The organism is Paenibacillus sp. FSL R5-0908 (assembly GCF_038006245.1).
GTDB classification, from domain to species: Bacteria; Bacillota; Bacilli; order Paenibacillales; family Paenibacillaceae; genus Paenibacillus_AQ; species Paenibacillus_AQ odorifer.
The window spans coordinates 230,687-288,357 of sequence record NZ_JBBOUV010000001.1 but is presented as its reverse complement, the minus strand read 5'-3'; the positions used below and the strand labels follow the sequence as shown (position 1 = coordinate 288,357).

At 43.4% G+C, this 57,671-nt stretch carries 45 protein-coding genes and 1 tRNA gene (2 of these 46 running past the window's edge); 25 read left to right on the top strand and 21 right to left on the bottom strand.

The window, feature by feature from the left end; all coding sequences use genetic code 11:
- The 4 genes in view from MKZ09_RS01340 to MKZ09_RS01325 are tightly spaced (at most 19 nt apart) and all read left to right on the top strand, a layout consistent with a single transcriptional unit that may run on beyond the window.
- Window positions 1-890: the 3' portion of a glycosyltransferase family 2 protein gene (locus tag MKZ09_RS01340; RefSeq protein ID WP_076206112.1), read on the top strand. 169 nt of this gene lie to the left of the window's left edge; 890 of the gene's 1,059 nt are visible here — the last part of the coding sequence; its start codon lies beyond the left edge, outside the window; it ends in the stop codon at window positions 888-890.
- Window positions 887-2,014 carry a polysaccharide pyruvyl transferase family protein gene (locus MKZ09_RS01335; protein ID WP_076135426.1) on the top strand — a complete coding sequence of 376 codons (1,128 nt, stop codon included), beginning with the start codon at window positions 887-889 and terminating at the stop codon, window positions 2,012-2,014. The genes MKZ09_RS01340 and MKZ09_RS01335 overlap by 4 nt, the downstream gene beginning before the upstream one ends.
- Window positions 1,989-3,536, top strand: coding sequence for a sugar isomerase (locus MKZ09_RS01330; protein WP_076135424.1), 1,548 nt, complete (start codon window positions 1,989-1,991; stop codon window positions 3,534-3,536). The genes MKZ09_RS01335 and MKZ09_RS01330 overlap by 26 nt, the downstream gene beginning before the upstream one ends.
- Before the next feature lie 19 nt (window positions 3,537-3,555).
- Window positions 3,556-4,872 (top strand): glycosyltransferase family 2 protein, encoded by a 1,317-nt coding sequence (locus MKZ09_RS01325; protein WP_076135422.1) that lies wholly within the window; start codon window positions 3,556-3,558, stop codon window positions 4,870-4,872.
- Here MKZ09_RS01325 and MKZ09_RS01320 read toward each other — a convergent pair.
- A complete protein-coding gene (locus MKZ09_RS01320; protein WP_076206110.1) occupies window positions 4,858-5,958 on the bottom strand; it encodes a threonine aldolase family protein in 1,101 nt (366 codons plus the stop codon). The two genes, MKZ09_RS01325 and MKZ09_RS01320, sit on opposite strands and share 15 nt — an antisense overlap.
- A gap of 157 nt (window positions 5,959-6,115) precedes the next feature.
- On the opposite strand from MKZ09_RS01320, the gene udk reads away from it, so the two are divergent.
- The 5 genes from udk to MKZ09_RS01295 all read left to right on the top strand — a co-directional run bounded on the left by udk (window position 6,116) and on the right by MKZ09_RS01295 (window position 11,300).
- Entirely contained in the window at window positions 6,116-6,742 is a 627-nt protein-coding gene (gene udk / locus MKZ09_RS01315; protein ID WP_036687251.1) for a uridine kinase, read from the top strand.
- Window positions 6,743-6,888: 146 nt separating this feature from the next.
- Window positions 6,889-8,481: a spore germination protein gene (locus MKZ09_RS01310; protein ID WP_076206108.1), complete on the top strand. Its 1,593-nt coding sequence runs from the start codon at window positions 6,889-6,891 to the stop codon at window positions 8,479-8,481.
- A 48-nt stretch (window positions 8,482-8,529) separates the two neighbouring features.
- Entirely contained in the window at window positions 8,530-9,642 is a 1,113-nt protein-coding gene (locus tag MKZ09_RS01305) for a GerAB/ArcD/ProY family transporter (RefSeq protein WP_076135416.1), read from the top strand.
- A 50-nt stretch (window positions 9,643-9,692) separates the two neighbouring features.
- The gene (locus tag MKZ09_RS01300; RefSeq protein ID WP_076206105.1) at window positions 9,693-10,892 is read left to right on the top strand and encodes a Ger(x)C family spore germination protein; all 1,200 of its coding nucleotides are present in this window, start codon (window positions 9,693-9,695) and stop codon (window positions 10,890-10,892) included.
- Between the two features lie 177 nt (window positions 10,893-11,069).
- Complete coding sequence (locus tag MKZ09_RS01295; RefSeq protein ID WP_256715120.1) at window positions 11,070-11,300, top strand: hypothetical protein; 231 nt, start codon at window positions 11,070-11,072, stop codon at window positions 11,298-11,300.
- A 30-nt stretch (window positions 11,301-11,330) separates the two neighbouring features.
- On the opposite strand, the gene MKZ09_RS34315 is transcribed toward MKZ09_RS01295, so the two are convergent.
- The 5 genes from MKZ09_RS34315 to MKZ09_RS01275 all read right to left on the bottom strand — a co-directional run bounded on the left by MKZ09_RS34315 (window position 11,331) and on the right by MKZ09_RS01275 (window position 16,109).
- Window positions 11,331-11,606, bottom strand: coding sequence for an ArsR/SmtB family transcription factor (locus MKZ09_RS34315; protein ID WP_367946839.1), 276 nt, complete (start codon window positions 11,604-11,606; stop codon window positions 11,331-11,333).
- A gap of 88 nt (window positions 11,607-11,694) precedes the next feature.
- Window positions 11,695-12,726 (bottom strand): LacI family DNA-binding transcriptional regulator, encoded by a 1,032-nt coding sequence (locus tag MKZ09_RS01290; RefSeq protein WP_076135411.1) that lies wholly within the window; start codon window positions 12,724-12,726, stop codon window positions 11,695-11,697.
- A gap of 164 nt (window positions 12,727-12,890) precedes the next feature.
- The gene (locus tag MKZ09_RS01285; RefSeq protein ID WP_076126965.1) at window positions 12,891-13,724 is read right to left on the bottom strand and encodes a carbohydrate ABC transporter permease; all 834 of its coding nucleotides are present in this window, start codon (window positions 13,722-13,724) and stop codon (window positions 12,891-12,893) included.
- Window positions 13,724-14,566, bottom strand: coding sequence for a carbohydrate ABC transporter permease (locus tag MKZ09_RS01280; RefSeq protein WP_036687240.1), 843 nt, complete (start codon window positions 14,564-14,566; stop codon window positions 13,724-13,726). Before MKZ09_RS01280 ends, MKZ09_RS01285 begins: the two co-directional genes overlap by 1 nt.
- A 160-nt stretch (window positions 14,567-14,726) precedes the next feature.
- Complete coding sequence (locus MKZ09_RS01275) at window positions 14,727-16,109, bottom strand: ABC transporter substrate-binding protein (protein WP_076107314.1); 1,383 nt, start codon at window positions 16,107-16,109, stop codon at window positions 14,727-14,729.
- A 332-nt stretch (window positions 16,110-16,441) separates the two neighbouring features.
- Here MKZ09_RS01275 and MKZ09_RS01270 point away from each other — a divergent pair, with 332 nt between their 5' ends.
- Genes MKZ09_RS01270 through MKZ09_RS01260 form a run of 3 tightly spaced genes read left to right on the top strand, consistent with a single transcriptional unit; the run spans window position 16,442 to window position 19,570 of the window.
- Window positions 16,442-17,092, top strand: coding sequence for an N-formylglutamate amidohydrolase (locus MKZ09_RS01270; protein ID WP_076135409.1), 651 nt, complete (start codon window positions 16,442-16,444; stop codon window positions 17,090-17,092).
- Window positions 17,058-18,206, top strand: a complete 1,149-nt coding sequence (locus MKZ09_RS01265; RefSeq protein WP_179089587.1) for a hypothetical protein — start codon at window positions 17,058-17,060, stop codon at window positions 18,204-18,206. Before MKZ09_RS01270 ends, MKZ09_RS01265 begins: the two co-directional genes overlap by 35 nt.
- Window positions 18,207-18,220: 14 nt before the next feature.
- Window positions 18,221-19,570, top strand: coding sequence for a bifunctional folylpolyglutamate synthase/dihydrofolate synthase (locus tag MKZ09_RS01260; protein WP_076206101.1), 1,350 nt, complete (start codon window positions 18,221-18,223; stop codon window positions 19,568-19,570).
- Here the strand turns inward: MKZ09_RS01260 and MKZ09_RS01255 are convergent.
- On the bottom strand, window positions 19,565-20,362 hold the full coding sequence (locus MKZ09_RS01255) for an ATP-grasp domain-containing protein (RefSeq protein ID WP_076206098.1): 798 nt from the start codon (window positions 20,360-20,362) through the stop codon (window positions 19,565-19,567). The genes MKZ09_RS01260 and MKZ09_RS01255 overlap by 6 nt on opposite strands.
- A gap of 362 nt (window positions 20,363-20,724) precedes the next feature.
- Between MKZ09_RS01255 and MKZ09_RS01250 the strand changes: the two genes are divergently transcribed.
- The 7 genes from MKZ09_RS01250 to MKZ09_RS01220 all read left to right on the top strand — a co-directional run bounded on the left by MKZ09_RS01250 (window position 20,725) and on the right by MKZ09_RS01220 (window position 29,066).
- A complete protein-coding gene (locus MKZ09_RS01250; RefSeq protein WP_036687229.1) occupies window positions 20,725-21,618 on the top strand; it encodes a carbohydrate ABC transporter permease in 894 nt (297 codons plus the stop codon).
- Window positions 21,615-22,493, top strand: coding sequence for a carbohydrate ABC transporter permease (locus tag MKZ09_RS01245; protein ID WP_038568194.1), 879 nt, complete (start codon window positions 21,615-21,617; stop codon window positions 22,491-22,493). The genes MKZ09_RS01250 and MKZ09_RS01245 overlap by 4 nt, the downstream gene beginning before the upstream one ends.
- A gap of 52 nt (window positions 22,494-22,545) precedes the next feature.
- A complete protein-coding gene (locus MKZ09_RS01240; RefSeq protein WP_076141426.1) occupies window positions 22,546-23,931 on the top strand; it encodes an ABC transporter substrate-binding protein in 1,386 nt (461 codons plus the stop codon).
- 135 nt (window positions 23,932-24,066) lie between these two features.
- Window positions 24,067-25,056: a LacI family DNA-binding transcriptional regulator gene (locus tag MKZ09_RS01235; RefSeq protein WP_076135400.1), complete on the top strand. Its 990-nt coding sequence runs from the start codon at window positions 24,067-24,069 to the stop codon at window positions 25,054-25,056.
- A 31-nt stretch (window positions 25,057-25,087) separates the two neighbouring features.
- Complete coding sequence (locus MKZ09_RS01230) at window positions 25,088-26,083, top strand: N-acetylglucosamine kinase (protein ID WP_076135398.1); 996 nt, start codon at window positions 25,088-25,090, stop codon at window positions 26,081-26,083.
- 6 nt (window positions 26,084-26,089) lie between these two features.
- On the top strand, window positions 26,090-27,400 hold the full coding sequence (locus MKZ09_RS01225; RefSeq protein ID WP_076206095.1) for a 6-phospho-beta-glucosidase: 1,311 nt from the start codon (window positions 26,090-26,092) through the stop codon (window positions 27,398-27,400).
- Window positions 27,401-27,587: 187 nt separating this feature from the next.
- Window positions 27,588-29,066, top strand: a complete 1,479-nt coding sequence (locus tag MKZ09_RS01220; protein ID WP_076206093.1) for an alpha/beta hydrolase family protein — start codon at window positions 27,588-27,590, stop codon at window positions 29,064-29,066.
- Here the strand turns inward: MKZ09_RS01220 and MKZ09_RS01215 are convergent.
- Together MKZ09_RS01215 and MKZ09_RS01210 are read right to left on the bottom strand one after the other, a co-directional pair.
- The gene (locus tag MKZ09_RS01215) at window positions 29,048-30,022 is read right to left on the bottom strand and encodes a MerR family transcriptional regulator (protein ID WP_256719232.1); all 975 of its coding nucleotides are present in this window, start codon (window positions 30,020-30,022) and stop codon (window positions 29,048-29,050) included. The two genes, MKZ09_RS01220 and MKZ09_RS01215, sit on opposite strands and share 19 nt — an antisense overlap.
- A 458-nt stretch (window positions 30,023-30,480) precedes the next feature.
- Entirely contained in the window at window positions 30,481-31,821 is a 1,341-nt protein-coding gene (locus MKZ09_RS01210) for an aminotransferase-like domain-containing protein (RefSeq protein ID WP_076206088.1), read from the bottom strand.
- Window positions 31,822-31,963: 142 nt separating this feature from the next.
- Here MKZ09_RS01210 and MKZ09_RS01205 point away from each other — a divergent pair, with 142 nt between their 5' ends.
- Window positions 31,964-32,887: a DMT family transporter gene (locus MKZ09_RS01205; RefSeq protein ID WP_076206086.1), complete on the top strand. Its 924-nt coding sequence runs from the start codon at window positions 31,964-31,966 to the stop codon at window positions 32,885-32,887.
- Window positions 32,888-32,983: 96 nt separating this feature from the next.
- Here MKZ09_RS01205 and MKZ09_RS01200 read toward each other — a convergent pair whose 3' ends face one another.
- Window positions 32,984-33,631 carry a hypothetical protein gene (locus MKZ09_RS01200; protein WP_076206084.1) on the bottom strand — a complete coding sequence of 216 codons (648 nt, stop codon included), beginning with the start codon at window positions 33,629-33,631 and terminating at the stop codon, window positions 32,984-32,986.
- A gap of 160 nt (window positions 33,632-33,791) precedes the next feature.
- On the opposite strand from MKZ09_RS01200, the gene MKZ09_RS01195 reads away from it, so the two are divergent.
- The 4 genes from MKZ09_RS01195 (at window position 33,792) to MKZ09_RS01180 (ending at window position 37,427) form a co-directional block, all read left to right on the top strand.
- A complete protein-coding gene (locus MKZ09_RS01195; RefSeq protein WP_076135386.1) occupies window positions 33,792-34,529 on the top strand; it encodes a response regulator transcription factor in 738 nt (245 codons plus the stop codon).
- Window positions 34,507-35,859: a sensor histidine kinase gene (locus MKZ09_RS01190; RefSeq protein WP_076135384.1), complete on the top strand. Its 1,353-nt coding sequence runs from the start codon at window positions 34,507-34,509 to the stop codon at window positions 35,857-35,859. The genes MKZ09_RS01195 and MKZ09_RS01190 overlap by 23 nt, the downstream gene beginning before the upstream one ends.
- Window positions 35,860-35,934: 75 nt before the next feature.
- Window positions 35,935-36,084, top strand: coding sequence for a hypothetical protein (locus MKZ09_RS01185; protein ID WP_341040581.1), 150 nt, complete (start codon window positions 35,935-35,937; stop codon window positions 36,082-36,084).
- Between the two features lie 587 nt (window positions 36,085-36,671).
- Entirely contained in the window at window positions 36,672-37,427 is a 756-nt protein-coding gene (locus MKZ09_RS01180; RefSeq protein WP_076206080.1) for an SDR family NAD(P)-dependent oxidoreductase, read from the top strand.
- A 99-nt stretch (window positions 37,428-37,526) separates the two neighbouring features.
- Here MKZ09_RS01180 and MKZ09_RS01175 read toward each other — a convergent pair whose 3' ends face one another.
- From MKZ09_RS01175 to MKZ09_RS01150, 6 genes are all read right to left on the bottom strand, one after another.
- Entirely contained in the window at window positions 37,527-41,852 is a 4,326-nt protein-coding gene (locus tag MKZ09_RS01175; protein WP_143767338.1) for a glycosyl hydrolase, read from the bottom strand.
- A gap of 396 nt (window positions 41,853-42,248) precedes the next feature.
- Window positions 42,249-42,593: a hypothetical protein gene (locus tag MKZ09_RS01170; RefSeq protein WP_076206078.1), complete on the bottom strand. Its 345-nt coding sequence runs from the start codon at window positions 42,591-42,593 to the stop codon at window positions 42,249-42,251.
- A 219-nt stretch (window positions 42,594-42,812) separates the two neighbouring features.
- Window positions 42,813-43,913 carry a glycerol dehydrogenase gene (locus tag MKZ09_RS01165; RefSeq protein WP_076101108.1) on the bottom strand — a complete coding sequence of 367 codons (1,101 nt, stop codon included), beginning with the start codon at window positions 43,911-43,913 and terminating at the stop codon, window positions 42,813-42,815.
- 164 nt (window positions 43,914-44,077) lie between these two features.
- Window positions 44,078-45,472, bottom strand: coding sequence for an MATE family efflux transporter (locus tag MKZ09_RS01160; protein ID WP_076135377.1), 1,395 nt, complete (start codon window positions 45,470-45,472; stop codon window positions 44,078-44,080).
- Window positions 45,473-45,590: 118 nt separating this feature from the next.
- Window positions 45,591-45,674, bottom strand: a tRNA-Leu gene (locus MKZ09_RS01155).
- Window positions 45,675-45,909: 235 nt separating this feature from the next.
- Complete coding sequence (locus MKZ09_RS01150) at window positions 45,910-50,217, bottom strand: bifunctional 2',3'-cyclic-nucleotide 2'-phosphodiesterase/3'-nucleotidase (protein ID WP_076206076.1); 4,308 nt, start codon at window positions 50,215-50,217, stop codon at window positions 45,910-45,912.
- Between the two features lie 816 nt (window positions 50,218-51,033).
- Here MKZ09_RS01150 and MKZ09_RS01145 point away from each other — a divergent pair.
- The gene (locus MKZ09_RS01145; RefSeq protein WP_076206074.1) at window positions 51,034-51,471 is read left to right on the top strand and encodes a hypothetical protein; all 438 of its coding nucleotides are present in this window, start codon (window positions 51,034-51,036) and stop codon (window positions 51,469-51,471) included.
- 36 nt (window positions 51,472-51,507) lie between these two features.
- Here MKZ09_RS01145 and MKZ09_RS01140 read toward each other — a convergent pair whose 3' ends face one another.
- From MKZ09_RS01140 to MKZ09_RS01120, 5 genes are all read right to left on the bottom strand, one after another.
- Window positions 51,508-52,422, bottom strand: coding sequence for a polysaccharide deacetylase family protein (locus MKZ09_RS01140; protein ID WP_076135323.1), 915 nt, complete (start codon window positions 52,420-52,422; stop codon window positions 51,508-51,510).
- Window positions 52,394-53,716 (bottom strand): MFS transporter, encoded by a 1,323-nt coding sequence (locus MKZ09_RS01135; RefSeq protein ID WP_076206072.1) that lies wholly within the window; start codon window positions 53,714-53,716, stop codon window positions 52,394-52,396. Before MKZ09_RS01135 ends, MKZ09_RS01140 begins: the two co-directional genes overlap by 29 nt.
- A gap of 153 nt (window positions 53,717-53,869) precedes the next feature.
- Window positions 53,870-54,403 (bottom strand): DUF1854 domain-containing protein, encoded by a 534-nt coding sequence (locus MKZ09_RS01130; RefSeq protein ID WP_051491493.1) that lies wholly within the window; start codon window positions 54,401-54,403, stop codon window positions 53,870-53,872.
- On the bottom strand, window positions 54,396-56,591 hold the full coding sequence (locus tag MKZ09_RS01125; protein ID WP_076206070.1) for an ABC transporter ATP-binding protein: 2,196 nt from the start codon (window positions 56,589-56,591) through the stop codon (window positions 54,396-54,398). Before MKZ09_RS01125 ends, MKZ09_RS01130 begins: the two co-directional genes overlap by 8 nt.
- Window positions 56,592-56,751: 160 nt before the next feature.
- Window positions 56,752-57,671, bottom strand: the 3' end of a protein-coding gene (locus MKZ09_RS01120) for a phosphoketolase family protein (protein WP_445323448.1). 1,498 nt of this gene lie beyond the right edge of the window; 920 of the gene's 2,418 nt are visible here — the last part of the coding sequence; its start codon lies off the right edge, out of view; its stop codon occupies window positions 56,752-56,754.

Below are 57,671 nucleotides of genomic sequence, written 5' to 3'. Positions count from 1 at the left end.
CCCTTTTCTGTAAAGTCATTCGAACAGAGAATCATGGAGTAAGCGCAGCTAGAAATAGGGGTTTAGCTGAAGCCACAGGTAATTATGTTCTTTTTGTAGATGGAGATGATTATGTCTCCGCAGACTTGGTCTCAACCCTTCAGTCATATACTCAAGATGAACAACCCGAGATTATTTGCTGGGGTTATAATTATGTCTCCGAAGGCAGAGAAACTCTATTGAGCTGTACCTCTGATTTCAGCGACATGACGGGAAGTGAAGCACTGGCGCGGATTTTCGTGAACAAAAGCTTGCGAATATGGACAGGGAGTATCGCTTATAAGCGAGAATTCTTACTTCTCCACGGGCTAGGTTATACAGAACGCTGTGTGAATGGAGAGGATCAAGAGTTCATCTACAAAGCCTTGTCCAGAGCGACCAGAGTTATCTCAATCCCGGATATACTTTCATTTTATTTACAGAGAAACTCCTCCATTTCCAACAGCTATAACGTGAATAAATTCGATGTAGTAGATGCTTTCAAAAGGGTAGATGAATATTTTAAAACCTATCCCTTTGCTGAACTAGACACCATCTCCCCTTTGTTAATGAACCGGGAGCTGATCGAGAACTACTTTTTCAACCTCAAAACCTGTCTAAATGGTACGGAAGGGGTAAGTATTCAGGAATTACTTCGTGACATTAACCATACCTATCCCAAGCTCAATCAAGAAATGGATGAACTCATAAGACGTTATAGAGGAGATAATCGCAGATTAGCCCTTTATATCAGAACATTTTTAATCTCCCCGCTTCTATATCACAGATTCATCTCTGTGGAGAGAGGCTTATCCAGGTTCAAGCGCAACCTACTTAAAGGGAACGGAACCCGAAAGGAATCTAGAATATGAAAAAGATGCTGATATACGCCTATACCGAATTTAATCTGGGCGATGATCTATTCATTAAGGTGCTGTGCGAAAGATATCCGGATACCAAATTCAGAATTTGCGCACCACGCCTCTATAAACAATGTTTCAAAGAGCTCCCTAACCTCAAAGTGTATCCTTCCGATTCCCTTCTTCTAAGAGGCATTGGCTATATTTGCAGGAAGCTAAAGATACATAATGTGGCTCACAAATATCTGGCAGATCACTCAGATGGCGTCGTTCATATCGGCGGCTCGATTTTCATGGAAGCAGACCACTGGGCAGAGCATTTCAAGAATGCAGAAGTCATTCGTAATCAAAATAAGCCTTACTACCTGTTAGGATCTAATTTTGGCCCTTTTACAAATCAAGAATATTATGATGAGCACAAGCGGATTTTCAAGGATTATACAGATGTATGTTTCAGAGAACAGTACTCTTATGATTTATTTAAGGATCTGGATAATGTCCGCTTAGCCCCAGATATTATTTTTCAGTTAGACCCACCAGATATTCCAGACGAACCGGAGGATTACATCGTCTTATCCGTTATTAAACCTTCTGCGAAAGGTCTGAACGGTTTTGACAACCTCTATTATGAAAAAATGAAAGAACTCGCAATTTATTTCATTGAAAAAGGTTACGCGGTTCATTTCATGTCCTTTTGCGAACACGAAGGCGATCAACTGGCGATTGAAGAGATTCAGCGTCTTATCGGTCCCTCCTACAAGGATGCTATTCAAGTGCATTTATATAAAACGAACATGGAAGAAGTATTGTCCGTGTTAGCTAATGCCAGTTCTATTGTGGCTTCAAGATTCCATGCAATGATTCTGGGCTGGGTATTTAATAAACCGGTATTCCCCGTAGCCTACAGCAAAAAAATGATCAATGTAATGGAAGATGTTGGGTTCACAGGTCTGTATGCCGATTTCAACACGCTGGAACAGGTCCAGCCTGCACAGATTTTTGAAAGTATGCTTACCTGCTCTATGGATGTCACACTGCAAGCAAAACAAGCCGAAAGACATTTCGAGCATCTAGATACGTATTTACCGCTTTACGAAAGGGGGATTCGTTATGAAAGCCAAGCGGAGCATTCTTAACTTATCCTTTGGACTGGGAAGTCAACTCATCACGATCATCCTCGGTTTTTTTATACCCAGACTGATAATGGTCAACTATGGGTCTGAGGCCAATGGTTTGATCGCTTCGATTGTGCAGATTATTAGTTATCTTGCGCTGCTGGAAGCAGGAGTTGGGGCGGCCTCGATCCAAGCGCTTTATAAGCCGGTAGCTTCGGATAATAAAAACAATATCAACTCTATTCTGGCTGCCACCTCCAGCTATTATAAAAAAACAGGCATTTACTATTTCTTCGCCGTACTGCTACTCGCCATCGTGTACCCGCTAGTGATCTCATCTGAGATCGATAAATTATCGATTATGGTCATTATTTTGCTTACGGGGATGGGCGGAGCAATCAATTATTATTTTCAGGGGAAATTCAAGGTCCTGCTCGCTGCGGAGGGAAAAAGCTATGTAGAGACTTCTATTGTTACTGTAGCTAATATTATGAACAGCCTGATCCGGATTCTGTTATTACTGCAAGGTGTGGACATTATTGCGGTTCAAGCTTCCTATTTTATCTTAACTTTACTTCAAATCATCGCTTTCTATATTTATATGAATAAGAATTACAAGTGGATCAACCTGAATCTCAAACCAGACTATGAAGCCATTGGTCAAAAGAATTCCGTATTAGTCCATGAAATCTCGTACTTGGTGTTTAGAAATACGGACGTACTTATATTAACCATCTTTACGAATCTAAAAATCGTCAGTATCTATGTTATGTACAATATGATTTTTACGATCGTGGATAATATCGTCCAGACCATAAACGGAAGTGTGAAGGCTGCCCTCGGGCAAAGCTACCATGAGAGCAAAGAAGCATTTATTAAATTTTATGATGCGTACGAAGTGTATTTTATGGGGCTTATCTTCTCAATTCTAACGGTGGCTTACATTTTGATTTTACCCTTTATGAAATTGTATACCGCTGGGGTAAACGACGTGAATTACATTGATATGTGGCTGCCGGTCTTGTTCGTAATCATCAAATTATTAACCAATGCCAGAACGTCTTCCAATAATGTGATTACCATCGCTGGACATTTCAAAAAAACACAAAACCGTTCCATTCTGGAATCCGCCATTAATCTGGTGGCTTCTGTTGTCTTCGTTATCTTCATGGGAATTTACGGTGTACTGATGGGAACGATAGTTGCCCTCCTATACCGCTCCATAGATATTGTGATCTATGCCAGCAAACATTTGCTGGAACGCAGTCCATGGGTCACTTTTAGAAGATGGCTTACGAATGCAGTAGTTTTTGTAGGTATTATTCTCATCACGACTGCCATCGACATCCCGATCCATTCCTATCTGGGGCTTATGATCTGGGGTGTACTTCTAGGACTAGTGATCTTGCCTGTATATTTTGTAATCGGCTCTTTAATGGAACGGGAAGTCTTCCTCTATACATGGGAACATCTCAAAAAGTATCGATACAAACTCAAAAATAAAATTAACGCTCAGCCTGAGGTAAGTGGTTTATCCAAATAACACAACAGGAGGACTGGAAATGGATCATAGCGAGGTTTTGCAGCAAGCCTGTTACGTCTTTTTAAATGACCTAAATGATGAAATAAACCATTCACCCACCATCCAAATAGATGATACAGAACTATTGCAAAGATGCCGCCAGATCATAGATCAAGAACAAAATGTACAAATCAAACCTTATCTGGAAACCTTATCTGAGGTTATTCATGCTTATCTCACGGGGAGGGCTTCAGAGGATACCTTGAAATTCTATTTATCTGAACAATTCAACATTGTTGCCAGTGATATCGCAGGTTTAATTCAGGGGTTGGTTAAAATGGAAAGCCGCATTTCGGATACGGAAATTTCCTATCCAACGGTCCAGTCCTTAGCCGACTCCCCCAAGATCAGTGTCATTATCACTACCTACAATAGAAAAGCATTCCTATATCAAGCGATCCAAAGTATCTTAATGCAGGACTACCCCAATAAAGAGATTACAGTGATTGATGATTGTTCTACAGATGGCACGGAAGAGTTAATGCAGCAACACTTTGGGGCGGAGCCACGGGTCATTTACATGCGCAATGCTACCAATAGCGGACCTGGAAATAATCGCCGAAAAGCTTTCGCTGCACATGGTGATGGGGAATATGTTCTTTTTCTCGATGATGATGATTATCTGATCGACATGAATTATTTCAGTAAAGCGGTCCGCTTCCATCTCCTTCATCCCGAAATTTCATTTGTAGCTGCGAATGTGTTCCTGGAGTATTCCAAAGCCAAACAACTAAAAATCTCCAATCTGCAGCTTAGCAGCATTATTAAGAAACGCGATTATTTCATGAATTTCGAGAAAAAAGGATACCCAAAACCCGCCTCTACTTTAACTACTGTCTTTAAAAGAGAGGCCTTAATGGCTATGGATATCCTAGATATGAATATGGTCAACGATGCTTCCATCTATTTGCGTTCCCTGCTGGTAGGTGATGCGGGCTTCATTGATGTGATTGCCGGCGTGTACAGAATACACGGGAACAATATCACCTTTAATCTGAGCCAAGGATTCTTAATTGAGAATCTGGAAGAAAAGAAACTCATTAAGAATATGGCCGTGCAGAAATATGGATATAACGCACAGGAAATGACGGAATGGTTCAACCATAATGCTTACGATACGATCTCATACTATTTATTAAATTCTGCAAAAGATGCTACAGACTTTAAATTCATGTACCATTGGGCGCTTAACCATTGCCCGCTGATCTACAATCAATTAAAAAATGAGTTTCGCATGAAGCTTATTAAAAAACAATTATTACGAATCTCCTTACTCCGTACGCTACTCGGCAGATGATTCGCTCATTAGCTTATCGAGCAGCAGAAATAACTCTCTAAGCTTTTCTTTTGGGATGTCGGCATACTTGTCTCCAATGCTGATCTCGCAATAAGAAGTATGTTCCCCGGTAGCTCTTATTCCCGCGCTTAAACCGATTCCTGTCGCCTCATACACCGCTGACAGAATCGGTTCAATTTGTTCCTTAGACATTTGAAAATGCATGTGAAACATATTGGAGACAGGCTGAGCGGGCAGAGTGGTTACGTCGTGACATTGGTTAACCCAAGCAGCAAGCTCCTTCGCGCCTTCATAATACTGCTGCATTTTGCCCTCTCTTTGCCGGAAATAATAATCAGAAGAAATGATGTACGGATATAAGCTGATTAAGTCTCCACCATGCCGCCGTTTCCATATCTTTGATTGCTTCGTAAAGTCTTCGCTGCCTGCAAGAATTGCCCCGGCGATTCCTCCAATTCCTTTATAAAAGGATATATACACACTATCAAAGAGTGCAGAGATTTCAGCTGCTGACTTCCCGTAATACGGAAGAATCTCAAATAATCTCGCCCCATCCAAATGCAATTTAATGCCCCGTGCACGGCAATGAGCAGAAATGGCTTCAAGCTCCGTGTACTCTGGCAGCTGACCACCAATCTCGCGCTGGGGTAATTCCAGCAACAGACAAGCGATATCCTCCTTTAGATTCGCCACATCCTCCAAAGTGATTAATCGGTCCTTATCCGCAAGCAAGACAGGCTCAATATGATGTAATTCCTTCATGCCATCCTGCTCATGGATCTCCAAGTGGCATAAGGGATGATAGGCTACTTTTTTCACCTCTTTTTCATCGCACCAGATTCTTAAAGCGATTTGCTGCGCCATCGTTCCGCTAGGAAAGAAAACCGCGGTTTCTTTGCCCAGGATATTCGCCATTTTCGTCTGGAAATCTTCAATCACTTCGCCCGTTCCATAGATATCAGATGCCGTACTGTTCTCTACGGCTGCCAAGGCTTCCTTCAACACTTGCACATCTCTATTCCCATTCCCTGCGATTCGATAGGCCGTTTCATTAAAAGCCTCTTGTACGGTTTTTATTTCGTTCATTCGTTGGATAACCCCTTCCGGATTTGCCTTGTCCCTAATATAGACGAATTTCCAAAAATCCCATCTTAATTTTACCCGATCTAAGGTGAAAAAACATGAGCGCTGTGCTACAATATTGGAATTGCAACGGCAATCTTAGGGAGGGTTATTGAATCACATGCTCATTATTGGTATCGCCGGCGGCACCGGCTCGGGAAAAACAACCGTAGCCCGCTCCGTCATTGACCGTCTTGGAACGGGAAAGGTAACTTTCATATCTCAAGATAACTACTATAAGGATCACTCACATCTCAGCTTTGCTGAACGTGAATCCATTAATTACGATCATCCTTTCGCTTTCGATAACGAGCTGCTCATTGAGCATCTTAAATCTCTGCGCGAAGAACAGACCGCATTCGCTCCCGTGTACGACTTTACAGTCCATGCCCGCTCCACTACAGAGACGGTAGAGCTGAAGCCAAACAATATTGTAATCATTGAGGGACTCCACGTCCTTTCTGACGAGAATCTCCGTGAAATGCTCGACATCAAGGTATTCGTAGATGCCGATCCTGATGTACGTATTCTCCGCCGGGTCCTTAGAGATATTGAAGAACGTGGACGGAGCATCCAGTCGATTCATCATCAATATTTGAGTACAGTTAAACCCATGCATGAAGCGTTTATCGAGCCATCCAAAAAATACGCTGACCTGATCATCCCTGAAGGTGGCCATAATGAGGTTGGTATTCAGTTGTTGTCTATCCTAACAGAGAAGCATCTATATAACGATTGGACGTCTTAAAGTCTTAATTAAGCGCTTCTAGCTAGCCGCAGAGAATCTCTCTGCGGCTTTTTTGGTGTGTATGAACCCATCCATGGTTTAGAATAATCCCCCCTCATTATGGTAATAGCTATATTTACAGCACCAGCGGAAGAGGGATAACAACAATGGGATTTCTGAACAGAACAATAACAAAAGTTTTTAAGAACCCTTCATTAGGGCACCCCAACCCCACTAAAGAATTACCTAAGGAACCTATTAAAGAAAAACTTCAAGATAATATTCAATATATAAAAACAACACTCGGCAATAGTACAGATCTTGTGATTAGAGAATTCTTTATTGGTTCCAAACACCAGATTAAAGCAGCTATTTTCTATACAGATGGATTGGCGGATAGTAAAGCTATTCAGGATTTCATTCTGGAATCCCTAATCTTAGAACTTCCAGATCCAAATCTTGATACACAAACAGCCAACTATCAATTATTAAAAGATCACATGCTCACTGTAGGGGATATTAAAGATGCGACGGCGTTCAATTCTTTATTCACCTCTCTATTATCCGGAGATGTGATCCTCTTACTCAATGGATATACCAAAGGGTTCACCATAGGCATGCGTGACTGGAAAGACCGTGGCGTAACGGAAAGTGCCACTGAAACGGTGATTCGTGGACCAAAGGAAGCCTTCACAGAAAGCTTACGCACGAATACCGCATTAATCCGGCGGAAAATAAAAGACCCCAATCTTTGGTTAGAAACACAGCAAATTGGACGTGTAACACAGACAGACGTAGCCCTCATGTACATCAATGGCATTGTTAGTGATGAGATTCTGCAAGAAGTACACTCACGTTTAGATCGGATCGACATTGACGGTATCCTGGAAAGTGGCTATATCGAAGAATTAATTGAGGATGAAACCTATACCCCATTTCCAACCATCCATCATACGGAACGTCCTGACGTTATAGCTGCTGCTCTTATGGAAGGAAAAGTAGCCATATTAGTAGATGGGACTCCTATAGTAATGACGGTGCCTACCTTATTCGTTTCCTTCATGCAGACAGCGGAAGATTATTATCAACGTGCCGATGTCAGCACCTTAGTACGGATGCTTAGATACTTCAGTATTTTCATTTCACTACTAGCCCCATCTTTGTATGTAGCTATTACTACCTTTCATCAGGAGATGCTGCCCACAACCCTGCTGATCAGTCTAGCCGCACAACGGGAGGGCGTACCGCTTCCAGCCTTTATTGAAGCACTCTTAATGGAGCTTGCCTTCGAGATTATAAGGGAAGCGAGTGTACGAATGCCTCAAACCATAGCCCAATCTGTATCCATTGTAGGCACCCTGGTGATTGGGACAGCGGCAGTTGATGCCGGCATTGTTTCTGCTGCCATGCTTATTGTCGTCGCTATTACTGCTATCTCCAGCTTTGTGCTGCCATCCTTCGATCTTGCCCTGACCATCAGAATGCTCCGTTTCCCGATGATGTTCCTTGCTGCATCTTTTGGTTTGTTCGGAATCATCATCGGGGTTATTGCGATAGTTCTTCATATGTGCAGCTTACGTTCCTTTGGCGTTCCTTATTTGAGCCCGTTTGCTCCCTATAATCTCGCCGATCAAAAGGACACCTTTTTTCGAATGCCGCATTGGGCTATGTTTACCCGCCCTAAGCTAATCAATAAAAAAAATATCGTTCGGGAAAAGAGCACACCACCGGAAAAACCGGGAGATCTCACAGAGGAATAGCCCCTGAAACCTTGACCTATGAAGTGATAAATTGGAGTGAACAAAGCCATGCTCGAAAAAGGTAAAATAAGTACTCGCCAGCTTACCATACTGGTTATGTTCCTTACGATCGGGGACTCCATTCTCGTAATCCCCCCTTCCACTACACACTACGCCAGACAAAATGCCTGGATTTCCGCATTAATTGGCATGATCGTAGGTTTACTAGCCATCTATATGTACAGCAAGTTCGCAAAGTTGTACCCCAAACTAACGCTTATTGAGGCGATTCAAAAGGCTTTTGGAAAATGGATTGGGACTATTCTATCGCTTTTGACCTTAATGTATTTTCTTATCGTCACCGTTGGAAGCATGCGAGAACTCAGTGAGTTCGTTACATCCGAAATATTACCGAGAACCCCTATTCCGGCTGTTTTAATCTTATTCATGATGATCGTGATTATGGCTACACGACTAGGTATTGAAGTCATAGGACGAGCTGGAGAGATCTTTACACCTATGATTATTATCCTATTTCTGATTCTGACGGTCGCAATTATTCCTCAGATGGAGATTGTCCGATTACTGCCCATATTGGAGGATGGCATAAAACCAGTGGTGAGAGGGTCTATTTCCATTACGGCTTACACCTTTTTAGAACCGGTTGTTTTTCTAATGTTTCTCCCTTATGTACACCAACAACAAAAGATAACCAAAGGCTTATTACAGGGCTGTTTCTTAGGCGGTATTATTATCTTCCTGACAATCACTATTTCCATATTAGTGCTGGGTCCGGATCTGACAACCAGGGATATCTATCCCAGTTATAACATTGCAAGGCGCATATCCGTTGGTGGTTTCTTCGAGCGTGTGGAAGCCATGATAGCACTACTTTGGATGTTAACCTTGTTTATAGAAGTTACCTTATACTTCTACGCTTTCGTTCTGGGGTTGTCTCAATTATTCAAACTAAAAGAGTACCGAGTCCTAACTCTACCCACAGGATTAATTTTGGTTACACTAGCACCTATTATTGCGCCAAATTACACCTATTACAACAAAGTATTCGATAATTATTGGGTGTACTATGTTATAACCTTCGGGTTATTTCTACCCTTGGTGTTGTTAGGTGTGGGGATGTTTCGAAGGGCACTGAGCAAAGGCTTAAAATCTAGAAGCTAAAGATGGGCTGGGAGTCATGAATACCGAAAGATCTAACGGAGGATTAAACCATGAAACGAAGATCGCTTCTGATTTGTGTTCTTATTCTCATGCAAATATTTGTAACAGGTTGCTGGAGCCGCCGAGAATTAAATGATCTTGCGATTGCTGTAGGAATAGGTATCGATAAAATTGGAGATCAATATCAAGTTTCTGCACAAGTGGTCTTACCCAGTCAAATCGCTGGCTCAAAGGGAGGCTCTCCTCAGGCACCAGTCAACCTTTACAAAGCGACGGGGCATACCGTATATGAAGCCCTTAGGAAAATCACAACCGTTAGTCCACGTAAAATTTATATCTCTCATTTACGAATCCTAGTCCTTGGCGAGGATTTGGCGAAAGAGGGAATTAGTGATGTTCTTGATTTCATGTCAAGAGATACCGATACACGAAATGATTATTTTATAGTGGTAGCAAAGGATGCAAAGGCAGAAGATGCGTTGAAAATATTAACCAGTCTTGAAAAGATTCCTGCCGTGCGATTGTTTTTCAGTCTGGAAAGCTCGGAGAAAAATTGGGCACCTACATCTACTGTGACATTAGGAACACTAATTACAGAACTTGTGAGTAGGGGTAAGAATCCAGTCTTAACAGGTGTTGTCATCGAGGGGAGTGTAGATGTAGGAGAAACTCCGAATAATGTTGAAACGGTAGACTCTCCAACAGAATTGAAATACTCCGGATTGGCCGTATTCAAGGAGGACAAATTGATTGGTTGGCTAAATCCTGAGGAATCAAAAGTGTATAACTATTTAACCAATAAAGTTGAGAGCACTGTTTTCTATATCCAATGTCCCGAAGGTAAAAAGATTTCGCTTGATGTATTTAAAGCCCGTTCCAAAATGATAGGCAGCATCCATAGTGACAAACCAGAAATCAGTATTGAGCAACATATAGAATCAGATATAGGAGAGGTTCAGTGTAGAAATCTTGAACTGACAGACACAAAAACTATCACCGAATTAGAACAAATCGCCAATAAAAAAGTCCAGAATTTATTCAAAACTACTATTAAAAAGGTACAGAATGAATACAAAAGCGATATTTTTGGATTCGGCCAAATCATCCATCGTTCTAACCCGCAGGCGTGGAAGAAACTGCGAAACAATTGGGATGAGACCTTTGTTAACCTTCCAATAAGTATAAAAATGGATATTAAGATTCGCCTGTTAGGGAAAGTGACTAACTCTTTCCTAGAAGAGACGAAGTGATGAATTGGAGTCAACAAAACCATGTATAACATCGCAAGGCGCCCAACTATTAAAATTGAAAGAGTATCGAGTGTTAACCAAATTACACTTATTACAGCGAAATTGCAGTAATGTTCAGAAGAGCACTGAGTAAAGACTTAATATCTCGAAACTAAATGGTTTGGGAGGTTGTGAATATTGGGTATAGTAGTGATTCTCATAGTTGTAGCCATTATAGCAGCCATTGAAGTTCCCCTTATGTGGAGGAAAAAATTAATCAAGGAGATGTGGATTTTCTCATTTCTTCTGTTGCTGGGAACTTTCTTCAGCCTTATTAATGCGTTACATATTTCGTTCTCTAACCCACTGGGATGGATGATATTTATCTATAAACCCGTCTCCGAGCTGGTAAATGCCTGGTTATCCTAAAATGGGACTGAACCATTCCCTTGAGATGGCTTAGTCCCCATGATTAAACGACGTTGCCAAATCAGCAAGCGCCCTAAAGTTTGTTGCTAGCCGTTCACGCGCCAGCCAGTAATAGACTTCCTGGCCTCTCTTTTTATGGTCAACAATGCGGGCATCCCGTAGGATTTTGAGATGATGTGAAATCGCTGGCCTGCTTATTTCGAATTCACCTGCAATTTCCCCAACATTCAGCCGACCTTTATTCCCTAATAACGTAACAATCCGAATCCGAGTAGGATCACCAAATGCGGTGAGAAACCGTGTGATGCTGTTGATATCGTTAGGTTTAATCTCTTGCGGTTCTATCTCCCCACCCCGATTCGTAAATAAACTTAAACATACTCACTTGTTGAAACTACAATAAAGACCTCGTAGATTCTCTAACAATTAATTCTGCCGGAAAAATCTGATGCGCATGATTAACCTTCTTATTGATGAGATCAAAAAGAATCTTAATCGTTGCTTCCGCAATCTCCACTACCGGCTGTTTGATGGTAGTAATAGAAGGATTATAATAGAAAGAAATATCCAGTCCGTCATAACCAGCTACAGAGTAATCTTCCGGGACTCGCTTGCCCGCTTCAAATATCGCCTTACAGGCGCCGATAGCCATACTATCTGATAAGGTGAAAATAGCGGTGAACTCTTCTCCTAACTCTAGCAATTCTTTTGTAACCGCATACCCATTCTCCATGCTGTAACTGTCGATATCTTCTTTCATCCGCCGCACTAACCGTTCATTATAAGTGATTCCATGATCAGCTAAAGCCTTTTTATAACCTTCATATCTTAACTTACCGATACTTACATCTTCTTCTGGTGCAGTAATGACCGCAATTTTCTCATGCCCCTGATTACATAAATAGTCGACAATTTTATAACTCTCATTAAAGTCATCGACAGATACAGAAGAATAGTCGCTCAAATCAAACTCTTCCGTCATCCCAATCGTACTAAGGACAAATGGAACCGTTAATTGCTGTAATTTCTCTTGAGAGTGTGAGAATAGCCCTCCTAAAAAGACAATTCCCTTCAACCGTTTTTCTTTCTCCAGCTCAATCGCCACTTCGATCTCATCTTGATTCTCATCAACTCGTTGTAGGATGAAGGAGTATTTCTTGCGTTGGATCTCTTTTTCGAACACTTTGATCATCGGGCTAAAAAATGGATTGGATATCCCTTTAATCAATACTGCAATCGTTTTCGAATCAGAACGTTTTAAATTTCTTGCACTGTTGTTCGGGACATAATGATTTTCCTTGATAACCCTCATAACCATAGCTTTTGTTTCTTCGTTAATATCCGGATGATTGTTAATAGCCCTTGATACAGTAGTCACGCCAACACCGCATAATTTGGCGATGTCTATAATAGTCAGTCTCTCCATTTCTATCTATCCTTTACTTGTTAGTATCTATCAAACTCCTTAATCCTTATTCAACTTCATAGTCAAAATAAGAAAGCAGGGGATTCCTGATGGTCACCCATCAAGAAAAACACCCTACTCGCTTCTTACATGAATATTAATTTATTTAACGAGGTAGATCAAGCTTAACCCTTAACCGCACCTGCAACGACACCTTCGATGATGTACTTTTGACAAGTCAGGTAGAAAATGATGATTGGCACAATAGCTAAGACCAGCATCGCCATCATAGCTCCCATGTCAATCGATCCGTATCCACCTTTTAAGTACTGGATCGCAATAGGAATCGTTTTATACTCTGTACCAATCAGCAGGTCTGGCAATAGGAAGTCGTTCCATACCCACATTACATTAAGGATAGCTACAGTTACAGCAATAGGTTTCAGGATGGGCAATACCACTTTAAAGAAGGCCTGAGGTGGATTACAGCCATCAATCATTACCGCTTCTTCAACTTCAAGCGGGATAGACTTCACAAATCCGCTAAACATAAACACAGACAGCCCTGATCCAAACCCTAAATAGATTAAGATAATCCCAATCGGATTGTCGAGATGCAGCACGTTTGCAGTCTTAGTCATTGTGAACATAACCATTTGGAAAGGCACGATCATCGAGAATACAAACGCATAATACATCATACCTGTGAATTTGGACTTCACCCGGGTAATGTACCATGCAGTCATGGAAGTAAATAACACGATCACAGCCACCGAGCATACCGTGATAAACAAGGACATTCCGAAGGCACTGAAGAAATCAATCTTTGCTGCACCACTAGTATAGTTCTTTAAACCAACAAATGTAGTCTCATTAGGGAATAAGAACGGCGTATCACTAATGTAGAACTTACCCTTGAAGGAGTTCATCAGAACAATAAAAATAGGAGATAAGAACGCAATGGCCAAGACCAACAAAATGGTGAATATGGAGTAATCTTTTGCTCTAGTCTTTTGCATTAGTTCTCAACCTCCTTTCTTCTAGTAATGACAAGTTGTATTAAGGCGATTAAGGCTACTAAAGCAAAGAATACGACGGCTTTCGCTTGACCGACACCTTCCCATCCTGATTTTCCGTAGAATGTATTGTAGATGTCCAGTGCTAACATGGAGGTCTGCTTAGAAGGAGCACCAGCGGTTAACGCTAAGTTCTGGTCAAACAATTTAAATGAATTGGATAAGGTTAAGAATAAACAAATAGTAATGGACGGCATTACGAGTGGAATAGTCACATTACGCAAAATCTTAGAACGTGAAGCTCCATCAATTCTTGCGGCTTCTACTATATCTTTAGGAACATTCTGAATACCTGCAACATAGATAATCATCATGTACCCTATCAATTGCCAATTCATAAGAACGATTAGTCCCCAAAATCCATACGTTGCATCAGAGGTCAAAGTGACACCGAATTTGTACAAAATCCCATTAAAAATCAACTGCCAGATGTATCCTAATACGATACCGCCTATCAAGTTAGGCATAAAGAAGATCGTTCTAAATACGTTGGTACCTTTTAGCTTTCTAGTTAACAACATCGCCAAGATGAAGGCGAACACATTAATAGTAAGAACAGATAAAACTGTGAATTTAACAGTGAAACCTAATGCATTTAGAAACTCTTGATTCGAAAAAGCTTTAGCGTAATTGCCAAACCCTATCCATGTTGCATCATTGACTGTAGTAAACTCTGTAAAAGACAAATATATACCCAACAGAAAAGGGATCACAAAGGCAATTCCAAAGGCTATTATGGTCGGTAATGCAAAAAGAGCAAAATATTTTTTTATCGATTTTTCCATGGAGTCTTCTCCTATCTCAGTATGGAAAATGATGAAACAGATGTAGCAAGATCCACTCCAATTGTTGCTTAGTGCCACTGAATCCCGAGGGAGCCCAGTGGCACTAAGCTTTTATCTGTATGACAACTGAGTGTTATTCAAGCATCTTTCCATACATTTATTATTTTGCTTTTTCAGCCTTCCAAGTGTCCTTGAAGATGGTTACAACTTCATCCCAAGTTTTGTTTCCTTGAGCGTATTGCAAGAGGGCATCACCAAAAACGTTTTTGAATTCTTCACTTGGGAATGCTGCGAATGTCCAAGCTACAGAAGTAAGATCTTTTTCCATCCAAGCAGATACTTCTTTAGCAAGTGGGTCTGCTGGTTTTTCACTGTCTTTAAAGGTATTGAATGGAGCGATGAAACCCAGATCGTTAGTTACATAAGCTTTACCTTTTTCACTGGAGAACAACCATTCCAAGAAAGCGATAGAAGCTTGTTGGTTCTCAGCAGATACTTTGCTGTTGATTGCGAAATAGTTTTCTGTACCTACAGCCAGACCTTGTTTTTCTTCGCCTTCCATACCTGTATAAATAGGCAAGAATTTGATTTCTTCAGCTTTAACTACGTTACCGTCAACATCGTTGATTTGTGACCAAGCCCAGTTACCATTTTGAACCATAGCTGCGTTACCAAGTGCAAATTCAGCCATGGAGTCAGCTACGGATTTACTACCCAGCAAGGATTCTTTAGTTACAGAGTTCTTGATATACAGATCGAAGATGTTTTTAAATTTATCGTTGTATTTGAATTCAACTTCTTTAGAAGCTAGACCCGCAAGAACGGTGTTATCAAACTCAGTATTGTCTTTGAATTCATAATACAGCGGCAAGTTTGCAAGGTGAGTCTGCCATCTCCATTGCTCACCAGCAGCGAGGGAAGTGGAGGCGAATACACCTTTAATGCCCAGTTGGTCTTTTTTAGCCGTCATATCTTCTACTACTGCTTTCAAAGTGTCGAAGTTATTGATCTCAGTTGTGGAGGAGATCGATACCGCTTTATCAGCCAAAGCGAAGTATTTCTTCATAATTGCGTCGTTGTAGATGATGCCGTATCCTTCAACTACGTAAGGGATACCATACACACCTTCACCTTCAGTTACAGCCAAGCTTTTGTCGGACAGATAGCTGTAAAGCTTAGTATCTTTCAAATCCAAGGTGTAGTCTTTCCAGGATTGAAAACCAACAGGTCCGTTAATTTGGAAAATAGTTGGCGCTTCAGACTTGGAGATTTCGGATTTCAATTTAGTTTCGTAAGTACCCGCAGCAGCTGTTACAACTTTTACCTTAACTCCTGTTTCTGCTTCGTAATCCTTAGCGATCTTTTCATATATTTCTGCAATCTCAGGTTTGAAGTTCAAGAAATAAACTGACCCTTTTTTACCAGATGTAGCGTTTCCATCATTGGATGCAGAATTATTTTCTTTATTCCCACATCCTGCCGCTAAGACAACAACCATAGACATTACTAACATGAGCCCTAAATATTTTTTGATATTCTTCATTCTTCTTCCCCCTCGTACTTTTTATTAGATTACCTCGCATGAAGACGTTCCGATGCTGTTAGTGAAAATTATGTCAGCGTTTTCATTTGCTTAAGTAATCCCCAGCCCACTTTTTGGTATCCTTATCGGTATCCTTATCGGTAACGTTTTCAATTGAAATATTAGCACACCATTTTGAACTTTTCAATAGCCAATCTTTTAGAATCATTTTATGGAAAAACTGCCCACGGCAAACCTTGCAAGCGTTATAATAGGATCATCCTTATTCATGAATGGTGAATGCTTAGGACATACTAATGGTTAAGACCCATTAAATAACTATGAATAGGTGATTGCATATTTTATCTCTGATCGAACAGTATGAGCTACAATTCTCCAATAATAATTATTTTGGCGATATCGGGGTAGATCCCTCCTACTCAATTGTAGAAGGCTCCCTTCCTGTACTTGTCTCAGCTCCACATGCCATTAACCATTTTCGAGAACATGCTGTAAAACCAGCTGACATGTATACAGGCTCCCTTGCCCTCTTGTTACAAAAGCTCACTAATTGCTACTGTATTTATTCAAATAGCTTCTCCAAAGAAGACCCAAATTACATCTTAGGCGGAGAATATAAGGCTGCGCTACGAGCGCTTGTCAAAGAACATCGCATTCAGTTTGTGATCGATCTGCACGGGGCTTCCAAACTTCGAGAGTTTGATATTGATCTAGGGACTCTGTACGGAACCTCTATACGAGAAAATAATTTAAATGACGTCGTAGGCATCTTTAACAATAATGGTATTACCAAAGTTCGACAAAATCATACATTTTCCGCATCCCATCCTGGAACGATTACTTCATATTGCGCTAAAGAATTGTTAGTTCAAAGTATTCAAATTGAAATTAATCGAAATTATCGTAACCCGAATGCGTTTGATTTATTCCAAAAAACCATTCATTCCCTTGAACAAATCATTAAACTATTGGGCGGTGTCTGACATTATTATCGAGCAAACCTTTACTATTCTAGACAAACAAAGCCTTCAACCTCGTGAAGAAATCACAATGAACTCTGAAGAGTTAAAGGAATTAGGTTTAGTCCAGCATATCTTCGTTGATCTTACAGCAGAGAATGGTGTGAAAGTCAGCTGTTTAATTTTATCGGCAGATGAGGTGCCAAGAGGTTCAATCCAATTATCCAAGCGGGCAAAGGACAAGCTTGGGGACTGCCTCACTACAGGATTAACTATAACGAAGCCAGAATACGACACAGTTCTTCGGGGAATTCCTAAAGTGGACGAGATTGCCAAACCCTATGTAAAAGCCTGTCCAGCACTCGTCCGTAAATATACGAATCAAGTAGAACTTATCAATCCCAAAAATGGCTTTCGGGTAAACCTAACTTTACGAGAAGATAGCACAGCCAAACCGAATACCCTTTACTTCAACAGATACATCATGTTATTGCTGGAAACCCATTCCGAGGGGCATGACCCATTAATCATTACTCGCGCTAGGACGCGTTCTCAACCCAAGCCAGGCATACATAAACTTATAAATCAACTGATCCAACGGCCCTTAAGTGCATTAGGGAACTTTTTTATCGGCAAAAGAGAGCTCACCCTCAGAGTGGGCCATCCTTACCCTTTTGATGAGCACCAGAATTTATGCAGAATTCATCCGAATGTTAGAAAACTGCTAGGCATGGAAGAAACAGATCAGATCGTGATCACCTATAATTCAAAACAAATCACCATCCCCATCTTAGACATCGATACGGAGCATATTGCCCAGTCGATCAAGCTACATGCGGATAATGAGCAGCTTAAATTTATCGACAGCCACTTATTTATCGGGATCACCGCCTTATCGCGTAACGAGTTAGAAATCCCAAGCATCGGCGCATCAGTTACCGTAAAAAGAAGTATGTACTCCTTATTCCTAAAGCACTTAAACAAACTGGTCTTACCTGTTATCGCTTTGTTGTTCACCATAGTACAGCTATATAAAGATTTGAACTGGAGCATCGCTCTGACCGTCATCATTTCTCTTGTGTTACTTCCGATTATCATCTACACAACACTATCTGAGGAACGCGCCAAAATTAATTAAATGGAGGGATTTCCGTGGAATTCACTTCACAATCCCAAGTAGAAGATATGATCTACAGCTCTTACCTAAGGGCCATTAACAACATTACAGAGACTTTGGATGAAGAAGTTAGAAAACCGGAGTTCACCAGAGCATTACTGGATGCAGTTGGAAGTCCGGATCGTAATCAAAAATACATACTGGTCACCGGCAGTAAAGGTAAAGGCTCCACCTCTAGATTTATTTCCTCTCTGCTAAGTCACTTGGGATATAAAGTGGGATTATTCACCTCCCCTCACCTGGTAGATTTCAACGAAAGAATCCGGATCAATGGGCAGGCAATAGCCACTGAAGATTTTGTACGATTAGGTAATGTAATTCACAGGGGCTTCCACCAGCTTGAGGAGCAGCTTGCTGCTGACGAATATCAAGGTCCGGTTGGGGTTGCTTTGGCTATTGCAGCTTTGTACTTTAAAGAGAAGGGTACAGATATCAATGTGATTGAATGCGGTAGAGGAGGAAGGTTTGATGACACCAATGTCCTGAGCAATGACTGGGCTGTCATTACCCCGATTATGGAAGAGCATGTAGCCCATTTGGGACCTGATCTGAACAGCATTACATTACACAAGCTGGGGATTATCAAAAACAACACAACAAACGTCTATGTTAGCAAACAGAAATCCGACGTTCTTGCGATCATGAAGGACAACCTTTCCTCCAACCCTGTACAATATTATGAAGAACAGTTTCTAGCTGAATCTATCACAACCACTTCTATCGGAACTACTTTTGATGTCCGGACGAAGCAAGCCTTTTATCCAGCCTTGACCCTCCCGCTATTGGGACAGTTTCAAGCGGTCAATGCTGCCAGTGCAGTGTCACTTTGTGAAGAGATTACAGGGGGACCCTTGGATCAGGAGATCGTACACCACTGTTTTAAACAATTACAATGGCCGGGTCGTTGTGAAGTTATCTGTCATGACCCGCTGACGATTATTGACGGAGCTATTCATAGAGATTCTGCAAGCTATCTGGCTGAACTTATTCAATTAGTGAATCTTGAGCGCAGCCGTACCGTCACATCCATCATCGGTGTCCCTAAGGATAAAGATTACACAGGGGTCATCGAAGTCATGAGCACAGTCTCGGATCAACTAATCGTAACCAAACCCGATATAAGCCATCTAATTTTCCCTACGGATGCCCTGCTTACCGCTAAAAGTTTTCTCGAAAAAAGTTCCGAATTCCCTTGTTTAGAGGATGCTCTTACGTATGTTAAAGAACAATCACCTTCGGAGATTATTGTAATCGTGGGTACGCAAACTCTAATCGGAAATGCCAAAAGATTATTCGGACAATCGCTGCTGAATATCGGCTTATAACTGATTCATACGCTGAAGAATAACTTCCCTGTAAAGGTCTGAGAGGCCAGGTACTTCACTTGGATTTTGCTTGCAATATTCATCTAACATTACCTTATGGTTGACTTCGATCACCATCAAGCCTTGATTTGTCTCTAAGATATCTACTGAGCAGAAATCAAGGCCCAGCGCTTTAGAGGTCCGGGAGGCCAGCTCCGCTAGTGCCTCTTGTTTGGCCTGATCTTTCACCTCAATCGTAACAGCCCCGTTAATCAAATTATGCTTCCACGAACGAACTCTTTTTTTGCCAAGGAATACACGAGCCTGATAATTAAAAGTTACAATTCTATACTCAATCTCCGCTTCATAATAAGGACCTATTGCCCCATTAAGCTGTAAAGAAAATAATAAATCCAGCTTTTCATGCAGATCGGCTATCTCATTGATTTTGTACACATGATTTCCCTGCGCCCCGTTATCCTGCTTCATAACTACCTCCCCATTGCACGCTTGGAAATAACGCTCAGCCAATGGATATGGATTCAAATTGCTAAATTTGGAGTCTGGATGCGGCAAATAAATATGTTCTACGGCTGGGATATTCGCCTTATGCAAAACATCATAAGTTAGAGATTTACTCATGACAATGATCGTAGAAGCACTGTTATTTAGTCCGATTTCAGCGTCTACCATCACAAATGATTTCACTCCATCTGTCGCTCTATATACGAAATTCGGTGTAATTTCCTCAAAGCCAATCCCTGAGGCTGTAACAGAATGCTGGATCATTTTTAAGTAAGGTCTAGTCGTCATTCAGTTTCCTCATTTCTAACAAAATATGACCAAACCTAATCATAGCATGAGAAATATCAATAAAAAATAATAATATTACGTTATAATAGTTAACACATTCATCCCTCGAATCTTGTTTTAGGTCCGTTTTTCACAAAAATCGCAGAATATATGTTACGTTTAATGACTGATAGCGCTTTTATAGTTAAAATAAGTGTTGATTATTTAGTGATCATCCTCTATGATAAGCTTATTAAAGCGAATCAAAAAGTTAAAGCGGTTAAACTTTAACAACTTTTCACCTACTATTATTGCTAATTAATAGTGTTAGTATGATCAAAAGTTAAAGCGCTTATACTTTTAAAACGAGAGGTTGGTGTGTCATGATCAATCGCGAGAACAGGCGGCAGACGTTCTACATGTATCTGTTCATTTCTCCTTGGATTATCGGCTTCCTAGTATTCGCCCTGTATCCTATCTTATCATCGCTTTACTTCAGCTTTACTGATTATGACATCATACACCCACCTAAATTTATCGGGCTCGCTAACTACACAGAGATGTTTCACAATGACCTGTTCTGGAAATCGGTGGTTGTCACGTTGAGATATACCTTCATCGGTGTACCTATCCAGCTTGCGCTCGGTCTTGGCTTTGCGCTATTGCTCCACCAGACCATTCCTCTACGCGGCTTTTTCAGAACAGCAATGTATTTTCCAAGCATGGTATCCGGCGTGGCCATGTCCCTGCTGTGGTACTGGATCTTCAACCCGCAGATCGGGCTCTTCAATTACATCCTTTCCTGGTTCGGTATTCATGGACCGGCTTGGCTGATGAACCCAGACACTGCGCTATATGCCTTGATCATCATGACCTTCTGGACAGCAGGTTCAGGAATGATTTTATTCCTCGCAGGTCTGCAAGGCGTACCGGCAAGCTTGATCGAAGCCGCTAACCTTGACGGTGCAGGGCGCTTCAGAATCTTCCTGAACATTACCTTACCGATGATCTCTCCCGTGTTGCTCTTTCAACTAATTATGGGACTGATCGATTCCTTCCAAGTCTTTACCCAAGCTTTTGTCATGACTCAAGGGGGGCCGAATTACTCTACCTGGTTCTATGTCTATAATCTCTACACCAGCGCTTTCAAAGAATATCGTGCCGGTTATTCCTCAGCCTTGGCATGGGTGCTCCTTATCGTAGTTATGCTGTGCACCGCACTAATTATGAAATTGTCTAACCGTTATGTTCACTATGAAGGAGGCGGACGCAAATGAGTACAGTCAGAGCGCTAAGCCCCCGGACTAAAGGAACAAAACGTCGCCGGAAAGCGGAGCCTGTTAAGATTTTCAGCTTTATCACTTTAGTAGTTACAACATTTCTGATGCTGCTTCCTTTGTTCTTCATGGTCTCCACTTCACTTAAGTCCAAACGTGAGATGCTGAAGTTCCCACCCACCTTTCTTCCGGAGAGCTGGCAGTGGAGCAATTACACAGAAATATTTGATACTCTGCAGTTCGGTACACTTTATAAAAACAGTCTGATTATCGCCGGCTTTAGTGTTGTGGGAACCTTGATTTCATCGGCGCTAGTCGCCTATGGATTCGCCAGATTCAGAGGTACAGGTAATCAGGTGTGGTTCATCCTGCTGCTTAGCACCATGATGTTACCTTATCCAGCCATTATGATTCCGCAATTTGTACTCTTTTCGCAAATGAATTGGATCGATACCTTTTTACCCTTGATCGTGCCTGCTTTCTTCGGCTCAGCCTATAATATTTTTCTGCTGCGCCAATTCTTCTCCACATTGCCTGAAGAGCTGTTTGATGCGGGACGCATTGATGGCTGTGGCGAAATACGGATGTGGGCTACCATAGCAATCCCACTCTCCAAACCTGCACTTGCAACCGTAGCTATCTTTGCTTTTATCTACAACTGGAATGATCTGCTTACGCCAGTGCTTTACTTAAGCTCATCAGATAAGTTCACGCTACCCGTCGGGATGGCTTCTCTTACCTCATCGAGGTTCCGCATTCCACCTTGGCATCTGCTAATGGTTGCTTCGGTTCTAGCTATGGTCCCAATCGTTACGCTGTTTGCTGTAGCCCAGAAACAGTTCGTCGAAGGGATTGTACTTACAGGGATTAAGTAATAATCCGCCATAAGGCGGCCAAATATACTTGAAATCATGGAGGGTTTAGCTAATGAACAAGAACAGGAAAAGTATTGCACTTTTACTTGCAGCAACCATGCTCGTTGTTCTAGCCTTATCAGGCTGTAGCGGCGGCAAATCGGCGGGTAACGCCCTATCTGAAGGAGACGGTAGCTCTACTAATTCTGGAGGCAAAGCAGAAACGGTAACGATTACCCATTACACAATAGATTCAGAAGACCGCACATTTGTCGAAAAGTTAATCCCTGATTTCGAGAAGCAGCATCCGAATATTAAAGTGAAAGTGGAAAAAGCGCCATATGAGCAGTTCGACAGCAAGCTGCAAACGCTAATTGCCGGCGGCAAATCGCCCGACGTGACAAGTCACTGGGGGTATGGAGGTTTCGCAGAATACTACAATAAGGGTATGTTGCTCGATATGACCGACCTTATGAAAGAGGATGGTTTCAAGGCAGAGGATTACAGCATCCCAGAGAATCTGATGGGCATCTACAAGGTTAAAGATCACACTTACGGCATCCCGGTCAATATGTATGTCACCTTAATGCTCTATAACAAAGACATGTTTGATGCCGCCAAACTGACTTATCCAACAAGCGATTATGAAGATAAGAGCTGGACGTTTGAAAAAATGGTCGACGAAGCTAAACAAATGACGCTTGTATCCGATGATATTGCCAAAACTCAATATGGCGTAGACTTCACTTGGTCCGAACGCGATATGCGGCCATTATATTTTGGAGCGGAGCCTTACTCAGAAGATACATGGACTAATGGCGGCGTGCCTTCCGAGACTTATTTTGACTCCCCCGAGGTGATCGCTGCCTACAACAAGCTTTTTGATCTTGTCTTTAAGGATAAAGTCTCTCCTTCTTCCGAATGGAGCAAAAGCGTAGCTGGACAGAACGGTGATCCCTTTGTTGCTGGTAAAATCGGCATGTCTATCGGAGGCTCATGGAACCTTGCAGGCGCAAATGACTTCCCCTTCAAAATTGGCGTTGCTGCTGTCCCATGGGGAGGCAACGATAAGGTACGCAGCACCCTTTATGTCGATCCGCTGCTGATCTTGAAGGACTCCAAACATCCGAAGGAAGCTTTTGAATGGATCAAATACCTGATCACAAGCGAAGTGCAAGAGAAATCCATTGAGCTTAGTGGCGGTAACCCGCCAGTCAACACCGAAGCTGCAGAAGCTTACTATAAACATTTTGACGGTATCGATCCACAGGATATCAAAAATGTCTACGAGGGTGCTGTTAACTACGGCTTCGAATCCTATAACCACTTAATCACCAACTACTCGCAAATTAATGACATGTTCATTAATGAATTGCAGCCAGTAGAAACTGGACATAAGACGGTTGAAGAGGTGATGGCGACGATTCAGAAGAAGGTTACAGAGATCATTCAGCGATAACTGTTTGGCAGGTATACCGCCCCCTTTAGGGACGGTATACCTGCGTGAAATCATACGTTTAGCGGACAGTCTGCCAACCCTGTATACTGAAAGTAGAAAACAGGATCGGAAAATCTGCCGTGAGGAGAATTAAAGATGAAAGTGAGTATTTTTGATGTAGCCAAAAAATCCGGATTATCCGTTGTAACCGTATCCCGGGTGTTAAATGGGGCCGAATCGGTGCGTGAGAATAATCGCCAAAAGGTACTGGAGGCAATTAAAGAGCTGGATTACCGCCCTAATGCTGCGGCACGCAGTCTGGCAAGCGGTAAGACGGGAATTATCGGCATTATTGTCACTACCCTGCAAGATTCCTTTTTTGACGCAGTGGTCAAAGAGCTGAATGAAATATTAGCGATGCATGGTTATTTTTTAGCCATATCTATCTCAACAGGCATCGAATCGGATGACAGCCATTATTTAATTCAGGAGGATCGTGTAGACGGCTTAATTCTGCTCTCTCCGATGGAAGAGGACAATTATATTGTGGAGTTAAAACGGCGGGGTATCCCTTATGTGCTGATAGATAATCAGAAGCCCGAAAATGATACCTACTCCATCACGATCGACAACTTCAAAGGGGGATACGCAGCTACGCGTCATCTGCTGGAGCTGGGACATACTTCAATCGCTCATCTCTGCGGTCAGGAAATGTTCCGGAGTACGCGGGAGCGGCGCAGTGGATTCCTACAGGCGCTTCAGGAACAAGGGCTGGACCCCTTTGAGATCGTGCCTGGTGATTTCGATATTGGGATGGGATACGATACCTGCAAACGTTGGCTGAAGGAAGGAAAGCTGCCCACCGCCGTCTTCGCCGGGGATGACAATATCGCGCTTGGAGTTATCAATGCCCTGATGGAAGCGGGCATTCAGGTACCCGAAGAAGTGGCAGTGGTCGGCTATGACGATCATTATATTGCTTCACAGCTTCATCCACATCTGACAACAATACGTCAGCCAGCGGACAAAATCGGGCTGGCAGCCGCGGATATGCTGCTCAAACGCATCTCCGGAAAGATGAAACGTGGAGCCGGGATGCGGATTGATCCTGAACTTATCGTACGTGAATCTACCGGAGCTGAGTAGATTAAATTTTATACACTAGGAGTGACGACCATTGACTTACTACTTGGGGATCGATGGGGGAGGCACGAAAACCTATGCTCTGCTAAGCGATGAACATGGCAATGTTCTTGGCAAAGGCAAGAGCGGTAACGGCAACCACCAGACAGGCGCCCTTGAGGCCGCCAACAGTATTCAAGAGGCCACATTCGGGGCGCTGGCTGAAGCCGGACTCCGGTTGGAAGACATCCAGCATACCTATCTCGGACTTGCCGGTGCTGATCGAGAAGCCGACTATGCTATTCTCCATCCGATGATACGCCAGATAGGATTCACCAAATACACCATTAACTGTGACACTATGATCGGTCTACGCGCAGGAACGAATCGCCCATATGGTGTCGCGCTCATCTGCGGCACCGGCACCAATTCAGCAGGCAGAAACCTGCAGGGAGAGCATTATCAATGCGGCGGCTTTGACTATATGTATGGTGATTTCGGCGGGGGTGGCGCACTCAATATTGAGGTATTTCGTTCCGTTATCCGAGCTTGGGACGGCCGGGAACAGCCCACCCTATTAACAGGCTTACTGCTAAAAATGCTAGGTTATGAGGAAGTTGGGCATATGTTTCACGATTTCCTCGATCATTGGAAAAAAGTCCCCGTTAATGTTGCTCGCCTGCTCTTTGAAGCAGCAGCTGAAGGAGATGCCGTAGCGTTGGAGATTTTACATCGGCAAGGGGTTGAACTAGGTAAGTCTGCGGCAGCTATCATTCACAAGCTAGGCATGGAGCAGGAGACCTTCGATGTGGTGCTGGCAGGAAGTCTGCTAACCCGAGGGGATCGCGGTTGGATTCGCCAGCCTATCGAGAAAGCTGTACACGCTGCAGCCCCTCAGGCAACCGTGGTTACCCTTGCCACAGAGCCTGTAGTCGGTGCAGTATGGTCAGCTATGGATCAAGATGGGTTGACCCTTAGTAGTGAAGTATATGAGAAAATGCGGAATTTTCAGGATTATGAATCGATCAAACAAACTACAAGACAGGAGTGATTAATCTTGGCAGCTAACCAAGGATTAAAGATTGCAGTTATCGGTGGAGGTTCTTCGTATACCCCAGAATTAGTAGAGGGATTCATTCTTCACTATAAAGAACTTCCCGTGCGCGAATTATGGCTTGTAGATATTGAGCCTGGTCTTCGCAAGCTGAATATTGTAGGTAACTTGGCAAAACGTATGGTGGAAAAATCCGGCCTTCCGATTGAGGTTCATCTGACAACAGACCGCCGTAAAGCGATCGAAGGCGCCGACTTCGTCAGCACCCAAATGCGTGTCGGCATGCTTGATGCCCGTGCCCGTGATGAGTCGATTCCACTCAAATATGGCGTTATTGGCCAAGAAACAACAGGTCCTGGGGGAATGATGAAAGCACTGCGCACCATCCCTGTTATTCTGGATGTATGCCGTGATATCGAGGAATTGGCTCCCAACGCATGGCTGCTCAATTTCACTAACCCTGCTGGGATGGTCACCGAAGCCGTTCTGAAATATTCTAATGTTAAAAGTATTGGCCTGTGCAACGCACCTATCGGCCTGATCAAGCAAGTCTCTGCCAAATATAATGTAGCAGCAGACCGCGTATATGCCGAATTTGTGGGCCTTAACCACTTGCACTGGATTACTCGTATCGATGTTGAAGGTGAAGACAAGCTGGATGATATGCTTGCAGATACAACCAGCTACAGCGCTAAGAACGTACCGGCAAGAGAATGGAACCCGGAATTCCTGCAATCCCTTCATGCACTGCCCTCATACTATTTAAAATATTTCTATATGACCGATGCCATGCTCGAAGAGCAGATGGAATCCCATAAACAAGGCATTAACCGTGCTGAAGTTGTCAAACGTGTAGAAGAAGAGCTCTTCGAGCTTTATGGCAATCTAGAGCTAAGCGAGAAGCCGAAGCAGCTGGAACAGCGCGGCGGTGCTTTTTACTCAGAAGCAGCTGTTAATCTCATGAGATCGCTCCATAACGGATCAAACGACATTCAGACCCTAAATGTCGCCAACCGCGGCATATTGGACTTCCTGCCAGATGACGCCAGCATTGAAGTGAACTGCGTGGTCACCAAAAACGGCCCGCTACCTCTGCCACTGACCAAAATTCCAACCATGGCTAAAGGACTCATTCATGCTGTCAAAACCTATGAACAGCTGGCGATTGACGCCGCTGTCACCGGAGACCGCGCCCTTGCCCTTCAGGCGCTCGCACATCACCCGCTTGTTCCGTCCGTGGACGTAGCGATTCGGATGCTGGACAAAATGCTGGAAGCTAATAAAGAGTTCCTGCCGAACTTTTTTGCGAATTAATTCACACCTCCTATCGAGAAATAACTAAAAGAGACCGAACCCGGTCTCTTTTTTTGCTGTTATAAGCCTTAAATAATCCTCTAAATATAGTGAAGTCCCAGCGAGCATTGATTCTCCCCTAACAGGAGGTTTTATACTTGGATTCAGGTCGGCAGCCAGAGAAGAAAACCAAGGAGGATTATAGATTATGAGATTACTTGAAATCACACTTGTCTTATTTAATGTATTGTTGTTGGGATGGCTAACCTTAGGACGGCCCCAAACACAGCGCGGGTGGCTGATCGGCGGCGGGATTTCTGCTGCTTTACTGCTTATCCATGCATACGTGGAAGGGTTGCGGTGGCCAATGATTCCAGTGTATCTGATCACACTGTGGGCAATCGTGGGCGGAACAAGACTTTTCTTCCGATCCGCAGCAAAGGCAGCAAGAAAACCGCAACGGCGTTGGAAAACACTAGTGCTGACTGGAGTTGGGGCGGTTTATGCTGCCATTTCCATTGCTTTGCCCCTCCTGTTCCCTGTATTTTCTTTTGCGGAGCCCACAGGTCCTTACAAGATAGGAACCGTCACCTACCATTGGACCGATTCTGCACGGGAAGAAAAGTTTACGGAAACATCCGGTGACTCCCGTGAATTAATGGTGCAAATCTGGTATCCAGCAAGTTCGGAGGCTACAGGGAGCCCAGCGCCATATTTATCTGATCCGACTCCGTATGTAGAAGGACTACATGAATTTTTACAATTGCCGGAGTTTTTATTCTCAGGATTAAAACTGGCCAACACCCACGCTATTGCGAATGCCGGTTTGGCAGATACGGAAACTAAATATCCGGTGCTTCTTTTCTCGCATGGATTTATGGGCTACAAAAATCAGAACACCTATCAAGTCGAGCAATTGGTAAGCCACGGCTATATTGTCGTAGGGATTGAACATGCTTATAGCAGCGTAGCTTCGGTATTTCCAGACAAGTCTGTGGTAACGTTTGATTCAGAAGGAAAAACAGGCTATGAGCAAATGAAGTATTCTTTTATGGATCGGCGTAATGAAGTCTGGGTAGAAGATGCTAAGTTTGTGCTGGATCAAATGGAGGCCTTATCTGCGGACGATCCTAGTGGTCTGTTTACAGGCCGGATTGATCTTGAACATATGGGAATGTTCGGTCATTCCTTTGGGGGAGCCACAACGGTGCAGATGCTGATAGAGGATCAAAGAATTCAAGCAGGCATTGATATGGATGGGGTGCTTTACGGTGAAAAGCGGATTCCTGCAGACGGCTTGAAGAAACCTTTTCTGCTCATGAGTGCCGATGACACCTTAAAAGGAGTAGACCAAACCAGCGATGCTGTAATCGCCGCACTACGGACGGATAGGAAAGAGATTACAGCCTACTATAATGAGCTATTCGCCCGGTATGAGCCAGTAACTGCAGGCGGGAACTATTGGCTGACTTTCAAACAAAGCAAGCACATGAGCTTCTCAGATCTATATCTGCTTACCCCCTTGTTTGAATGGATGGAACATGTGGATGTGCGCGGAACACATGAGCTGATTAATGAGTATACGCTGGATTTTTTTGACCATTATTTAAAAGGACAGCCCTTGCAATATTTGAATAACAACCTAGGAGACCATCCGAAGTATACACTTCAACAAGGTGCGGAATGAGAATTCTCCTGCGCAAGCTTCCATTCTAGCCCTTCCATCAGCAAGGCGTTGCCTCTCACAATAACATCCCATTTGGGATTGAGGAGCAAGCATAGTTTATTAAAGCGTTCTATCCGTTCGGTAACAGCAGTTTGCATCAAATGAGCATATTGGCGGAAAAAGGCAGCTTTATCGCGGAACTGCTCTGGACCTGCATACATCATCACAAAATCTTCAACAATTGCCTGTACAACAGCACTGTCTGCTGATAGTTTTTGTTGCAAGGCTGCTTCCACCCGAATTCGGATATTCTCCAGCGTTCGAATCCAAACCGCAGCGGGAACGCGGGGATGTCTAACCATATTGAAAAAAGGCAACTCAAATCGGACAAGCTCTTCCATGTACTTTGTATCGTTCATAAGTGCTTGTAGTTCGTTCCAAGCTACGGTTTGCGCGGCTGTCACTTTGACTTCATTCATAATATATTTATTGAACAAATATAAAAAGGTATCCCGCCATTCGGACGGCAATTGACCGAGCGGCTGTATTTCTTCTATTTTACTGGAGATGAACTGGGTTCGCTTATCAGCATTCATGGACAAAGAGTCCACCAGCTCATTCATGTAATCCATGGAATCACCTGTTGAGACATGCTCTTGGGCTTGACGCAGAATCGAAATCATATTGGTCAGCGTACTGACCTGGGTCTCCAATGCTTCAATCTGCCAGTTGAGTGCTGTAGTGAGCTGGATTTCTCCAGCGATAACTTGGCGAATCTCGTCAATGCCGAAGTCCAAATAACGTAACGTTGTGATCAGCCGCAGGCGGGAAATATCTTCAGGAGTATATAAACGGTGTCCGCCTTCACTGTGGCTGGATGGTTTCAATAGATCGATATCGTCATAATAACGAACGGTTTTAATAGTTGTGCCCAGCAGCTTAGCCACCTCGCCGATGGTTTTGGTATCTTTACGCAAGTGATCACCCTTTTTGATGGAATCATACGATGTTGGAATGGATTGTACCGAAAGGAACGATAACTTTCAATTTTCTTGTTGCTGATACTCGCTACCCAAGCAAAGATGGATAAAGCATCTTGGTAATTTGTACTTAGCCAATTCGATATCGGACACAGCTGACCTTAAAAGCGGCTTTTTCCCACTTTTAGAGTGCTATCGGACCCCATAGCCGTTGTTAGCGTGAACACCACTCAATATGACCACTTTCTACTTGAATAGCGGCGCTGGGGTCCGAAACTCTGCTCCAAAGGCTAAATAATAGCAAATAACGTCATCTGAGTCCGCATGACTCGGCCGAAGATTGCACCAGAAAATGTGTTCGGATATTTATAGAGAAATCAGGGATTACTGACCTTTTATTATAGATGGCTCCCATCATTTCCACCATTATCATCCACTCATTTATTGCTGCGCTCTCAGCGTATTTCTTGCATTACCTGTTCAATGCCAGAGCGAATATCCGGCTCTTTTACACTGGATACATTGAGCTTTAGAATCTTCTCTTTATTAAAAGAGGGTAAATACCCGCTGTCCGCCATTTCGATGCGAATGAACTTTTTTTGCAGACGTTTGATCATCTGTTCTGTCTTTACGCTGTCACTAAGCTTCAGATACGTATGCACACCAAGCTGGCCAGTTGGATGGTAGGAATAATGCTGTGCTGTCGCTGTATCTAACTCTCTCATAATCGATTCATGGAGCAGCGTGGATCTTTTTTCGTAGCAGGAACGCATCTTTTTTCGGTGGCGCTCGAACATTCCGCTTTTCAGATACAACTCCAGGGCAGCCTGAGACAGCATAGAGCTATCTATATCCATCAGTCTTTTGAATCGGTTAAAAGAGTCACATAGGACCGCTGGCAGTACAGCGACACCGACACGCAGACCCGGAAATATAATTTTGGAAAAGCTTTTTAAATAGATCACATGGGAAGCATCGTCATAAGCGTAGATCGGATCCTCTTTTGCATCCTGCTCCAAGTCCGCCATGTAGTCATCTTCAACGATGTATACATCGTATTTAGCTGCTAGCTGAGCAATCGCCTTCTTCTGGGTACGGGTATAGGAGACGCCAAGCGGATTATGAAATCGCGGGACGGTATAAAAGAACTTGAACTGGCCTGTCTTAAATAACCGCTCTAATTCATTCAAGTCAACCCCAGCATCCGAACGCTTTATCCCCTCTGTCTCAATGCCATACGTCTTCAGATATTCCATAAACAACGGGTAACCCGGCTGCTCAATTAGCACTCGCTGCCTGCCATTCGGAAAAGGAATTCGGGTCAATACGCCAAGCGCCTGCTGCACACCTGAGGTAATAAAAATCTGATCCGGATTGGCAAATACCTGATAAGAAGCCAGATGACGCTGCATTTCACGAATAAGAGAAGGAAGCCCCTGCGGCGTTCCATAGATGAACAAGTCATTGCGGTACATATCAATCGCTTTATTAATACAATGTTGGAAATCCAGATACGGAAAAATATCCGGGTCGGGTGCAGACACCGTAAAATCGATCCAATGTGCACCTTCGTCTTTTCGCTGTCCACTTCGTTTCATGACATAATAACCACTTTTTGAGGCGGCATAGATTAAATGTTTGTCCTGAAGATCCTGTAACGCGCGAATAACCGTACTTTTACTACATCCATAACGTAAGGACAACTCCCGGATAGACGGTAATTTATCTCCCTCACGATACGTATCCTCGGCGATTTGTAATTCCAGCTCGTTGATTAACTCCGAATACTTATACATCCCCTTCACCTTCCTTCAGGCTTACTCTGTACCGGTACAGATGAATAATAATTACATTGTAGCACAGCTACTCTAGCCTTAGAATAAAGAGCATAACAGGACCGGTACCTAACTGCGCGCAACACTTTGGAGGTCTTTACTAATGAATACATCTTCTACTCAAAAAGCGATAGCAGCAGCTGTCATGAATGCTATTATTGTCGGGTTTTCCTTTATATTTGTAAAAATGGCCCTAACCGTCTCGGATCCTTTTGATACGCTAGCTCATCGCTTCACGTTATCTTTCCTTGCCGCTTCTTTATTTACTTTTCCAGGGTGGGGGCGGGTGAAGTTTGGAATATCCAAAGCAGCAGTGATCATCCCACTGGCTTTAATGTATCCAGCGTTGTATTTCACCCTTCAAGCGTATGGGCTTCTGTATACAACCTCCGCTGTAGCGGGTATTATTCAGGCCACAATGCCCATCTTCACCATCCTTTTGGCGGCGATGTTCTTGAAGGAAACCACGAGCAGCTTCCAAAAGATCTCTACATTAATCTCAGTTGCAGGCATTATTCTTATCTTTGCCATTCCAGGTTTGAGTATCTCTTCTTCTAGTCTTTGGGGCGTCTTGCTCATCCTAATCTCAGCTTTATCCCTTGCCGGTTATAATGTTGCGGCTCGAAAGCTGACACGTACCTGGAGTCCCAAAGAACTTACCTATATGATTACTTTGTTCGGATTTATATTTTTTAATGGACTGTCGATCATTAAGCATGGTTCGGCAGGAACCTTGGATCAGTACTTCACACCTTTTCAAGAGCCCAAATTTATATTCTCCATGCTCTATCTCGGCGTACTCTCCTCCCTCGTGACCTCCTTCCTCTCCAACTATGCTTTATCACGGATGGAGGCTTCACGCGTGAGCATTTTCGGCAGTCTTTCAACAGTTGTCTCTATTCTCGGTGGTGTACTTCTGCTGAATGAGCAACTGGAATGGTACCATTGGACCGGTACAGTGATGATCATCGCCGGGGTGATCGGTGTGAACTGGCGGAAGCAAGTAAGGGCCAAAGGCAAAGCGTGAAGATTGATATGCATACAAAAAAGACACCCCGCGAGGTGTCTTTTATCTTTACCCTTTTCAGTATCTCTATTCTGTAGCAAGCCTCGCTAATTGCCGTTATTTGGCTGTTCCAAGCTCCTTGATCTTCTCTTTATATTGGTCCAACAGATTAGCTAAAGCTTCCTTGATCACAGTCGCATCTTTGGATTTAGCGGCACTATTCAGATCATCTTGGGCTTTGAAAAAAGCTTTATCCGCGTCACTAAGATCTGGAATGGAAATAGCAATTGAAGTCGCGTCTACAGCTTTAATTGAAGTAGTGATATTGCTATCTACCTGCATATCATCAACTACAGGTACTACTTCAAGGTTACGACCAGCTTCAATATATCCCGCAGGTAGTGCTTCGGTGGATAGTATTTCTTTTGATAATTGAACTCCCTCCACCAGTTCCGCAGGCACAAGCTCAGCAAGTCCGGTTACACTAAATCCAGCAACCTTATAATACTGATCCAAGGTGTTCTTCCAGTCTTCTTGGGTATTAGGTGCGTAGGTCTTAGCCAACTCCAGGGGATCTACCCACTCAATAGTGGTTACTTTAGTGGCAATTGTTCCTTTAGAGGCAGCAGTAACCACGGCTGCGGCCGTTGTTTTCGTGTTTCCGTCTTGTGCTCCACTTGCTGCGTTCGTTGCAGACGGTGCAGCAACGGCGGACACTAGCAGGGCGGACAACGCTAACTTTTTAAATAACATCTGTTGATTCATAAATACAACACTCCTCGTCGATTCGAATGATCTTACAAGACCAAGCTTACAAAAGGGGTGTGGCAGAACATTGGTTAATTTGTGGAAAAACGATGGCAGCCACCCCTACCCACCTCTGGATTGATATACTTGTAGGAGAATAATTTGGAGGTAACCCGAAATGAATAATCCATACCTCATTGCCGTAGTCGACGATGATGAACATATACGCAATCTTGTTGAAGCTTATTTACAAAAAGAAAATTACCACACCATCGGCCTTGGCAGCGCTGAGGAAGCATGGACCTTGTGGCAGACAAGCCCCCCGGATATGTGGGTACTCGATGTTATGCTCCCCGGCATGGATGGTTATGAGTTCTGTAAAAGGATTCGTAACGAAGCCGAAGTACCGATCATTATGATCTCCGCAAGAGATAATGAAGTGGATAAAATATTAGGATTGGAGCTTGGCAGTGACGATTATCTAGTCAAGCCGTTCAGTCCTCGTGAGTTAGTCGCCCGGATCAAACGGCAGCTCCAACGCTGGTACAAAATGAGTAATCAGGCCGAAAAATTGAACAGTCAGGTCACTTCCACCCGTCTTGAAATCGACCAGCTTCTACTATTGCCGGAAGAAAGACGTGTATTCTGGTGTGGTGAAGAGGTGGACTTGACCAGCAAGGAATTCACCATGCTAAAAGTATTCGCGGATGCCCCTAACCGGGCATTTACAAGAGATGAGCTGCTGAGCTATGTATGGGGAGACGATTATTTTGGAAGTGATCGCGCCGTGGATCATCTAATTAAACGGATGCGCAAAAAACTGGAGCATTTGCCCATTGAAGCTGTATGGGGACACGGATACCGCATGAGAACAGATGGGGGTGAGCATACGAATGAAACTAGCACATCAGATTAATTTAGCCTTTAGTATTGCATTGGTATTGCTACTATCTATTACTGCTGTCGTGATCCATTTTGTACTACTCAACCATTTTGTCGGAACACAAAAAGAGGATTTAAGAACCATTGGTGCGGCGATGTCAGCTACATTGACTGAAGAAAGTAAATACATCGGGGAGATTGGCACTCAGCTGGAAGCTCTGCCCGTGACCATACCTTCTCTAAGCACTGCAGGCGTCGAAGCCATTCTTAGCGATGAGACAGGAAAAGTCTTGTCCACATCATCAGAGATGAGTTCAATAGCAATAAACTACGATGCCAAGAGTGTCACAGGCCAAGCCACTGAGCTCCAGAACATTTGGAATGGAACAGATACACGGTATATTACTGAAGTGAAGGCTACACCTATAGGCACGCTAACTTTACTAACCCCTATGAGCGCAGTCACTGCTATTGAACAAGCTTTGCTCAAAAGACTGCTGATCGTTTTCAGTGCAGCGGGAGCATTTATGTTCCTATTTGGCCTATTTATCACCAAGAAGCTGATTCAACCTCTAATGAGGCTGCAACAAGAACTCCGCAAAGTCAAAGAACGCCGCTTCTCAGATGTTAAATTAATTAAAGCTGGTGGAGAGCTTGGATCCGTCGCTCAATCGGTATATGACATGGCAGATGAATTAAATCGTTTCAACCATGTGCAGAAACAATTTTTCCAGAATGCGTCTCATGAATTAAAAACCCCCTTAATGTCCATTTCCGGCTACGCTGAAGGGATTAAGGATGGTGTTTTTGAAGGTGAGAATGTAGTAAAAGGGCTAGATATTATCATGAGCGAAAGCAGCCGCTTGAAGAAGCTCGTGTCCGAAATGACTTTACTTGCGAAGCTGGACAGCGAGGAAGATATATTCAAGCCTACGGAAATTTGTTTAAAAGATCTACTGACAGAAACCATCGAAAGAATGAACCCTCTATTGATGAAAAAAGAATTAACCCTCCATATCTCCCACGATCATCAAGATTCTCTTACGATCCGCGCGGATAGGGATAAGCTGCTACAGGCGCTTCTTAATGTAGTATCCAATGCAACACGTTACGCTAACCAACATATCTATATCCATGTTTCGGTCAAGGAGGGCCGGGCTCTGTTATCCGTAAGTGACGATGGCCCTGGAATTTCGGACGATCTCCTTCCCTATCTCTTCCATCGGTTTGTGAAAGGAAAAGACGGAGAATCCGGGTTAGGACTGGCTATTTCCCGCGCAATCATCGAGCGTTGTGGAGGTCAGATCAGCGCAGGCAACCGCAGAAATGGCGGTGCGGTCATCTCGATGGGGTTTCCTTTATAATTATTCGTAAGAGGCTGTCTCAAAAGTAGTGAATTCTACTTGGGGGCAGCTTCTTTTTTATGGAATGGAATGGAATTGAAAAGAAAAGTAATGGATTTTACTGTGCCATATGACTATATACCACGCGTAGCGTTCTCTGATATTGGGTTGAGCGGTTGGATGGTGGGCGGCGGACGGTTGTACGGTAGGACGGTAGGTGGTTGGACGGTGGCGGTTGTACGATAGACAGTAGGTGGTTGGATGGTGGGCGTAGGCAGTGGGCGGTGGGCGACTTGCTAGGTGTGATTTTCGTACGGCTTGCGGTAGGGTTTAAACTAATTAGGGAAAAACTCCCTGAAAATAACCGATATTCGCTCTAAATGAACGAAATCAGGGAATTCCTCCCTAATAATTAGGGGGATTTCTTAATTAGTTACTTAATCGGCCGAAAATCAGGTAAGTTTTCCCTAATTATAAGTCTGATGAACAGAAATCTCTGAATTTCAGGGAGAAATTCCCTAATTACTCTATAAATACTTCACTTATTGCATCCCTTGCAGCATCACTTGGTGCGACACATGAATCTTCAATTGCTCATCACTTGGTGCGCCGCTTAATTCAATCGCTCAACATCTACATAAGAGCCGGAATAGGCCTCATCAGCTGCTGAAACATTCATCATCACCCTCTATATTCATCTTGGTAAATGATGCCGTTTCTACTTCATGGTAAATATAGCTACTATTTTGGGTAATATATAGTCGAAGTAACAATTACACCTACCTCTGATAAGAGTTAAATACTACATTTTTTCACAAAAAGGAGATAGCAACATGAGCAGACTTGCAGGAAAAGTAGCTATTATTACTGGTGGAGCAGGCGGTATTGGTAAAGGAATGGCCTTGGCTTTTGTTAAAGAAGGCGCTAAGGTAGCCATTATTGACCTCAATGAAGAAACCGGCAAAGAAACAATTAAAGAATTACAAGAATATCAACCTGAATCTATCTTTATTCAAGCGAACCTCAAGGAACACGATAAAATAGCTCACCTTGTTAAACAAGTAGCTGATAAATTCGGAAAAATAGATATTTTAGTAAACAATGCTCACGCATCCAGAATGAAATCTATCGAAGAAACTACACAGGCTGATTTCGATTTATCTTTTGATACAGGCTTCTATCCAACCTTCTATTTCATGCAAGCAGCACTACCCTATTTAAAAGAAGCACAAGGTAAAATTATTAACTTTGCATCGGGTGCTGGCCTCAACGGGGATACCAATCAAGGAACATATGCTGCTGCAAAAGAAGCCATCCGTGGAATTACCCGGGTAGCCGCTAATGAATTTGGTCCATTTGGTATCAACGTAAACATCATTGCTCCAATTGCTAATTCCCCTGGCATGATTGAATGGGCAGAAGCAAACCCTGAGTATTACCAAAACATGATTTCAAAAATACCTTTGAGAAGATTGGGTGAACTGGAAAGTGATATTGGTCGTGTTGCGGTATTCCTAGCGAGTGAAGATTCCGATTATATTACGGGCCAGACTATCATGGTAGATGGCGGATCCATTAAGCTTCGTTAATTTCAGGCAGATACTCGGCTTAAAATGAATTAATTTGATGCTAAATAAATAAGCCGGAAGTGAACATCGTAAAATGTTCGCTTCCGGCTTTACTACTTTCTATTTAATCGTGATTTCGTCCACATATACGGTAGCACTACCCACCGGATCGGTTGCTGTGGTCATGACTTGAACGCCAATCGCTTGGGTCAAATTACGATCCGCTACCTTGCTGATATCCAATGTTATTGTAGTAAATCCATTGGTATCTACTGGTGCAGCCGTAGAAGCAGTCCATGTTCCCCAGCTTGAGCCACTTTGGGTGAACAGCTGAGCCATTACACCGCTAACATCGCTTGCATCAATAGGTACAACCTTGATTTTAAGCGTAATTGTTGATGCATTCGCTAAATTGGTAACCACCATACGACGCAGCTGGAACTGCCCTCCATTTAATGTTAAGTCCGCTTGCATCGAATGAGTTCCCTCAGCATACACAGCATTGCTCACCGATAGATTCTGGGCCAGTGCTGTATTATATTTATTATTTTCATCCACATTGATGCTGAAGCCTTGCAGTGTATTGTCCTCGAAGCCATAGACGACAGCTTCAGGTGCGGTACCATTCTTCAGGGTCCGAACATCATCCAGATACAGCGTAGAAGTTCCCGTGCCACTGAATCCCTCGAGCTTGATACCTATGGCTTTTACACTATTAAGATCAGCAATACCTGCCAAATTGAGCGAAACCGTAGTAAATCCGCTCGAATCTACTTTCACAGCTCCACTGTCAGCCCAAGACCAGGCCGATCCCGTCTTAATATACAAACGTGCATCCGCTGTTCCGTTCGACAGTTTAATTTGTGCGCTTAATTTATCTACCGCGCTCAGATCCAGACTGCCATTTTTGCTGAGCTCAAAAGCTCCACCTGAATCGAGTGAGAACAAGGAGCTTAACGAATGAGTTCCTTCAGCAGCCTCATCAGTCGAGATCACTGCCGCGGTTGCACTGGCATTATTCTGCTCTACTGTCCAGTCCTGAGTATCTTTTTCGAAGCCATACAACAGCTTCGCCTGTTCTGGCGTGCTGCCAGGACCTTCGCCACCGTTAGGGACGCCACCCGTTCCATCATTAAACGCTGTAATATCGTCAAAGTACAGCGTACCAGACGTACTTGCTACTGTGTCCTTTTTATTTACGTAGATAGACACTGCCCGAATGTCCTTAAGGTTCTCTTTAGTGATTACTTTACCGGCATTTCCTGTATCCCATGGCGCTGGAGCGAACTGGCTGAATGGAATTTCCACCATGCCAGGTGTCGTACCTGCCAGTGAAGGATAAGCTTCAAAAGAGATGCCGCTTGCATTGACCTGAATAACAAGCTTGTGGTCGCTGCCATCAGGTGCAATCCAGAGCTTCAATTTGTTGGCGTCCGACCAGTCGGCATTATTCATGTTTTTGGTACGACCTGTATAACCCTGGCCGTCCACATTATAATCGAATCTCAGGCCATACTTGCCATCATTTTTATGGTCCGCATCAAGTGAGATCTTATTTAGATCACCCGCAGGACTTAATGCCGCACGAAGTAACTCATCATTCCCTTTGTAATTCTCAAAAGTATCTACAATCAATGGGTCCCCAATGCCCTGCACATCACTTACAAAGATTTGGATCGTTTGTGAAAGTACAGAACCATCCTTTGCATAGGACTTAACAGTAAGCATCACGCCTGATTCGTCGAAGGCTACACCTGGTGTCCAATCTGCCAAGTAATAGAAACCTTCTGTGTCAGCTGCCATACTGTACTCTGTTGTGTCATCCCCAATCAGATAGGTTACTTTATCCACGTCCTGATTCAACACACGAACACGAAGGGTCGATGCTTTTGTCGTGGGCACTGTTTGGTTTGCGGTTGGTGAGGCAATGTGTAAAAAAGGTTGCTCGGTTTCTGTAGTTACCTGTTTCGAATACGCATCCGCAACAGCCACTTCATGGCTGAAGCTTGTATACGGATCCTTATAATAGTCTACGAAATCAGGGAGCAGTTCATGATCCCCTAGTCCGTTTGGAGCATTTCTATAAGGGACAAAGATAGAATCTGTATTGAAATTCGCCCAAGTCTGCATGTACGCCATCCGTTTAGCATCCGGATCAGACTGCAGCGCAGCGATTAGCTTGGTAAAGAATTTCAGGTCCTTTGTTCCAGTTGGCTTCACACCCGAATAACCGAACTCAGTAAATGCTGCAATTTTTCCCTTATCATCCGCCAGCTTCGAGATCAGCTTAGCATCCTTCACAACTGAATCAAACCAACCCTCAGTGGTTCCGTCATAATAATTATCGAAGCCAAGGATATCGACATAGTCATCTCCCGGATACGTCTCAAGGAAGGTCGCATCTGTGCCGTTAAATGGACTTCCCGGTGAGAATGCATATAAGAAGTTATGCACATCTTTTTTGTCCCTTAAGTATTCAACGGTATAACGATAGATTTCAGCATACTGCTCCTTCGTACGGTAAGGCGCACCCCACCAGAACCAGCCACCATTTTGCTCGTGGAATGGACGGAAAATGACTGGAATAGCTTTACCATCATCATCTTTTAAGTTATTCGCAAAGTCCGCAATCATATCCAGGAATGCATTAAATTCTGCATGCTTGTCACCGCCGGGTAATATATGCGTGAGCACATTTCCTTTGGTGTCATAAAAGTCCTTTCCTGTGACGAAGTTCGGCATATGCGAGCTTAATGTAAGCACGCCGCCTTTTTCATAAGCAGACTTCATCACGCCGATTAATTTATCACGATTCTCCAGCTTGGTTGCGCCTAAATCTCCCGGTTTCTCAAAACCTTCAAGACTAAGCGTATCCCAGCCGAACAGCCCCGGAAGGTCGCCTACTGCATTCTCGACCTCAGACTGCGTTCCGTCCTTTTCAGTAATAGAAAGTCCTTCTGTAGTAGCATGCTGATGTCCAAACAAGATCTCACTGCCGCGAATATCCTGTAAATAGGCGAATAGCGATTTAGTCTCACTACTTGCATCAACATCCGCTAAATTCTCGATACGTCCCACAGGACCCGTAGGGTCTGTCGCTGTTGGTGTTGCCGTTGGTGTTGCCGTTGGTGTTGCCGTTGGTGTTGCCGTTGGTGTCGGTGTTTCCGTTGGTATTGGTGTCGCTGTAGGTGCCGCGGTTGGATTAGTCGGACCTGCCGGCGTTGTTGATGAGCCTGATGCCGAGGTAGGCGCTGGGGTAGCCGTTGCTACAGGACCTTGATTGCCTTTGATAATGACAATTGTGCCAGGAGCAATGGGCTTACCGTTCAACGTTACTCCTGTTGCTTTAACGTCCGCTTTTACAATGTCGCCCTGACCAGAAATAGTGGTTCCAGTCGCTTTATCAGCAACGTTTAGATTTGCAATCGATGCGCCTTCACCTAGGATCAATCCCACAGTTCTATTTAGAATTCCCGTGGTGATCATCGTCCCAATTCCAAACTCCAGCCTTGCTAGACTATCTACCGTTAGCTGAGAAATTTGGGTTGTACCACTCGTGAGGACCCGAACCTCACCCTCTTTACGATTTATATTTACTTTGCCTAATGAGCTATTTTTAATAAGAATGGAATTTACCCCGCCACCTGCAATAAATGTGGTGCCCGTAACCTTAATACCCTCAAGGGTCACTTCGCCGTTACCGATCCCAGCAGTTAGATATAGGTTTCCGTTTATCGTTGCATTTTTTAACACAACACCATCCTGATTAACGACTACATTCCCAGAAACTATTCCTCCTTCAAAGCTTCCAGATTGCGAGTAATAACTCTTCACTATTTTATTAATTAACGTTATAACTTCGGCACGGGTGATCCTTCCAAGCGGCTTAAAGGTTCCATCCTCATACCCTGTAATCAAACCTGAGAGCGCATGAACTGCATCCTTAGCATAAGCCTGAATCTGAGCGGAATCACTAAATTCACTCATTGATGAAGCGCTTTCAGTAACTTGAAGAGTAAATATCCGAGCCAACATCGTCACCGCATCCTGACGCGTTATATAATCAGTAGCTTGTGCCTTATTCTCTGAGTATCCTTCATAATACCCAGCATATCTTGCCAACGAAAGCTGATCTGCATACCAATCGGTCGCTTTTACATCGGAAAAAGATTGATCTGACTTCATATAGAAACCGAATACCTTATTCAAGATCGTAGCAAACTCAGCTCTTGTAATTCCTCCATTGGGGTGAAAAGAACCATCCTGATACCCGTTTAAAACGCCATTTTCTACCCACTTCGCAATATTTTGTTGTGCCCAGTGCCCCTGTGTATCACCGAATCCAACAGTGGATGGTGCTGCTGCTGCAGAAATTACAGATGGGAAAGGAGACATTATCATTGCACAGGCAAGTATACTCCCCAGCCACTTTTTCGCTTTTTTCATTCCTAATTCTCCTTCGAAAATAAATGGATTTGATCATAAGAATAGCCAACCAGCTGTTATGAACCCAATAACTATCTGTCCTTATAGAAGACAATTACAGACCTACTCGCTAACTATTCACCTCCACATCTTCAATTTTGTTATTGATAACAAACACTAACAAAAATCTCTTATTTCGTTACATATTCCGGTATACGCAAGATTATAGCGGTTACATTGGCATAAAACAATCAAAATATTGCCTCTTGTTATAATTATTTTATCTTTTACGTTAGCATATATGTTAGTTATTCCGAAAATAAATAACAAAATTCAATTTAATATAACAAAAATAGACACCCCGAAGGAGTGCCTCCCAATAATCATATAGATGAGATCCAATTCATTTATCATGTTTTATTGGTGGCACGGAAACACAGATGTTCCTTCCCGCACCTCTTTCGTCAGATCGTCCATAGTGACAAGATTATGTGTAGTTCCGAGAACGATAATGACATAATACGATTGCCCACTTGAATCCTCGAGCACTACCTGATAACCTGACCCTCCAAATAAGGGTTTGCAAATCGTCGCAACTCTCAGCGATGCACTTTCCGTGTACTCTTTACGCACATAATCCATACCAAGACTTCCTGCTGCCCGCTTGTTCTGACGCTCCGAGCTTCCGTGAATTACTGCTATTATTACCGCTCCAATAATTATGATAATAAGGATTAGATAACCTAAATGTTTTTTTCTCATCTTTCCTTCCTCCTTATTACATAGAGTACAATTGACACAGCAGCGGGGCGATTAGCAATAATCTCGTTTCTGTAGGTCCCCCTATCCCACGATTAAGTGCAGAAGCCATTAGCTATATGCAAAATTTTACCACTACAATACTTCAAAAGCTTACCCTATATAAAAATAAAAGGCACCCCCAAGGGCGCCTTCATTATCACTGCATATTAGTTGTGCTAGTTATTTATAAGACTCTGCCAGCGAGTTCGCTACCACTATCGCATTGTACACATCTTCTGGAGTAACCGGGAACGGCATATTGCCCATTGTGTCTCCTTCTGCACAAGCAGCTTCAGCAACTTGGCGCCATTCGGATTCGATAAATTCCGTACACCCCAGATCGGCGAGGGTTAGCGGAAGATCTACATCCTTGATAAGCTTAATGACAGTTTCCAGCTCCTCATTTGAGGCATTTTCCAGTACTAACTGGGCTAAAAGACCAAACGTAACCTTTTCACCATGCTGAGCTTTGTGTAGTGAAGGAACGGCTGTCATCCCATTATGGATAGCATGTGCGGCAGCCAGACCACCAGATTCAGCACCCACACCACTTAGATAAATTGTCGCTTCAATGGTTTCCTCCACCGCGCGTGTATAGAGTTTCTGATCAACCGCACGTTTAGCTTTTACCGCATTCTTAAGTAGAGCTTCATAACAAAGTCTTGATATACCTAGACCCGTTGTAGAAGGTTTCATGAGTACGAGATTGTCACCATTAGAGGCATAACAGGCACGGGCTTCAAAATAAGTAGCCAGTGCATCGCCAATTCCAGCTGCAAAAAAACGGGAAGGCGCTGAAGCTAAAATCGCTGTATCAGCTAAGACTACATCCGGATTACTTGGGAGGAACAAGTATTGATCAAATGAACCATCTTTATTATAAATGACAGCCAGTGCTGTACATGGTGCATCAGTAGAAGCGATCGTCGGAAAAATAACTACAGGCAGCTTCTCATAATAAGCAGTAGCTTTTGCGGTGTCCAGTGTTTTACCTCCGCCGATACCGACGATGATATTCGCCCCAGCTTTACGGGCAAGTTCCCGATTACGATTAATCTCTTCCTGAGTACATTCATAATTAAACTTTTCAAAGGTAGCCTTATTCCCCGCACCTTCGATGGAACTTCCCGCCTCTTTCTTAGCACGTTCCAAAATGAACTCATCACAGATCACATAAGCATGATCGCCAAACGCCTTAATATACTCATTCAGATCTGAAAGTAAGTTATGGCCGGAGATAAATTTCTTTGGTGAAGTAACGGATCTAACGAAATGTGACATTGTGCAAGACTCCTTGTTGTGTGTTTTAGTAAGCATAAAGACGCAATTCCTACATATTATTACCCCGCTACCCAAGAAATACTCAAGCTGCATTCTCCAAAAGTACTCATCAGAGCATGCAAAAAAGACACCCCTCAGGGTGTCCTTTGATTTTTTTATATCTATTATATAACACGATGCTGAACCCATTTCTTGCCCATAAATCGCCGCAGAAAAATCAAACCCCTGATCCCCCACTCACAATTCATCGCCAGCCAAACGCCGAGTATACCAAAGTTCAGAACAATACCTAAGATGTATCCGAGCACTACACGGAACAGCCACATCGTAAGCATCGAAACCATGGAGGTAAACTTGGAATCCCCTGCTGCTCTAAGCGCCGAAGGTGTAATAAAACTTATGGACCATAACGGAATTTGCGCAATCGTATTAATGAGCACAATCAGGAAGATATCTCCCACAATCTCAGCAGGAGGATGGAACATCGACACTAATGGATTGAAAAAAGGCATAATCAGCAACCCCATCACCACCAGGGAAAGAGAAGAGGTGACAAGGAATGATTTAATAAATTTTCGAGCATCCTTAACATTATTGCTTCCCATACATTGTCCCACCACTGTAATAATCGTTAAGGACAACGCATTCCCGGGGATTTGCATAATCCCTGCAAAGGAGGAGGCAATCGCATTAGTCGCAAGTGCATACGTACCCAGACTAACGATAAAGATCTGAGTCAGAATTTTACCACCATTAAAGAACATCTGCTCCGCCGCAAACGGCATCCCGATGAACATTATTTTTTTCAGCATAGACAGCTTAACCGCTACAAGATCGCGAATACGGATATGCAGATCGTTGTCCAGTCGGAATAGATAATAAAGTGCGCAGAACGCCCCCAGGTATCTAGCAATATTTATAGAAATGGTCATCCCCAGAACACCCATATGCAACAGGTTAATAAAGACGAGATTCAATAAGACGTAAGTTAAATTCATAATTAGCGAAAGCACAAGCGAGGCCCTCGTTCTACCGATTCCTCGAAGAGCACCACATACCGCTTCCACAACAGCTATACCAAGATAAGAGATACAGCTCCCAATCAAATATATTCGGGCGTTCTCCATAACCTCTGGCGAGGCCGCTCCAAATAGTAAATTCAACAGCGGATTGTGAAAAAGAATTCCGAACATCCCAATAGCAAATGCCATCAGCGAAACAGATGACGTAGCACCTGCCGTAGCTTTTGACACCATGAGGTCATTGCCGCTCCCTTTATACTGCGCAACAACAACCGTCCCACCTGTTGAGACGGCAATAAATACACTAATGAGAAAAATATTAAGAGAATCTATCATATTGACCGCACTGATAGCTGCCACACCAGACGAGCTTATCATAGCTGTATTCACTAGATTAAGACCCACCACAAAGGCCTGATCCACTAGGATAGGGATGAATAAAGCAATCATCTGACGATAATCTATCGATTCACCAGAGAAGTACTTTTCCAGAAACCGCACACTTTGCTTCGTATTTACACCTACATTAGGCTCCATCTTTGCTTCACTTCTTTTATATAGAGTTTGTCAAATTGAATTATGCGTATAAATAGAAAAAGGCTCTTCAGGTTGAAGAGCGATTCAAAAGTATTGCCTGTTTATATGCACTTAGGTATGCGGTCGAGAGGACTCGAACCTCCACGGGGGTTAGCCCACACGGACCTGAACCGTGCGCGTCTGCCAATTCCGCCACGACCGCACAAGATATAAAAAAAATACAGTGCAGAATATAAGTTAACATGATTTCACAGAAAGAGCAATAACAAATTTAACAAGTACAAGCGCCCTCGGCGTCCTTGTAAGGGCAGTAAGTGTTTTAGCGAAGACTATAAGAGTATTAGTTATTAGTACCACCTTTACTTTCTTATATTTAAAAAAAGTGTATCGATGCCCTCACGAGGATCATCGATACACTTTTAGTTAGAACAATAGAATTATGATGCTTGTCCAAGCATGCGATAGATGATAACCGCTGCTTGAGCGCGATTAGCTATACCCTTAGGTGCAAATTTCCCACCATCAACACCGTTGACGATTCCCAATTGAGTTAGCTGTGCGATAGCCTCTTGTGCATAAGGAGCAATACTGGATTTGTCTGCAAACTTACCCAATGCTGCATTTTTATCAATCGGCTGTAGTTTGTCTTTCAGTGCGTTAGCAACCATAATAGCCATCTCTTCACGAGTCACTTCACGACCCGGTTCAAATTTGCCATTTCCAGAGCCTTGTACAAGTCCAGCCTTCACCGCAAGGGCGATAGAATCCGTGTACCAAACTCCTTGTTTAACATCGTTGAACGAACTGGTTGTTGCTGAACCCGTAAGATTCAGTGCGCGTACCAGCATCGTAACAAACTCTGCTCTAGTCACTGTTTTGGTTGGTGCAAAAGTATTTGCATCCAGACCTTTCAGAATGCCCTTAGCAGCCAATGCTTCAATAGCTTCTTGCGCCCAAGCTACCTTGCCCAGATCCTTGAAGTTTGCAGCTGGCGCAGTAGTTGGTGCAGGTGTTGCCGTTGGTGCTGTTGATGGTGCTGGTGTTGCTGTTGGTTTCACGGTTGGAGTAGGCGTTGGAGTTACACCGGTAGAACCGCCTCCACTGCCACTGCCAGATCCCGAATCAGCCTCCGATTTATTAATGATACGTCCTTCAATGGCTGCTTTAATCTCTTTGCCGTTAAACGTTTTTACAATGTAGTCGTAGAACACGTCCAAATCAATAGGTCCAGCCAATGAATCACTAGCTTGAGTCAGAACCTTGTAGTTATCTCCACCCGCAGCCATAAAGTTATTTACTACTGCTGTATATTTCTGCGTAGGATTAATTGGTGTTCCATCAGTTAGTGTGAGGCTCGCAATACGATCAGCTACTGGCAGATACATATTCGCTGTATATTTCAGTCCGGAAATTTGCAGCGTTTTGATATCTGGCTTTCCATCAGCTTTCACATTCCATTGCTGTTGCAGCAATGTTTTGATCTGTGCTCCGGTTAGTGTCAGCTTCACAAGCGTGTTGCCGAATGGCTGAATTTTTGCCAGATCACCGAAGGTTACATCACCTTTCGGAAGGTCCGCACGGATACCGCCTGGATTCATGAAGGCGAAATCAGCCGCCTTCGCACCATCATTAAAGTTAGCAGTTCGCATAGCGTCCGCAATCAGGTTGCCAAGCGCAGACTCATTATTGTAAGCATCGGTACGAGTGATAGTTCCGTCCGTTGTACCCACTGGTTGAGTGAGCTCAGGATGCTTCTCAAGGTAAGCATTAACCAGTGCCACACTTTCCGGATCTGGTGTTACACCGTTGTGGAAGGTATTTGGTACCACAGCAGACTTATCCTTCACATCACCTGTTTTAGGATCAATGATCAACTTGATATCTTCAAATGCCATACCATAAGAGTACGCTTGTACAATCAGCTTACCGTTTACCGTCCCGTTTGCGAGTGCATGGTTATCACCAGCAACGATAACATCAATCGGGGAATCCGCCGGAAGCGCTTTGGCCAGATCAGCAGCTTCACCTGTAGTCACACCATCTTTAGTTGTTGCCGGATCATGTGCAAGCACGATAATCGTCTCAACACCTTTAGATTGAAGCTCCTTAGCGTATTTCTCCACAGCTGCCACTTCTTCCTCAGGCGTGAGGAAATACACGCCAGCCGTTCCAGAAGGCGCTACCTTGCTTGGTGTGGATTTCGTTACAAGACCAATAAAGCCGATCTTCACACCGCCTACTTCTTTGATTACATAAGGTTTAATAATCGGTTCGCCAGTTTCGGCATTCACCGCATTCGCATTAACATAATCAAAGTTTGTACCCTTGTGGGTAACGTTGCTATCCTTAGGATCCACGCCGCCGTTCAATTGTGTCATCAGCGCTTTGACGCCTTGGTCAAATTCATGGTTTCCTAGGGAGCCCACATCAAATCTCATCAAGTTCATCCACTCAATCGTCGGCTCATCGCGCTCAAGCGAAGATACTGGAGCAGATGCACCTACGGAATCTCCGTTATGGAAGAGTAGAGAATTATCGTATTTAGCCTGTGTTTCCTTCAGATAAGTCGCAAGAATAGCGGCTGTTCCCACGTTCTTATTGTCTACGACAGAAACCGTATCCAGTTGACCGTGGAAATCATTAATTCCGATAAGGTGAACTTCTACGTCCTTAGCTGGTAGAGCCAATTTATAAATACTAAATCCCTTAATATCTTTTTCACCAGTGTCCTTAATGTTGGCCGGCATAACTTTCGCTGCTTCTGGTGACGAAGTAAAGGTGAGATTTACGTCATCCGAAAGTGGAGCCAAAGACCAGTTGCCATCCGCAGAAGGATCTATTGTACCTACTTCTTTGATGTAGTCCATAAGGATCTGGCGATTCTCATCTTGGGAATCGACTAGAATCTCCGAACCCTTCACACCTGGGAAATTTCCTCCGCCACTTGCACGGTAGTTGTTAGTTACAACAATAAAGTCTTGGTTAGGATCCAACGTTTTTCCTTTATACGTAATTTGCTTCACACGACTCGATGAAGCATCGTTAATCACACCGGTAGGACTATATTTTGCAGGTTTGGTTACATCAATTGTGTACTTAATGCCATCAATAACATCGAAGTTATAAACAGCAAACTCCCCATTCAGCAAGCTTTGTGGAGCTGTGATGTCTTCTTTGATGGTATTAAACGCACCCGCACTCATCTCAACCCATTCCTTAACAACAGAACCTTTAACTTTAATAGCTTTCAGCGTGTTGTCATATAGGTACAAGTCACTTGCACTGCGGATAGTCAGCGGACCTTCCTCAATACTCGTGTACTCAGAAGGACCGTTACGTCCAGCCTTAAAAGGAGCACCTACGCTGAGAATCGGAAGATTCTTATACTGTGGAAGGTTAGTGTCAATATATTTCTCTACATACCACTTCTGAGCATTCGTAACAATTTGCACGGTAGGATCGTCCTGAACCATTGCAAAATAACTATTCATCCGAGCGGTAGTAACACCTAACTCTTGACCTGTATAGTCAATAGTAGCCTGGTGATCTGCCGCAACAACAGCATCAACAGCAGGATCTGGCTTAGCATTGGCTATGGAGCGGGTCGAGGCTTTAGAGTTCTCTTTGTCGACTTTCCATTTGCCGCCTTCCTGCACCAGATTAAGATCAATCAGGCCCAAGTAACCCCCACCATAACCCGCTTGCACGGCTGGAGTCCCATTAATGTGGCCGTAAACATTATCAACAACAGATTGAGCGCTATTATACGGCTGACCTGTTAGTGGGTCCTTGAAAGAAACATCAAGTTTCTCATTATCACCTGTCGGGAACACCTTGTGAGTATGCGAGAAAGTAATCGCATCGATGCCGTCAACCTTACTTAAAAGATTGATCGCATTCTCTGCACCAGTACCTGCAACTGCAGTTGCATCGAAGCCGGTATGCGCCATTGCTACGATTACATCGACACCCTCACTCTTCATGATAGGAACATATTTTTCTGCTGTTTCAGCAATGTCCTTAGCAATGACTTTGCCTTCCAGATTAACCTTGTCCCATTCCATAATCTGAGGAGTCACAAGACCAAGTACACCGACTTTAATATCCCGGAGCTGGTTATCGCTGTCCATTATTTCTCTATCAAGAATGACATAAGGTTTAAAAGCATTTACGTCATTATCTGGATTACCATCTTTATCATCAATATATATATTGGCATTTACATAGGGGAAGTCCGCACCACTCAATGGGTTATTAGCACTGCCCTTAATAGTCCGATTTAAGAATTCCAGCCCATAATTGAATTCATGATTACCAAAAGTCGCAACATCATATTCCATAATGTTCATAGCAGCAATCATAGGGTGTAGCATAGTCTCTGATTCTACTAAATTACTTTCATTCGCGATGTAAGTACCCAATGGCGTACCTTGAATTAAGTCCCCATTGTCGAGCAGAAGATTATTATCAGGATATTCACTCCTAGCATAAGTAACCAACGTAGCTGTCCGATCGAGTCCTACAGTTGTAGAAGCCGCATTCTTAAAATAGTCCCAGCCGTAGACATTGGTGTGCACGTCCGTCGTGCTCATCAGCCGGAGTTTGGCTGTGGCTGCGGATGCTGCTTCAGCTTTATCTGTACCCCAAGCTGCACCCAAACCAATACCTCCAAACACCTGCAAAGAAAGCACTGCAGTTGCTAATACAGAAGCAATCGGCTTATTCCATCGTGTCTTCCATCCCATAATAATATTAGTCCTCCCTATCATTTTCACATAATTTCCGTGATATTATATCACACAAACATAACCAATTATCATATAATTGTAAAAATAATATAAAACAATGTTAAATATAATAACATAAGAAGAAAGACCTAGACTTATGAATCCGTTTTTATAGGTCAAGAGTCAATAGATGCAAAAAGAACACATCTTCACCAGATGTGTCCTAAAAACAATCCTATATAAAGTCTAGAAAAGTCGAATCTATATCCGGCACTACTTTTTACCCATTTATAGCAGTAATCCCAAAACAAATTGCAGTTATTAAAGATAAGGGTGTCATCACAAGTTTTTCTTTCATGCTCCTCGACAATAAGTTCATTATAGTATTAAGCATTAAATAGACGGTAAAAAAATAACATACCCTTCTATCAAAAGGTAATCCAATTGAGATCACATTACCTGCCTGCAATAAGTACAGGATGGCAATTAGCTGTATCACTACTGAAACTCCACACGCGACTCTCATTTGTGGAGGCATAATTCTATGCCTTCCTCCCATTGCAAATTCCCCATAAGGCAGTCCCAGAGACAGCAGTACATAAAGAATCACTACTCCCAAAAAAGTAATACTTCCAATCCATGCTGATATCAAATTTTCACCTCTCCATAGTTTTTTTATCGCACATTAAATTATATGAGTGTAATGAATTATTATGGTGATCAACACAAGTAGTAGTTCATTCTCCCAAATATTTTTTTATGATGAACCAGCACAAGCAACACAAAAATATCTGAGTAATATAGAAGTAAATAGACCAATGAGGTGATCCACAAATGGCAAATACAACGAAGATTCGCAAACGTGCTGAACAGCTGAAAGGTAGACCCGTATGCATTACGTTACATGATGGGCATACGTATATAGGATGGATAACCGGCCTCGATAAGAATGGACTGACCCTTTCCAAACCGCGTAAAAATAAACACAGAAAATCAAAAAAACACTCTTCTTCCCGCTCCCGGAAAGCAAACGTATCAGGATTAATGCCCTTATTCGGCTCACTTTTCGGAATGGGTGGAGGCGCTCTAGGCTCCGCAGGAGCAGGGGCTGCCAGTTCCGGAGGCGGTGGATTTGGCGGATTTGGGGGGTTCGGAGGAATCGGCAACTTTATTGGAATGGTACAAAAAACTATGCCGGTTATGAAGATGGGCTACAATATGATTAAATCTATTTCCCCCTTCCTTAACGGGCTAAAAGGATTAATGGGATAATCAAAAGACACCCCTCAAGGTGTCTTTTATTTTTGCTCATAATCTTATCAGGTTCTTTAACAATCTGCCTGCAGATCTTAACCGTGGACGTTTTAAATGCTCCTGTACATAACGATAATTCGTCAATTCAACCTTAGCATCACTGAGGGCATAGGTAAAATCATCATCAAAGGGCAACTTATACTCCCAAACTCGCTTACTCCAGTGCGGAATATTTGCTTGCATCCATGGATCGTCTATCCCGGGATGAATATAGGTCTCACTAACGCCATCCGGCAACGAATACAGCTTAGCAATAATAGATCTTTTAAAACTTTCATACGTCTCGCCTTCCTCTTCACCAAAAGGATGCGATAGCAAATAGTCGGGAATCGGCACCCCAAACGTATCCGCCAGCCCTGCTCCAAGGGCAACTGGTCGTTCTATATTTTTCAGCGATGCCAAAAGCGGATCCTCAGCATGGATGTATCTGAAGAATCGTGAGGGCAATCCCCAGCGCGAGATTTTCCACAACGTCTGCGGAAGCAAACTGCGTCCTGTTTCCATTCCGTATAAACTACCCATGTGGTTGTCTACATGGCTAATCACTATTCCCGACTGTTTTACTCGCTCGTACTGCGCATCTATCTCCTTTAGTACGGCTTTTGTCTGCGCCCCCTGTTCGAACTCTTTTACCGTCCTATATTGATATCCGCTCTCGTCGTGAAGAGAAGTCTCTCCCGTCAGGCTCGCCCAGCGCAAAGCCTCAAATTCACTAGTCATCGTCAAGTGAAGTCCCACATTCCGTTGTTGCCTGCGACTACACCATGCAGCTGCCTCCTCAAAGCCAGGGGCCACCGCCATAATCGTTGCTGAGGATACTTTTTCCTCTTCCAGCAGATGTTTAATCGCCTGATTCATGGGGGGACTTTGTCCAAAATCATCACAATTGATGATTAATTTTTTGTTCATAGTCAGCTTCACCTCTCAAAGAGTCCATAAATGTAAATTTCATTGTGAAGGATATGACAACAGCTATGGCCAACAGACATAATGGCACCACACTTATTAAATACCTAAATGTCGCTTCAGGATTGGACCCTGGGTCATCGCCGCCTTGATAGCCAAAAATCATACCTACAATGAAAAAAGCCAACGCTGAGATTAACCCGCTTGAACGAGTAATGAATCCGCTTACAGCCGTGTAGATTCCTTCTCTTCTCAGACCTGTTTTTTCCGCATCCTCATCAATAATCTTGCCACCTACTATTGCTGGGGTCACTAGAAATCCGGCTAATCCGAAACCGACAACTACGCCAGCAGCCACACCACTTAAGAGGTCATAACCAAACCATAACGGAATTACCGATAATGCATATAAAATCAGCGATAACCGCCACGCCTTGACCCCGTCCATCTTACGAATCATCCAGTACCACACGAATACTAATGGAATGACCGAAACAAAAACAGCTGCGAGTAAAATCGATACCTGAGCCTCTGAGATATGAAGTACATATTTTGCATAAAAAGGGATCATCGAGCTTACAAGTCCATTCACCGTTTGAGCAAAAGAGTTCGAAATATTAAATACCCAAAACTTTTTATTCCGAATGGTCTCCCGAAAAGCCGGAATCAACTTCAAGGGTTCCTGCTCTGTGAGCTCCTTCTTTTCTTGGACATTCATCATACATAAAAACATAAACACTCCAAAGAGACAGGCATACACTATAGCCATATTAGAGAAACCAATAGCTGCAAAAATAATTGGAGTTAAGGCAGTACCGATTAACAAAGCTACAACTTGATAGCCTTGCTGAATCGCGGAGGCTTTTGCCCGAATACGGTCTCCACGGAAGAGCTCCGGGAGTAACGCTCCATAATTCACCCATAACACAGTGGCGACAGCCTCATAGAAAATAAGTGTGACTAGAAACCAAGTGAACAATCGATTCTCAGATAATCCGCCGGGAGGGGAGAAAACCAGTACAAATGCCAGCATGAATAACGGAATTGAGCCAAACACCCATGGTCTGCGTCGACCCAAACGAGTATCTGTGCGATCTGACCAATAGCCGAATAACGGATTGTTTACCGCATCCCAGATCAGGAAGATTGTTCTGGCTAATGTAGCAAGTCCAATGCCCAGCCCTAATTTTTCTACATAAAAGTAACTGTAAAATGAACTAAATGCCTGACTGGGAACCATCATCGCAAACATGCCTAAAGCAAAGGTGTACGGCGAATTGATCCATTTATGCTTCACTCACATACCTCCCATATGGTAAAGATCCGGTTGTAATATATTACCATACCATTGAGAGAACGCCATCAAATTTTTCCTTCATAGAATCTATGGATAAAAAAAGAGGCTCCGCAGACCATCAACAAGTGGCTGCGGAGCTTTTTCACAACTAGACTATAAAACATCCTTCAGCTTGCTCCGGCTCTGAACATCCAGGGCTAGATAATCTCGGATTTCGCATCTTTTTCCATTGATATCCGTAAGAATGATTCGTTTATGACTTGGATACTGCATATGCTCGTGCAGGTTCCGCATAACGATCCGGGTCTGGCCCAGATTTGTTTGCAGCTCCCAAATCCACATATCCGCTTTTTGCTTAATAGAATCAATGCGGGTTACAACCGGGAGAAAATACCGCAGCCGGAGCTCTGTGTCCACTTCCACCCGACTTTCTTCATCGAGCTGATCAATGTCACGAATGACTCCGATCTCTTCACTCTTGGAGTTACGAACTGAAATATACTCCGTGGTATATTGGAATGGAAATATACGAAAAAGAATTAATTCCTCATAGACTTGACCCTCCACTACTCCTTGAAACACGCCACCTTGACTGCGGCTAAAAGAGATTGCACCCGGTTCAAGAATGTTAATCTCATAGGGATCTTTAGGATTCAATTCCCCGTTAACAAGATTCGGATCACTCATGCATCTCAACCCCCTTAATCTGCGACATTTCCTTCTGTGCCTCAACTAGCTTGAAGTAAGCACCTTCTGCTGCAAGCAATTCCTCATGTGTACCCACTTCAATGATCTTCCCGCGTTCAAGCACTACAAGCCGGTTCGCATTTCTTAGCGTGGATAATCGATGGGCAATCGCGAATGTCGTTCTGCCTTTTACCAGTCGCGAGATCGCTTCTTGAATTTGCCGCTCGGTCACTGTATCTACAGAAGCCGTTGCTTCATCTAGGATTAGAATTCGTGGATCGTGAATTATTGCTCGGGCAATAGACACTCGCTGCTTCTCTCCACCGGACAATTTATGGCCACGTTCTCCGACTCTGGTATCATAGCCATCCGGCAATTGAACGATAAAATCATGGGCATTGGCGATTTTTGCAGCACGCATGATTTCTAATTCCGTAGCGTCCGGTTTAGAATAGGCAATATTCTCAGCAATCGTTCCGTCAAATAGAAACGTCTCCTGCAGCACTACACCGATCTGACTACGCAGATCTGACTGGCTGATATTTCGGATGTCCACACCATCGATGGTAATGGTTCCCTCATCTGTGTCATAGAAGCGGCAGATCATATTAATGAACGTCGACTTACCAGCACCTGAATGTCCGACCAGACCAATCATCTCGCCCGCACCCACTTTTAAATTCACGTTCTTGAGCACAGGATGATGTTTTTCATATCCATAAGTAACCCGCTTAAACTCAACCTCACCATTTACGCGGCCGATGGCTGCTGGATTTACTGTATCAGGCACATCTGACGGTGTATCCATAATCTCAAAGACCCGATCTGCTGCTGAAATCGCATGGCTGGCCCAGTTGATCATTTGGCTCACCCACTGCAAAGGTCCGAGAAGCATCCCAAGGTAGGTCACCAAAGCGATTAGCGTACCGATGGATAATTGACCCTCTATCACCGTTTTTCCGCCATAAAACCAAATTAATAACGTACCCACACCAGCAACCAACGCAAAAGCAGGAAACATCCCCTGCCATAAACCTTCGATCCGAATATTATGCCGCACCAGCTCCTTATTGGCGACCGTATAACGTGACATCTCTGTTGTTTCCTGGCCGAATGCTTTGACTACACGAATCCCCTGCAAAGAATCGCCAACCAAAGCGTTTAATCTAAAAATAGATCTCCACTGCTGGTACCAACGTCTGCCAATCATCGGCCATAACACAGTCGACAGCACCACCATAAGCGGCATAGGCAGCATAGCAAGCAGCGTCAGCTTCCAATCCATACTGAACATAATAGTGAAAATAGCGATTACCCGCAGCGATTCACCCGAGACCCAGATTACACCGTCAGTCATAAATTGCCGCATCGCCTCTGAATCATTATTCACCCGTCCAATAAATTGCGAAGATTGTCTTCGGTCGAAAAAAGATAACGATAATTTCATCAAGGAATGATACACATCATGACGAAGATCACCCATGATTTTGGAACCAATCCATACCCCTATAAGTCCACGTACAGTCTGCATTAAAGTAATTACTAAGGACGTGGCCGCTAGCCCGATCACAATCCATAGAAGCGTTGAGCCCATATCCTTTTCTGTCAACACATTATCAACGATCATCTTCGTCAAAAAAGGTGGAACAAGCTCTACCAATGTAGTAAAAATCAACATAATCGCCGCAGCGATCATTTGGATCTTATAAGGCTTGGCGTAGCTCAGCATCCGAAATAGAACCTTGCCGTTACTCTTGCACACCGGACAAGCTTGCGAATCTTCCGGCAGTGGATTGCGGCATTTTGGACAATTCCTTGGAAACTCTTTTTCAGAAGCGGTTGGCCGTTCCTCTCCTTTAGCTACAGCGCCAATTAATTTAGCAGCAAAACCAAATATAGAGGTAAGTGATGCTGTATAACGTATAAGTATAATAGGCCCCTCTTGGGTATCCACAAGCAACGAGCCGCCGCCTACCCCGCCTACTACCCGGGCATCGGTAATATTCGAGACTAGAAGCTTTGAGACCAGTTTCCCGTCCGTCCCCCAAACGGAAACCTCCTTCTCAGTCAATACAAGCCACTGCTCACCGAATTGCCCATCCTTCATTAAATCAGATACAGAGTGAAATAAAGGTTGTTCTGTAAGCTGTATTTCTATAGACTTGGGAAGTTTATCAATAGATGTCATACATTTCTCCCCTTTCTTTACCCACCTATTTACTCACATATATTTACAGTGGTAAAGATGAAAAAATGATTATAATTGTTTTGTATGGTTATTTAAACAAATAAAAAGACACCTCAAAAGGTGTCTTTTTGTATTACTTCCTATGGTACTGGCTATACGCTTATTTCAAAGCTTTCCATACCCAGTTCTCTACTTCTGGCAAATCAATACCCTCTTCACGAATGAATTGGTGATGTTTCTTAACGATAGCATCCATTTCATCTGCGATCGCTTTATAGTCATTAGCATTAGGCAAGCTCAGAACAGCTTCCTTCGCCAAGTCAAAGCGGTCCATTTGATTCAATACGCGCATATCGAATGGTGTTGTGATATCGCCATTCTCGCGATATCCGTGTACGTGCAGGTTATGGTTATGGCGATCAAAGAACAAGTCTTTAATCAGGCCTTCATATCCGTGGAAAGCGAAGATAACTGGTTTATCTTTTGTGAAAAATTGATCAAACTCTTCGTCAGATAAGCCACGCGGATCTAATTTTTGACTTCTCAGTTTCAACAAGTCTACCACGTTAATATATCTAATCTTAAGGTTCGGCAGTTTTTCATGCAGGATAGAGATGGCAGCCAAGCTTTCGATAGTGGGTTCTGTACCTGCAGAAGCAAAGACAACATCAGGCTCTCCACCTTGATCGGTGCTTGCCCAGTCAATAATCTTCAGTCCTTTATCCACCAGCTCTTGTGCTTCATCCGCACTGAACCATTGTGGGCGAGGATGTTTGGAAGAAACAATCAAGTTAATTTTTTGACGGTCATTTAAGACGGTGTCAAAGACAGCCAGCAAGGAGTTGGCATCAGCCGGCAAATACTCACGGATAAATTCTGGTTTTTTATCAGCCAAGTGACCTAGCAAACCTGGATCTTGGTGAGTATAACCATTGTGGTCTTGTTGGAATACAGTTGAAGTTGCTACCACATTCAATGATGGAATATCCGCACGCCAGCTTTGATCTGTTGCTTTACGCAGCCATTTGAAATGCTGAGTAATCATCGAATCCACGACACGTAAGAAAGCTTCATAGCTTG

Coding starts and splice junctions, on each gene's coding strand:
- MKZ09_RS01335 (WP_076135426.1), top strand. CDS start 887: ATGAAAAAGATGCTGATATACGCCTATACCGAATTTAATCTGGGCGAT.
- MKZ09_RS01300 (WP_076206105.1), top strand. CDS start 9,693: ATGAAACGAAGATCGCTTCTGATTTGTGTTCTTATTCTCATGCAAATA.
- MKZ09_RS01305 (WP_076135416.1), top strand. CDS start 8,530: ATGCTCGAAAAAGGTAAAATAAGTACTCGCCAGCTTACCATACTGGTT.
- MKZ09_RS01310 (WP_076206108.1), top strand. CDS start 6,889: ATGGGATTTCTGAACAGAACAATAACAAAAGTTTTTAAGAACCCTTCA.
- MKZ09_RS01160 (WP_076135377.1), bottom strand. CDS start 45,472: ATGGAGCCTAATGTAGGTGTAAATACGAAGCAAAGTGTGCGGTTTCTG.
- MKZ09_RS01190 (WP_076135384.1), top strand. CDS start 34,507: ATGAAACTAGCACATCAGATTAATTTAGCCTTTAGTATTGCATTGGTA.
- MKZ09_RS01180 (WP_076206080.1), top strand. CDS start 36,672: ATGAGCAGACTTGCAGGAAAAGTAGCTATTATTACTGGTGGAGCAGGC.
- MKZ09_RS01125 (WP_076206070.1), bottom strand. CDS start 56,591: ATGACATCTATTGATAAACTTCCCAAGTCTATAGAAATACAGCTTACA.
- MKZ09_RS01130 (WP_051491493.1), bottom strand. CDS start 54,403: ATGAGTGATCCGAATCTTGTTAACGGGGAATTGAATCCTAAAGATCCC.
- MKZ09_RS01255 (WP_076206098.1), bottom strand. CDS start 20,362: ATGACGACTAGACCTTACTTAAAAATGATCCAGCATTCTGTTACAGCC.
- MKZ09_RS01240 (WP_076141426.1), top strand. CDS start 22,546: ATGAACAAGAACAGGAAAAGTATTGCACTTTTACTTGCAGCAACCATG.
- MKZ09_RS01290 (WP_076135411.1), bottom strand. CDS start 12,726: ATGGAGAGACTGACTATTATAGACATCGCCAAATTATGCGGTGTTGGC.
- MKZ09_RS01210 (WP_076206088.1), bottom strand. CDS start 31,821: ATGTATAAGTATTCGGAGTTAATCAACGAGCTGGAATTACAAATCGCC.
- MKZ09_RS01285 (WP_076126965.1), bottom strand. CDS start 13,724: ATGCAAAAGACTAGAGCAAAAGATTACTCCATATTCACCATTTTGTTG.
- MKZ09_RS01205 (WP_076206086.1), top strand. CDS start 31,964: ATGAATACATCTTCTACTCAAAAAGCGATAGCAGCAGCTGTCATGAAT.
- MKZ09_RS01145 (WP_076206074.1), top strand. CDS start 51,034: ATGGCAAATACAACGAAGATTCGCAAACGTGCTGAACAGCTGAAAGGT.
- MKZ09_RS01220 (WP_076206093.1), top strand. CDS start 27,588: ATGAGATTACTTGAAATCACACTTGTCTTATTTAATGTATTGTTGTTG.
- MKZ09_RS01320 (WP_076206110.1), bottom strand. CDS start 5,958: ATGAACGAAATAAAAACCGTACAAGAGGCTTTTAATGAAACGGCCTAT.
- udk (WP_036687251.1), top strand. CDS start 6,116: ATGCTCATTATTGGTATCGCCGGCGGCACCGGCTCGGGAAAAACAACC.
- MKZ09_RS01330 (WP_076135424.1), top strand. CDS start 1,989: ATGAAAGCCAAGCGGAGCATTCTTAACTTATCCTTTGGACTGGGAAGT.
- MKZ09_RS01275 (WP_076107314.1), bottom strand. CDS start 16,109: ATGAAGAATATCAAAAAATATTTAGGGCTCATGTTAGTAATGTCTATG.
- MKZ09_RS01250 (WP_036687229.1), top strand. CDS start 20,725: ATGATCAATCGCGAGAACAGGCGGCAGACGTTCTACATGTATCTGTTC.
- MKZ09_RS01140 (WP_076135323.1), bottom strand. CDS start 52,422: ATGAACAAAAAATTAATCATCAATTGTGATGATTTTGGACAAAGTCCC.
- MKZ09_RS01150 (WP_076206076.1), bottom strand. CDS start 50,217: ATGGGATGGAAGACACGATGGAATAAGCCGATTGCTTCTGTATTAGCA.
- MKZ09_RS01245 (WP_038568194.1), top strand. CDS start 21,615: ATGAGTACAGTCAGAGCGCTAAGCCCCCGGACTAAAGGAACAAAACGT.
- MKZ09_RS01195 (WP_076135386.1), top strand. CDS start 33,792: ATGAATAATCCATACCTCATTGCCGTAGTCGACGATGATGAACATATA.
- MKZ09_RS01325 (WP_076135422.1), top strand. CDS start 3,556: ATGGATCATAGCGAGGTTTTGCAGCAAGCCTGTTACGTCTTTTTAAAT.
- MKZ09_RS01200 (WP_076206084.1), bottom strand. CDS start 33,631: ATGAATCAACAGATGTTATTTAAAAAGTTAGCGTTGTCCGCCCTGCTA.
- MKZ09_RS01165 (WP_076101108.1), bottom strand. CDS start 43,913: ATGTCACATTTCGTTAGATCCGTTACTTCACCAAAGAAATTTATCTCC.
- MKZ09_RS01170 (WP_076206078.1), bottom strand. CDS start 42,593: ATGAGAAAAAAACATTTAGGTTATCTAATCCTTATTATCATAATTATT.
- MKZ09_RS01235 (WP_076135400.1), top strand. CDS start 24,067: ATGAAAGTGAGTATTTTTGATGTAGCCAAAAAATCCGGATTATCCGTT.
- MKZ09_RS01175 (WP_143767338.1), bottom strand. CDS start 41,852: ATGAAAAAAGCGAAAAAGTGGCTGGGGAGTATACTTGCCTGTGCAATG.
- MKZ09_RS01280 (WP_036687240.1), bottom strand. CDS start 14,566: ATGGAAAAATCGATAAAAAAATATTTTGCTCTTTTTGCATTACCGACC.